Origin of the sequence: Phenylobacterium sp. (genome assembly GCF_046463815.1) — a bacterium.
Taxonomy (GTDB): domain Bacteria; phylum Pseudomonadota; class Alphaproteobacteria; order Caulobacterales; family Caulobacteraceae; genus Phenylobacterium.
The window spans coordinates 1-55201 of the sequence record NZ_JBKBRO010000026.1 but is presented as its reverse complement, the minus strand read 5'-3'; the positions used below and the strand labels follow the sequence as shown (position 1 = coordinate 55201).

The following is a 55201-nucleotide window of genomic DNA, read 5'->3' as shown; positions in this document are numbered from 1 at the left end:
GACCGGGCATACGCCGGGCTGAGGGCGCGGCCAGAGGCCTGCGCCCAGGCGCTCGATCTCCTGGCGGCCAACGGCGCCATGACCGTCCGCGAAATCCTGCTGGCCTTTCCCAGCGCCCAGCGCAGAGGCCTCGAACTCGCCCTGGGCTGGATGGCGAAGCACGGCTTTGTCGACTGGCTGACCTAAGGCCGCATCCAGCCACGCCGGCGGACGGTTTCGCGGGCAACCAGCTCACCAGGCGCCGTCGCGCTGCGGCTCGGGCCTGCGCGCCCGCGCGGAGCTGCCAGCGGGCGTCCTATGCCTTGGCGGCTTCCTGGACGCCTTGGGGCAGGGTGGAGAGCCAGGCCTCGGGCGACAGGCGTTCGGCCACGCGCCTGCGACCCGCCTCGGCCAGGGAGGCGCGCAGGCCCGGCTGGGCGCGCAGGCGCATCAGAGCCTCGGCCGCCGCGCCGAGGTCGGGCTCGGCCCAGGTCTGGCCCCGATAGACGCCCTGCGGATCGTCGACCGCCACGGAGCCGGCCGGAATCAGCAAGCCGCACGTCTCGTCCATGAAGTCGAGATTGCCGGTGGCCGCGGTGGCCACCACGGGCACGCCAAGGGCCATAGCCTCGGCCATGACGAGGCCGAAGCCCTCCGCCCGGTGCAGCGAGATGAGCACCTCGGCCCCGGCGATCAGCCGCTTCACCTGGGCATAGGGCCAGGACTCGTCGACGATCCGGATGGCGCCGCCCGCGCGGGCCCGCAGCGCGGCCAGGGCCTGGGGATGAGCCGACCCGTTCTGGGTCTTGATGACCAGCTCGCACGCCGGATCGTCGCCGAACGCCCGGCGGAAGGCCTCGATGGCGCCCTCCGGGTTCTTCCGGGCCGCCGAGGAATTGAAGTCGAACAGCGCCACGGCGCGGAACTCGGCCGTCTTCGGCGCCGGCTCGATCCCTGCGTAATCCTCCGGGAACAGCGGGTGCGGAACCACCCGGACGGGCCGGTCCATCCGCGAGAACGCCTCGGCCGTGTAGCGGCTGGGCGCCCAGACCTCGTCCACCAGCCGCGCGTCCGTCCGCCACGACGGCGGCGCCTCGGGCAGCTCCCAGGCCCAGACCCCGTAACGGGGACCCAGCACCCGGCGGGGGCCGAGCGCCGCCAGGGCGTTGGGCATTTCCGGCGGATTGAGGTGGAAGATCCAGGCCGCCGCCGGCGTCGGCTCCGGCAGGCGTGCGCGCCAGTCCAGGCCCAGGGCCAGGTGCACCGGCTCGACCCAGGCGCCGAGGCTCTCCAGGGCGCGGATCGCCAGGCGGGCCGAGGCGCCGATCCCGTGGCTGGAGTCCAGCAAGCCCACGACCTTGATCGGCAGGGGACCGCTCGCCGGGGGGGCGGGCGCGCGGCCGGCGGCGTGGACGAACGCCCGCACGGCCTGGCCGGCCAGCGGCGCGGCGGCGGCGCGCGCGCCAGGCGGCAGCACCCGCTTCCAGAGTCCCTGGGCGCCCCGCAGGCTCACCCGCGCCCCCGCAGACCGAGGCCGGCGAGACGCATCAGCGGATGATTCCGCACGCTGGGCGGCAAGGCGTCCAGCGGCAGACCGTATTCGGCGAAGCCCCCGGCGACCAGCCAGCGCAGATAGCGCAGCCGTCCCATGAAGCCGCCCAGCGGGTAGAGCCGCTGCAGGTCGGCGCGGCTGTCCCAGATGTCCCTGAAGAGGCGCGTGAACGGCCGGGGCAGGCCGGCGGCGGGGGCGAGGTGCGGAGCCTGGAGCGGGGCCTTGAGCCGGTCGGGCCATCCCGCCCGGTGCGGCAGGCCGAAGGCGGCGAAGAGGGCGCGGCGCAGGTCCGTGGGACGGGCGTCCGTCTCGGCGAGCTCGGCGGCGTGGGCGAGGATCGCGGGGCTGGCCAGCAGGCGTTCGATGTCTGGGTCGGACAGGGCGCGCGTATCGGACCGGCCGGCCACGGCCTCCGGGCCGATCCGCCAGGCCAGAAGCTCGTCGCCAGCGTAGCGCCGGGCCGGATCTGCGGGCCCGTCCAGGCGCAGCGCCGCCTCGGCCGACGCGTGGTCGGCGCCCAGGGCTTCGACGTTGGGAATGAACCACCAGGCGTAGGCTGCGGCGGGACGCTCGCGGGCGACGGCCGCCTGGACCCGGGTCAGGCCCGGCGCGTCGGGCGCTTCGGCGTCCATCCAGGCCTCGGTGGCCGGGCCGAGGCCATCGGGGAAGCTCTCCCCCGACCGGGCCGCGTCCAGGGCGGCGCGGCGCATGGCGGGCGTCACGCGGCGGCCCGAGGCGAAGCGGTCGAAGGCGTAGCCGCGCGCCCGCGCCTCGGCATGGCCGTTGGCCTTCAGCGCGCGCGCGTAGTCCGCCAGCAGGTCGGCCAGGGCCGAACCCCGCTCCACCGCGAGCCGGTTCTGGTGCTTGGAGAGGGTGAGCGGCCGGTCGGGATCGAAGCCCGAGAAGTGGAAGAAGGTCAGCGGGCCGCCGTCCACCCGCCAGCCGTCAGCCCCCCGCGAGAGCTTCCGCCCCTCCAGGTTCCAGTAGGCGAGGTTGAGGCCGGGGTCCGTCAGGATCACGGCGCCTGGAACGAAAGCCGGCGCCTGTTCCATCCATTTCTGGTCGGTGAAGATCCCGGCCTGGGGATCGACCCGGCAGTCGAAGCGGCAGCGCTCGGCCCACCAGTCGAGCAGGCGGGCCGCGTCCGGATCGCGCCGGACGCTCAGGAAGCCCAGGTTGTAGGTCCCGGAGGCGGCGATCTCGGCGTTCGAGGGCTGGCCCGGGGTGGTGAGCGGTCGCGTCAGGTGGGGCGTCAGGCAGACGGGACCTTCGGCCAGGCCCGCGCGCACCGCATCAAGCGGCCGGAACACGAAGATGTCGGGATCGAGGTAGGTGACCGAGTCCACGCCCGGTTGCGCCAGCAGGCTGCGCAGCACGAACGGCTTCACCGCCGTGTTGAGTTCCAGCGCCTCGTAATAGACGCTCATGTCGCGGACCGGGGCGCCGAGGTCGGCGGCGGGAATCACCTCGGCAAGGGGCCCGAGCTCCGGAATCGGCCCGTCGGCGGCCACGACCACCCGGCGCGCGTCGGGCTCGGCCGAGCCCAGGCTGCGCATGAGCGTCGCCGCCTGGGCCGCGTAGTTCCGCGAGACGATGGTGAAGATGACGTCCAAGCCCGGCTTCCCTGGGCAGGTCTAACAGGCGCCCTCTCAGGCCGCCAGAAGCTCGTCGAGCCGGCGGATGTCGGTGACCTCCGAGGCCACGCCCGCCTCCAGGCGCATGACCTTGTTGCAGTATAGGCGCAGGAGGTCGACGTCGTGGGTGGCGAGCACCAGTATGCCGGCGCGTTCGACCAGGCTCAGCAGGCGCTTGTGGGCCAGCTTCTGGAACTCCGCGTCGCCCACCGCGATCCACTCGTCCATCAGCAGCACGTCGCACTCGACGGCCGTGGCCGCTGCGAAGGCGAGCCTGGCCTGCATGCCTGCGGAATAGGTCTTCACCGGCATGGCGAGGAAGGCGCCCAGGCCCGTGAACTCGGCGATCTCGGGCAGCCGGGCCTCGATCTCCTTGGCCGACAGGCCGGCGATCCGGCCGCGGAGGCGGATGTTGTCGTAGCCGGTGGCCGAAAGGTCGATGCCGAGCCCCAGGTCGAGCAGGGCGGCGATCCGACCGTAGACGTCGATGGAGCCCTCGTCGGGCTCGTAGGCGCCGGAAAGCGCCCGCAGGAGGGTGGTCTTGCCCGAGCCGTTGTGGCCGATCAGGCCCAGGCGGTCGCCGGCCTTGAGCTCCAGGTTCAGGTCCTGCAGGGCGGTCACGTCGGTCGAACCGAAGTGACGGCCCAGCTTGCCGCCCACCGACAGCGTGCGCGCGAGCGATTTCTTCAGCGACTTGGCGTCGACGCCATAGACGGGGAAACGGATCGTCAGCCCGGTGCAGGTGATCGAGACGGGATGGCTCATAGGTAGTGCACGATCCGGCGGCGGGTGCGGGCGAAGAGCGCGAAGGTCAGGGTCCAGCCGCCCAGGGCCATCAGCACGAGGACGAGGTAGCTCTGGTGCGCCACGGCCTGTCCCAGCAACGGCGCCCGGACGGCGTCCAGCAGATGGTAGAACGGATTGGCGTGCAGGATGGCCATGTGCTGGCCCGAGAACCGGTTCGGTGTCCAGAACACCGGGGTCATGAAGATGGCGAACTGCATGATCGAGGCGACGATCTGTGGGATGTCCCGGAAGCGGGCCGAGGCGATGCCGGCGAGCATGCTGGCCCAGCTCACGTTGACGATCATCAGGACGAGGCCCACGAGCGCCTGAGGGACGTCGGCCCGCGCCCAGTAGCCGTAGACGGTGAGGACGGCGAGGACAATCACCAGGTGGTGGGCCAGGCTGATGAGGTTCCGGAGCACGGTGCGCCAGACGAAGGTGAACATCGGCAGGCTGGTCTGCGACAGCATCCCCTTGGCCTGGACGAAGGTGTCGCAGCCTTCGTTGATGACCCCCGTCATCACGCCGAAGAAGACGATGCCCAGGGCCACGAAGGGCAGGAACTCGTTCAGCGGGATCTTGAAGAGGTTGGCGTAGAGGAAGCCGATCCCCAGGACCATCAGGCCCATGGAAAGGGTGATCCAGAAGGGCCCCAGGATGGAGCCGCGGTAGCGCGAGACGATGTCGTGCCAGGCGAGCGACCAGGCCAGGCCCAGCCGCTGGCCCGACCCCTTGAGGTCCCTGAACGCCATCTGGAGCTGGAACAGACCGCCGCGTTGGCCGGTCCGCAGCATGTGGGCAGCCTGAGCCATCACTTCTCCCGAGAGAAGGCGCGGAGGTATCAGGCGGGCGCCGGCCGCGCAAGGCGAGCGCCTGGCGCTTTGCACGCCTGGCGACTTCCATGCTAGCCGGGCGGCCGGAAGCCGCGCTGACCTCATGACCTCGATCGACACGATCGCCCGCGACCTGCCGCCGTCCCCGCTGGGATCGGCCGCGCCGCAGGGCCTGAGCCTCGAGGGCGCGGGGGTGTGGCTGGTCGTGCCCTGCTTCAAGGTCACCGCGCACATCCTGAACGTCATCGCCAAGGCCCCGCCTTGGGTCGAGGGGATCGTCTGCGTGGACGACGCCTGCCCGGACGGCTCCGGCGACTTCATCGAGGCCCGGAACACCGATCCCCGCGTGGTGGTGGTCCGGCTGCCCGAGAATCAGGGGGTTGGCGGCGCCACGCTCGCCGGCTATCGCGAGGCTGTGCGCCGGGGCGGCCGGGTGCTGGTCAAGGTCGACGGCGACGACCAGATGGACCTGGACCATTGCGCCTATCTGGTGGCCCCGATCCTGCTCGGCGAGGCCGACTACGCCAAGGGCAACCGGTTCACCTCGATCAGCCACCTGCGGACCATGCCCGGCATCCGGGTGTTCGGGAACGCGGTGCTGAGCTTCGCGGCCAAGGTGTCCACGGGCTACTGGAACATCTTCGACCCGACGAACGGCTACACCGCCATCGAGGCTCATGTGGCGACGCTCGTGCTTGAGAAGCGGGTCTCGAAGCGGTTCTTCTTTGAGACGGACCTGCTCTATCACCTGGGCACGCTCAGGGCCGTGGTGCGCGACGTGCCGATGCCGGCGCGGTACGCCGACGAGGTCAGCAATATCCGCATCGGGCGGATCATCGGGCCCTTCGCACTGAAGCATCTGCGCAACTTCGCCCAGCGGGTGATCGGCCAGTACTTCGTGCGGGACTTCAACGCCGCCAGCCTGGAACTGATGTTCGGCGCCCTCTCCGTGCTGTTCGGCGTGGGCTACGCCCTGAGCTACATCGCCCATCGGGTTCCCGGCCAGGCCGCCTCGGCCGGCGTGGTCATGATGGCGGCCCTGCCGATCATCCTGGGAGCCCAACTCCTGCTGCAGGCCATGAACTTCGACGTGCTGAACGTGCCCAGCCGTCCGATCCACCCCTATCTGCGCGCCGTGCGCCGCCTGGATGGCGAGGCCCGCGCGTGACTCCTCGCGAGATGCTGCTCTGCGCCGGCTTCTCGCTGGCCCTGCCGGTGGGCCAGGCGATGTTCAAGTGGGCCGCCGTCTACCAGGAACGCCAGACCGGACCGCTGCTGAACCGCCTGATCACCAACGGACCGCTGATCGCGGCGCTCGCCTGGTACGGCCTGACCGCGATCTTCTGGTTCTACATTCTGACCCGCGTGCCGCTGTCGCGCGCCTATCCGTTCGCGCTCGCCGGTACGGGCCTCATTCCAGTGGTCGCCTGGCTGCTCTTCAAGGAGCCGCTGGGGTGGCGCATGGCCGCCGGCTACCTGCTGATGCTGGCCGGCCTGGCGGTGATCCAGAGCCAGGGAAGCTGACGACCCATGACCGCCCGAAGCCTGATCCGCCTGGCGCCGCCCTTCGCCTGGCTGGCCGTCGCCGTCGCGGCCTATGTCCTGATCGTGAAGCTGAACTTCCCCGGCCACATGTCGGTGGACACGGTCATCTCCCTGGCCGAGGGCCGCTCGGGCGTGCGGATCGTGTTCGGCCCGCCGATCTTCAGCGCGATCCTGGCCTTCTTCGATCGCATCGCGGCCGGCTCGGCGGCCTATCTGGCCGTCGTCCCGCTGCTGCTGGTCGGGGCCTGGGCCGCCATGTCGGGCCTGAGGGCCAAGGTCTCCTGGGCGGGACCGCTCGTGCTCCTGGCGCTGATCTCGGCGCCCCAGGTGATCATCTACCAGGCGATCCTGTGGAAGGACGTGCTGTTCGCCGACTTCGCCATCGCGGGCTTCGTGGCGCTCGCCTGGGCGGCGAAGCGCTGGGACGCGGTCCGGGTCCGCCTGGCCCTGCTGGCGCTGGCCTTCCTGCTCCTGGCCATGGCGACCCTGCTTCGCCAGAACGGGGCGCTCACCGTGGTCATGTGCGCAATGGTCCTAGCCTGGACCGCGCGGAGGGGCGGCTGGCGCAAGGCGCTGGCCTGGGGCGCGGCGGGGTTCGTCATCCCCCTGGCGCTCGCGTCCGTGCTGAACGCCGCGACCCCCGTTAAGGACCCGCCGGGCGTGAACCGCGACGTCGGCCTGCGCCTGCTGCAGGGCTACGACCTCGCCGCCGCCCTGGCCGCAGACCCCGGCCGTCCGCTGCGCGTCCTGGAGGCGGCCAATCCCAAGGCGGCGGCCGATCTCAGGGGCGAAGCGCCGAAGTACTACTCGCCCACCCGGGTGGACGCGCTGCTGGGCTCCAAGACGCTGGGCAAGGCGCTGGTCAGCTTCAAGACCAAGACGATCGGTCGCCAGTGGTTTCAGACCATCTCCGAGGATCCGCTGGGCTACGCCGGCCGTCGGCTCGAAATCTTCCGATGGGTGTTCCTGACTCCCGACATCGACCAGTGCCTGCCGGTCCACCTGGGGGTCGGCGGCCCGCCCGACCTGATGGTGAAGCTTGGCCTCAAGGAGCGGCAGGACCTGAACGACGCCCGCCTATGGAACTACACGACCTGGTGGCTGGACACGCCGGGCTATTCGCACCTGACCTACGCCGTCGTGGCGGCGCTGGTGGCCGGCTTCCTGCTGGTTCGGCGCGATCCGGCCGACGTCGCCATGGCCGGGCTGATGTTGTCGGCGCTGGCGTTCGCGGCGAGCTTCTATGCGATCTCGCTGGCCTGCGACTACCGCTACCTCTACTTCCTGGACCTCGCGGCGATCACGGGGCTGGCCTACGTCGCCCTCGATCCCAGGCTCAGGCCGGGGGCGAGGTCGGGCCTCAGCCGGCGAAACGCCTGAGCCAGCCGTCGGCCACGTCAAGCCGCGGCGCCCGCGCCTCGATGAACCGGTAGAGCGAGAGCTGGCGGCCGATCCCGAAGCTCCTCACCGTCACCTCGGCGAACAGGGCGCGTACGAGGGCCTCGATCTCCCCGGCGTCGTTGACGTGCTCGTGGGCCATCAGCAGGCCGTAGTCGAGGCCGTGGCGCAGGCGGAATTCCAGGCCCGTGGTCAGCGACCAGCCCAGTTTCCACAGAAGGCCGCCCTCGCTGGGGATCGCCGCCCGGAAGACGCCCTCGGGGGCAAGCAGCCTCGCGGAGCGGGCCAGCGCCACGGGCAGGTCGCAGATGTGCTCCAGGCAGGCCACGCTGATGATGCGGTCGTAGCGGGCGCCCTCCGGAACCTCGGCCACGTCCGCGTACACCCGCCGCACGCGCGCCAGGCGGGGCGAGCCTTCGAACAGTTCGGCGAAGGGTTCCACGACGTCGTAGGCGCCGCCTTCGGGTTCGAATGGAAGCTGGTTCAGGTTGCCCGCGCCCAGCTCCAGCGTCGCCTTGGCGGGCGAAGCGTCGGCGGCCACCTGCCGGTGCATCCACCGTTCCAGCCGCTGGGACAGCGACGCCGCCGTCGTCTCGCCGGCGCGGTTCTCGGCGTACTGGCGCGCGTAGATCTCGGCGATCTTCGGCGGCAGCGGCGGCCGGGTCTTGGGATATCGGGCCAGCAGGGCCTCGGCTGGACCGGCGGCGGACCTCATGGCGCTCAGGTCTCCTCGGTGAGGATCGCGTCCAGTTCGGCTTCCAGCTCGAACATGGCCTTGCGGTAGCCTTCGAGGAGGGCGTGTTCGGCCTTCAGTTCTCCCTCCAGGATCTCGATGCGCCGGCCGGCCTCCAGCGCGCCCGTGCGGGCCACGTCGAGATCGCGGGCCACGGGGGAGACCAGGGGGGCCATGTCGGCCGCGCGGCGGGCCAGTTCGGCCGCCGCCTCGTCCAGAAGGCGGCGCGAGGGCGGCTCGTCCTGGGCCGCGCCCTCGAACCATTCCAGCACCTTGGCGGCCAGCGCGCCGGCCCAGCCGAGGTCCCGCAGGTCGCCCTCGCCGGCGTTGTGGCGCAGGTCGGGGCTCAGCGCCTTGTCGATCCGCCGCGCGGCGGCCGCGGTCAGCCGCGGCAGGGGAGCGGCGTGGGCCGCCTCGATGCGGGAGACCTCGCCGCGCCAGTCGGCGAGCAGGGCGTCATAGCCCACGAACGCCCGGGGCAGGTCGCGCGTGTAGGCCTCGGCGGCCAGCATGTAGGCGGTCCAGATCAGCACTGACTTTTCCGGCGGGAAGCGGTCGCGGCGGCTCAGCGAGCCGGCGACGGCCAGCGGGTGGCGCACCGGGATCACGCAGCGGGGCCGGACGGGCAGCCGGTCGAACACCTGACGCCACAAGGGCAGCAGCACGGTGACGCGCGGGTCCTTTAGCAGCGGCCACTGGACCCCGCCGTACTCCTCCAGGAACAGGGCCGAGGCCCGCTGGACCCAGGCTTCGTCCTCGGCCGGCGCGAGCGGGCGGAACGGATAGGCGAAGGCGTCGTCCCAGGCCGAGCCCGCGGCCCGCAGCCGCTCGTCGTTGAGCAGGGCGACCTTCCAGGGCTCGAAATAGCCCTTCTGGTTGTATTCGTCGCCCGGCATGACGTTGGCCGGCAACTCGGGGCCGGCCAGGGACAGCAGCTGGGTGACCGCCGAGGTGCCCGAGCGGTGCATGCCCAGCACGACGTAGGCGACGCGCCCATCGGCCTTTTCAAGCGGCTTTCGGTCGTGGACTTCGGTCGGGCTCATCCTTCACGTCCGGCAGCGCGGGGGAACGCCAAGGCTCTACGGGCGCCCGCGGGTCGCGGCAAGCTCCGGGGGCGGTTGATCGCCACCGGCTTCTGTTGCACACCAACCCGCGCCGCCGCTGCAGGAACCAGACCCCGATGGCCGTCCTGGCCCAAGCTGACGAAGTCCATAGGGTGATCTCCACGGCGTTCGATCCGGATTTCTACCGGACGGTGTATCTCGACCTCGCGGACCCCCGGAGCGACGCGCTCGGCCACTATGTGCGGGTGGGCTGGCGGGAGGGCCGCGATCCGGTCCACTGGTTCTCCGCGGCGGCCTATCTGGACGCCAACGAGGATGTCCGCGCCTCGGGCGTGGAGCCCTTCTTCCACTTCCTGAGCCGCGGCCGCCGCGAGGGGCGCGACGTCCGGCCCTCGCGGCTGGCGGCGAACTATCTCGAACGGGTGGGCTGGACGCCGGGACGCTGGACCGTCGAGCCGTTCCTCACGGCGGCTCAGCGGCCGCCCCGGGCGCCCGGGGCCATGCTGGCGTCCGGCCGCGACTTCGCGGCGGAACGGGCGCTGGTCGCCGCGGAGTTCGACGCCGCGTATTATCTGGCCGCACATCCGGACATCGCCGCGGCCGGGACCGACCCGCTGCAGCACTTCCTCGTCGCCGGCTGGAAGGAGGGGCGCGACCCCAACCCCCGGTTCTCGATCCGCGACTACCTCGAGACCTATCCGGATATCGCCCAGGCGGGGATCAACCCCTTCGTCCACTACCTGATGGCCGGCCGGGCCGAAGGCCGCATCGCCCGCCACGACCTCGGCTTCCGCTATGATCTGATCGCCGGGATGGAGCCGGTGGCGGCCAGGCTCGCCCGGGCGGCCGGCGCCTCGGCCAGCGTCCAGGCCGCGCCGGCGGCGGAGCTCGGCAGGGCCATCGCGCTGACGGGCGCGCGGCTGTCCGACCTGCACGTCACCTTCAGCCATGACGATCCGACCGCCAACTACGGCGGGATGCAGCTCTGCCTCCGCCGCGAAAGCGCGCGCTTCACGGAACTGGGGGTCGATCACCTGCACATCTACCCGGCCAAGCCGTGGCCTATGGTGCGGACGGCCGACGAGCCCGGCCCGATGGGCGTGCTGCTGAACGGGCGCCGGCTGGGCCTCTATTCGCCGGCGACGGTGCGGACGGCGCTCGCCCGGGCGGCGGGGGCGGTCGCGCCCGGGCGCCGCAGCTTCGCCATCCACAGCCTGCTCGGCCACTGCCCGGACGAGACCGCGAAGCTCCTGCGCGCCCTTGGCCTGAAGGCGGGCTTCTTCTGGCTGCACGACTTCGCGAGCCTTTGCGCCGGTTACCACCTGCTGCGGGACGACGTCGAGGACTGCGCGGCCCCGCCGCCGGACAGCGCCGCCTGCGGGATCTGCGCCTACGGCCCGTTCCGCAAGCGCCACCTGGACGCCCATCGCCGCCTTTTCCACCGCCTTTCGCTGACGGTCGTGGCGCCATCCGAAACCACCCTGAACTTCTGGCGGGCCAGCACCGGCCTGCCGGTCAGGGACGCCGTCGTGCTGCCGCATGCCGAACTGGTCGACCGCGGCCCCGCCCCCGCGAGGACGACGCGCAAACCCTTGAGGGTCGCCTATGTCGGCATGCCGGTGGCGCTGAAGGGGTGGCCCATCTTCCGCGCCCTGGCCGACAGGTTCGCGGACGACCGCCGCTATGAGTTCCTGCACCTGGGGGGGCGGGCCGATCCTTCCGCGCCGGTCGCCTTCCACAAGGCGGTGGTCAGCGAGGCCGAACCGCGCGCCATGCAGGCGGCCCTGGAAGCCCTGGAGGTCGACGTCGCCCTCATCTGGCCGCTATGCCGGGAGACGTTCTCGTTCACAGCTTATGAAGCAGCGGCGGCGGGCGCGGCGGTGATCACTGGCCCGGACAGCGGCAACGTGGCGGCGTTCGTCGCCGAGACGGGACTTGGACTGGTGCTGGACGACGAGGTCGCGCTCGCCCGCGCCTTCGAAACCGGCGCCGTGCGGAAGCTGGCGCGCGCCCGCCGGGCGGCCCGCCTGCACGAGTTGAGGTACAGCGGCATGACGGCCGATCTGGCGTTCCGGGGCGCCGCGGAATGAGAGCCTGGATTCCCGACGCCTTGAAGCACCGGCTGCTGGGCGGCCTGCGCCGGCTGGACCCCGACCGCGAGATCGTCGCGGCCGAGTTCGACGCGGCCTGGTACCTGCGGGCCTATCCGGACATCGCCGAGGCCGGCGTCGAGCCCCTGGCCCATTTCCTGGCCTTCGGCTGGAAGGAAGGCCGGGATCCCAATCCCCGGTTCTCGATCCGCGAGTACCTCAACGAATACCCGGACGTGGCCAAGGCCGGCGTCAATCCGTTCGTCCACTTCCTGAAGTCCGGCGCCGCCGAGAGTCGGGCGCCCCGGCCCGACCTCGGATTCCGCTACGATATCATCGCGCGGCTGACTCCCGTGGAGAAGCGGGTGGCCCAGGCGATGCGCGCCCGGGTCGCGACCCAGGGGCGGGCCGTCCTCGACGCGGCGCTGGCCCGGTCCCGCGGGGGCCTGCGCGAGCTGCACGTGACGTTCAGCCACGACGACTATTCCGCCAACCTGGGCGGGGTCCAGGCCGGTCTCCAGAGGGAAGCGGCCCGGCTGGCGGAACTCGGCCGCGACCACCTGCACATCCATCCCGCAGCGCCCTGGCCGGTGGTCCGGGAGGCGGGCGAGTCCGCCCCGCTCGGCGTCGTCTGGAACGGCGTGGCGGTGGGCGCCTTCACCGGCGAGACGGTGGCCGGCGCGCTCAGGTCCGCCGCCGCCGGCCCCGCGGACGGCCGCAGCTTCGCCATCCACAGCCTGCTCGGCCACGCCGCCGACGAGACGGCCGACATCCTGGCGGCCGTGGGCCTAACGGAAGGCTTCTTCTGGCTGCACGACTTCGCGAGCCTGTGCGCGGGCTACCACCTCCTGCGGGACGACGTGGAGGACTGCGCCGCCCCGCCGCCGGACAGCGCCGCCTGCGGGATCTGCGCCTACGGGTCCTGGCGCGGCCGGCACCTCGCCGAGCATGAGCGCCTGTTCCGCCGCCTGAAGCTGACCGTCGTCTCCCCCTCGCAGGCGACGCTGGACCTGTGGCAGGGCGCCTGGGATTTCCCGGCGGCGGGCGCGATCGTCCATCCGCACGCCCGGCTCAAGGCGCGCGGCCCCGCGCCGGAGGTTCCGGCGGACCGGCCGTTCCGGCTGGCCTATGCGGGCCTGCCCGTGCCGCACAAGGGCTGGCCGGTCTTCCGCGACCTCGTCCAGAAGCACGCGGACGACCCGCGCTACGAGTTCCTGCACCTGGGCGCGCGCAGCGTCCCCGACCTGCCGGTCCGCTTCATCGAGGCCGCCGTCCGGCCCGGCGATCCGCTCGCGATGCAGCGGGCGCTGGAGGCCGCGCAGGCCGACGCCGTCCTGGTCTGGCCGCTGTGCCGCGAGACGTTCTCGTTCATCGCCTACGAGGCGGTGGCCGCCGGCTGCGCCCTGCTCACCGGCCCGGACAGCGGCAATGTCGCGGCCTTCGTCCGCGACGGCGGCCACGGGCTGGTCCTCGCGGACGAAACGGCCCTGGCGCGGGCCTTCGAGAGCGGCGATATCACGGCGCTCTCCCGCGCGCGCCGCCGGCCGATGCTCCATGACCTGGAGTTCAGCGCGCTGACCGTCGACCTCCTGCGAGAAACGCGCCCCGCATGAAAGTCCTCTGCTATTCGAGCTTCACCTTCTCGTACCTCAACCGGGCGCGGGTGCTCTATCAGACCCTGCGGCGCTTCCATCCCGACTGGGAGCTGGTGGCGCTGATCACCGACGAACCCCCCGAGGGTTTCGCCTTCGACCCGGCATCCGAGCCGTTCGACCGCGTCGTCTGGGCCAGCGACCTCGGCATCCCGGACTTCAAGGGCTGGCTCTTCAAGCATGACGTGGTCGAGGTCTGCACGGCGGTGAAGGGCCCCTTCATCCATCAGGCCTGCGCGTCCGGCGCGGACGCGGTCATCTACCTCGATCCCGACACCGCCCTGCTGGGCGGCCTCGATCCGTTGGTCGAGTGGTTGAAGACCCACGACATCCTGCTCACGCCCCACCTGATCGACCCCAACGACGATCTCGCCGCCATCCTCGACAACGATCTGTCGGCCTCGCGCACGGGGATCTTCAACCTGGGCTTCGTGGCGATCCGCACGAAGGGCGAGGGCGCGCGCTTCGCCAAGTGGTGGAACGACCGCCTGCTGTCGTTCTGCTATGACGACATGCCCAACGGCCTGTTCGTGGACCAGCGCTGGTGCGACCACGTGCCGGCCCTGTTCGACAACGTGAAGGTCATCCGCGATCCCGGCTACAACGTGGCGAGCTGGAATCTCAGCACCCGGACGGTGGCGGTGGAGAAGGACGGCCGGATCACCGTCAACGGCTCGCCCCTGCGCTTCTGGCACTTCACCAAGCTGGGGCCGCTGGGCGACACCATGACCAAGCGCTACGCCGGCCGGAACTTCCCGGTCTACGAGATCTGGGCCTGGTACAAGCGCCAGGTGGCGGCGGCCACCGATCCCGCCATCCCCGAGCGGTGGTGGGCCTTCGGGACCTACGACGACGGGACGCCGATCCAGAAGGCCGAACGGGTCCTTTACCGCCAGCGGGGCGACCTGCAGGCGGCCTATCCCGATCCGTACCGCACCGGCCAGGGCAGCTTCCGCGAATGGCTGGAGCTCGAAGGCCCTTGCGCCGGGCCCGCCCCGGCCGGCGCCGGCGCCGCCCGGCGGCGCCGCCGGCCGGCCAGGTCGAGGCGCCGCTGGCCCTCGCCGACGAGCCCGTCTTCCGGGTGGTCGAGAAGATGCGCGCCGCCGCCGCCAAGCTGAGCGGCCTGAAGCGCGCCGTGCACGACGCGCAGATTCGGGAGGCGCTTACGCGCACCGAACTCACCACGGCGCTCAACGAAGCGCTCGCGGCGAGGGCGGATCTCGGGGCGCGCCTGCGAGCGGGGGCGCTCGACGCCTATGTCCGCCGGGCTCGCGCGTTCCGCATGCGCCGGCTCGGCCGGTCGGGCAGGGCGCTTGAGAAGCTGCTGGCGCGGCTCGGTTCGCTGGGCCAGGCGGCGGTCATCGCTCGCAGCGGCCTCTGGCGCGGCACGGGCCGCGCGGTCTTCGACCTGCGCCACATGGCGGCCTATGCGCGGCGGCGCGCCAATCCAGCCGTCGCGCCCGAGGCGTTCTTCGATCAGGCCTGGTATCTCGCCGCCAACGGCGATGTGGCGGCCGCCGGCGTCGCGCCGCTGGTGCACTACCTGGTTTCAGGCGGGTTCGAGGACCGCAGCCCGCACCCTCTGTTCGACGCCGCCTGGTATCGACGGGAGAACGCCGCGGAACTCGCCGCGACCGGCCTCACCCCTCTTGAGCACTACCGGCGGGCGGGCGGCGCGCGGGGACTCAGCCCCCACCCCCTGTTCGACGTGGCCCATTACCTGGCCCAGGGGCCTGCGCCGGCTCCGGGGGAGAGCCCGGCCGAGCACTATCTGCGGGAAGGGTGGGGCCAGGGTCTGTCGCCGCACCCGCTGTTCGATCCCGCCTGGTACGCCCACCACGCCGGTCCCGATGTCGAAGGCCAGCCCTTCCTGACGCACTACCTGACCCGCGGCTGGCGCGAGGGTGTCTCGCCGCATCCCCTGTTCGACGTGGGCTGGTATCTGGAGCGCAACCCCGACGTGGCGGCGCTCGACATCGACCCGTTGACCCACTTTCTCGCGTCAGGCGCGGCCGAGGGGCGCAGTCCCGGCCCGTGGTTCGACGTGCCGCACTATCTGGAGGCCCGGGGCGACGCCCTCCCCTCCGGCGTCAATCCGGTCGTCGACTATCTGCAGGGCGGCGCGTGGGCCATCGCCGAGCCTCGGCCGGGGTTCCCGTCCGCCGCCTACATCGCTTCCCGTCCCGACCTCGTGCGCGACGGGATCACGCCGCTGGAGCACTGGGCCCGGCGTCGGGGACGCTGACCGGTCGCGGCACGCCCAGGTCTTCGAGCTGCCGCCACACCTCGGCGTAGTATTCCGGCGTGAAATGGAAGGGGCTGACGCCCCATTGGTGGGTCTCGTCGGCTAGCCGGAGCGCGCCAGCGTCGATGCGTGTCATGGGCGGCGCCAGAGCCTCGAAACGGGCCTCGTAGGCCGCGAGCAGGGCGTTGTGCTCGGCGATGTCTGCGGGCCGGCCCTCCAGGACCTCCACGTCGCGCAGGGGCTGCCGGCGGCCGGTCCGCGTGCGGATCTCCTCAGCCCATCGCGAGACGTGCAGGATGAGTTGCGCCTCCCGAAGCGGCGTGCCGCGGATGAGGGCGGCGAACTCCGCCGCGGCCTCGCTCCACAGCCGATCGCAGGCGGCTGACAGGCGTGGGATCCGGCGGGCGTGCGCGAACGCCGCCTGGCGCCCATAGCCGCTGGCTTCGAACTCCCAGCTCTCGGTGACGACCGCGTCGCCGGCGCACAGGAGGTCGAATCGCTCGTCGATGAAGTCGACGATCAGGTGGGTGGGGCGAAACGCCACGAGCCGGTCGAGCGCCGTCTTCCGCAGATCGGCGACAAGCGCGTTGTGCTGGTGGCGCCGTAGAGGGGCAGGCGGCTCCCGCGCCGGGTGAAAATCCGAAACGGGGGCCGAGAGGAGGCTTGGAAGACTGGTCCGGGAGATGTAGGCGAGGTCACGGGCCTCATCCCCCCGGACGGGCCAAAGGTCACGCGTGATGCAGCTGCCGATGATGGCGATTCGTGGCATCGAAGCTCCTGGTTGCAACCGCGCGATACGAAGTCATGCCGTGTCGAGCGGCATTGACAACCCCGCCCACCCTGAGCAACTAGCCGCCCGCGCAGGACTGCGGGGCGCAGAGACGGACGAGCGACGGTCAGGGCGTCGCGTTCACACCAATCTTGGGCCAGAGTGTTTAACCGGCCGCAGGCCATGACGGAACGGTTCCGCGCACCATGAGATTCTTCACGTTCCTCACGAATCCGCCGGACACCGTGCTGACCCGGGCCTTGCGCGACGGGAAGAAGGCGGCCGCGGTCGCCTTCCTGTTCAGCCTGGTCTCGAACCTCCTCTACATGGCCCTGCCGCTCTACACCTACCAGATCTACGGGCGGGTGATGGTCAGCCAGAACCAGGCGACGCTCTGGATGCTGACCCTCGTCACGGTCTTCGTCTTCGCGATCTCGGGCTTGATCGACGACTTCCGCGCCCGGATTCTGATCAACTACGGCGTGGCGCTGGATCAGCGGGTGTCGGGCCGGATATTCTACAGCCTGTTCGACGCCGTCGTCCGCGGCGAGCCCAGCGCGCGGGCGCAGGCCCTTCGGGACCTTGATCTGTTCCGCCAGACCTTCACCGGCGTGGGCGCCGCGGCGCTGTTCGACGTCCCCTGGATTCCGATCTTCGTCATCGTCCTGTTCATCGTCGATCCGCTGGTCGGCCTGATCACCCTGATCGGGGGCATCCTGCTGCTCGTCCTGGCCGTCGCCCAGACCCGGGCCATGCAGCAGCCCATGAAGGAAGCCAACGACGCCGCGATCAAGAGCTACGCCTTCACCGATTCCGCTTTGCGCAACGGCGAGGTCGTGCGGGCCATGGGCATGCTGCCGACGCTGGGCGCGGCCTGGGCGCGGCACCGCGCGGTGACCATCGAGCGGGGCGCTACGGCCTCGGAGTATTCCAACGCCTACACCGATCTCATCAAGACGGTCCGGATGGGGGTGCAGGTGCTGATCATCGCGACCGGCGCCTTCCTCATCCTGAAGGGCAAGATCCATTCCGGCATGCTGTTCGCCAACATGATCCTGGCGAGCCGGGCCCTCGCGCCGATCGAGAAGATCGTCGGGAGCTGGGAGCCGCTGAACAACATGGCCCGGGCGCACGACCGCCTGCAGACGCTGCTGACCAAGGCCGAGCCCCAGGCGCTGGCCACCAGCCTTCCGCGGCCCACGGGGAAGCTCTCCGTCGAGAACGTGAACTTCGCGCCGCCCGGCGCGCCCAAGCTGGTGCTGGCCGGGGTCAGTTTCCCGGTGGAGCCCGGCGAGGTGGTCGGCGTGATCGGCCCGTCCGGAGCCGGCAAGTCCACGCTGGCCCGCCTGCTCATGGGAATCTGGCGGCCGCTGCAGGGCATCGTCCGGCTCGACGGCGCGGACGTCTACACCTGGGATCGCGCCGACTTCGGCCGTCACGTGGGGTACCTGCCGCAGGACACGGAACTGTTCTCGGGCACGGTGCGGGACAACATCGCCCGGTTCCGCGAGGACGTGTCCGACCAGGAGGTCGTCGAAGCCGCCCAACTCGCCGGCGTGCACGAGATGATCCTGCGGCTGCCCAAAGGCTATGACACCGACGTTGGCGACGGCGGCGCGGTGCTGTCGGTCGGCCAGCGCCAACGGGTCGGCCTGGCGCGCGCCGTGCTGGGCCATCCCGCGTTCGTGGTTCTCGACGAACCGAACGCCAGTCTCGATGCGGAGGGCGAGGACGCCCTCATGCGGGCGATCGACACCCTCAAGGCCCGAGGTTCGACGGTGGTGATCATCTCCCACAAGCCCAGTATGTTCCGCGCGGCGGACAAGATGCTGGTGCTCCGCGAGGGGCGGGTCGAGATGTTCGGGCCACGCGACCAGGTCATGGCCCGGCTCGTGAAGCCGGCCGAGGTCCGCGCCGTGGAGGCGGGTCGATGAAACTGGATCTGACCCCGGTCCGCTCCACCTATGTGCCGCCGACCTTCAATGGCGACGACGACGCGCCGCTCGATCCGGCGCTCGAACGACGGCTCCGGCGGCCGATGTTCGTCGGCGCGGGCGTCATCGGGGCCTTCGTCATCGGCCTCGGGGCCTGGGCTTCGGTCACGCCGCTCAGCACCGGCATCACCGCGCCCGCCGAGGTGCGGGTCGAGGCCAACCGCAAGACGCTGCGCAGCCGCGAAGGCGGCACCGTCCGCCAGATCCTCGTCCGCGAAGGCCAGGCCGTCCGGGCCAACCAGCCGCTGCTGATCTTCAACGACGTCGAGGCGCGCGCCGCGTTCGACGTGTTCCAGAACCAGTACGACACCCTGCTCACCCAGGCGGCCCGGTTCAGCGCCGAGGCGACGGGCCGCACCAGCCTCGTCATGCCGCCCGAGATCACCGCGCGGGCGAGCGATCCGCGGGTCGCGGCCCTGATTCGTGACCAGGAGTTCCTGTTCAGCACGCGCCTGCAGCTCTTCCAGAGCCAGGCGGCCGTGCTTTCCCAGCGCATCGAGCAGCTCGAGACCCAGGTCCAGGGGCTGCAGGCCCAGGTCGCCTCCATCGACGAGCAGCGCCGCCTCACGGAGGAGGAGCTCTCGGGCTATCGGAAGCTCAACGAGCAGGGCTACGCGCCCAAGACGCTGATCCTGCGTTACGAGCGGAGCCTGGCCGATCTGGGCGGGCGCAAGGGGCAGCTCAGCGCCGACATCGCCCGAATCCGCCAGCAGATGGGGGAGACCCGCCTGCAGCTCGCCTCGCTGCGGAACGAGCGGGAAACCCAGGCCGCCGAGGGGCTTCGCGACAGCCAGACGCGACTCGCCGACGTGGTGCCGCGGCTGACCACCGCCCGCCAGAACCTGGCCGCCACCGTGATCCGCTCTCCCGTGGACGGCTACGTCTTCAACCTGACCCAGTTCACGGTGGGCGGCGTCGTCGGAAGCGGCGAGGTGCTGATGGACATCGTGCCGTCGAACTCGCCCTTCGTCGTTACGGCCATGATCCAGCCGAAGGATGTCGAGCAGGTCCGTCCGGGCATGAAGGCCCGGGTGCGGCTGACGGGACTGAACCCGCGGTTCAATCCCGACCTCGCCGCGACGGTGCAGGTCGTCTCGGCCGACGCCATCGTCGACAAGCAGACCGGCAAGACGTTCTATCGCGCCGACCTGAAGGTGCCGACCCAGGAGCTGACCAAGCTGAAACGGGGCGTCGAACTGACCCCCGGCATGCCGGCGACGGTGCAGGTCGTGACCGGGGAACGGACGGTGATGGGCTTCCTGGTTTCGCCGATCAGCGACGTCCTGCGCGACGCGTTCCGCGAGGAGTAGCGGCGCCCTTGCAACAATGTCGGGCGGCCGTTCCGCAAGCCCTTTTTGGTGTTGCGTAATTGGCAGGGTTCCGATACGTCTCGGCTTGGGCTCGTCTAACCTACGCCGCAGCCGCGCTATGGCGCTTGGGGTAATGGACCGCCGGGATTGCCTCATCGGGGAGATGGGGGTCGGGCGTTCCGGGGGTCCGTGTGACACAGACTGGAGAGACTTATGGCTACTTACATTTTCGACAACATGACGCAGGCGGATGCTGACAAGTTCAGCAACACGACCAGCGATCACCTCGTCTTCCTGAGCGGCACCGCGTCGGGCGCCAACGTCACCTACAACCCTGCGACCGCGACGTCGGTGGCTACGGTGACCATCTCCTCGGGCGGCAAGTCGTTCACCTTCGCGATCGACGCCGTTTCGAACCGCGATTTCACGACCTTCAACGACGGTTCGAACCTGTACGTCGGGACCACCGGGAACGACTCCGTCGGGTCTTCGCTCAACACCGCCTTCGCGGACGGCATCTTCGGCGGCAACGGCGACGACAGCCTTCTGGGCGGTTCTGGCGCCGACCTGCTGCACGGCAACGCCGGCAATGACACCCTGAGCGGCGAGGCGGGCGCCGACACCCTGTACGGCGGTCAGGGCAACGACAGCCTCGACCTGGGCGCCGGCGGCTTCTTCGCCCACGGCAACGCGGGCAACGACACCATCGGGGCGGCGGGCGCCACCGCGACCGTCTGGCTGTACGGCGGTCAGGGCGACGACAGCATCACGGGCGCGGCCGCGGCCGATCTGCTCTACGGCAACCTCGGCAACGACACGATCGTTGGCGGCGGCGGCAACGACACCATCAACGGCGAGGACGGCAACGACTCGCTCACCGCGGCGTCGGGCGCTCCCACCATCTCCGGCGGCAACGGCGCCGACACGATCAGCGTGACCGGCACCGCCGCTGTGTCGCTGTTCGGCAACGCCGGCAACGACACGATCACCGCCGTGGGCGACTTCAAGCACCTGATCCTCGGTGGTCAGGGCGCTGACGAGATCACCGCGAACGTCGCGGCCGACGTGACCCTCAACGGCAACCTCGGCGACGACACGATCACGTCGGGCGCCGGCAACGACACGCTGTACGGCGAAGCCGGCAACGACTCGATCACGTCGGGCGACGGCGCCGACACGATCAACGGCGGCGACGGCGACAACACCATCTCCTCCGGCACCGGCAACGACAGCATCATCGCCGGCTCCGGCAATGATACGATCACGACCGGTGACGGCGCCAACACGGTGAACGCTGGCGACGGTGACAACACCGTCACGGGCGGCACGGGCGCCGACTCGATCACCACCGGTGCGGGTGCGGACTCCGTGGTCGGCGCCGCCGGCGGCGACACGATCAACACGGGTGGCGGAAACGACGTCATCAACGGCGGCGCCGGCAAGGACATCCTGTCCGGCGGCTCGGGCGCTGACACCTTCGTCTTCATCTCGGGCGACTCCGGCGTCACGGCGGGCAACATCGATCAGATCCGCGACTGGGAATCCAGCGACAAGATCAGGTTCGGCCTGGCGGCCGGTACGACCACCAACTACGTGGAGACGACCGCGGCCACCTACGACGACGCCAAGGCGGCGGCTGACGCTTATATCAGCGCCGGCACCATCAACTACGTCGCGGTCCAGGTGGGTTCGGACGTCGTCGTGTTCTTCGACTCGAGCGACAACAACGGTACGGCGGACGACGCGGTGGTCCTGGTCGGCAAGTCGCTGGCTGACATCTCGTCGGCCAACTTCCTGGCCTAACCAGCGTCAAAGCTGGACAGCTTCGGGGGCCGCCTTCGGGCGGCCCCTTTTCTTTTGGGGTCGGGTCTTGCGAGATCAGGCCCTGGCCCGGCGCAGACAAAAGGCCGCCCTCGCCATGGGGGCGGCCTTTGTGCGTCAAACGACGTGGTGTGGATAAAGACCGGGCGGCGAATCTTGCGATCCGCCGCCCGGCTAAAGCGACACAGCCATGGAGAGCTAGGCTGACACGAAAATGTAGCCGAACACGCGGACCGGCGAAAGCCGGGCGCCGATCACGTCTCGGTTAGCTGCGCCATGGCGGTCAAAGCCGCGCGGCGAAGTCCTTCTGAAGGACGACGCGGTCGGCCCGGCGGACCCGGACCTGAGCCCGGTAGAGGCCGCGAGGCCAGGCCGCGCCGGATCGCGTTTTCCCGACGTACGCCATGTACTGGGCCTTGTCGCGGTCCAGGGGCGCGAGCCGCCTTTGCGCCAGGACCCTGCCGTCAGGCGCCGCCAGCGCCAGCTCCAGGACGTCGCCCTTCTGTAGTCCGATCGCCCGCCCGTAGACGACCAGCATCGCCGAGCGGGCAGTCGGGGGGGTGACCCGGCCCTCTTCCAGCCCGCCCATCTCCACAGGCGCGTCGGCGAACCCGGCGTTCAGTAAAGCCCCCGCCCTGTAGGCCAGCGTTTTCCCCGCGGCCGCGGTCCACAGTGGCGCTGCGGCGGCCAGCCCGCACTGTCCGCCGGCGGCGGACCCGAACGGATCCACGATCCGCCCCTGGCCCCGCACCTGGAAATGCAGGTGGGGAAACTCCGTGGCCCCTGACAGGCCGACCTGTCCGACAGGCTGGCCGGTCGACACCGTCTGCCCGACCGCGACCCGTATGCTGCCCCGCGCAAGGTGGCAGTACTGGGTTTCCCAGCCGCCGCCGTGGTCGATGACCACGGCGTTGCCGCACTCCTTGCCGGCGACCGTGGGAGCCCCCGGGGCCCGGATGGAGATGTCCGGCTCTCCGTCCCGCAGCCGGGCGACCCGTCCGGGCGCCGCGGCCAACACATCGACGCCGCGCCGCTGCGCCGCCATGTCCGGAATCCGCAGGTCGACGCCCTTGTGGCCATCGTAGGTTCGACCTCCGCAACGATAATCCCGGGCTCCCGGGCCCGGATCCCGGTCCACGTAGTTCTGTACCTCGCAGGTCCTCCCAATCGCGCAGGCGATGGGCAGGGCGAGCCGCGGGGCGGCCGGCTGAACCTGGGCCAGGGCCGGGGCGCCGACCGCGAGAAGGAGGGCGGCGGCTGGAGCCATGCGCATGGCGATCTCCTGTCCTGCCGCATCTGAACCCCAGGCCGGGTCCCAAATGTGGCGCGTTCGGCAGTCGGCGTCAGGCGAAAGAGACGCCCGTCAGCTCCCGCAGCTTCCGGTCGTCTTCGCGATAGAGTCCGCGCAAGTGTTCCACGTCGGCCGGCAGAAGCCGCGCGCCCTCGATCGCGGCGCCCACATGCGCGCGCCGTGGCGCCAGCGGCGGCGGGTTTCCGACCCCGAGGAAACGGCTGAGGCGCGCCATCACGCCGGCCGGATCGGCGTCCAGGTCGCCGGAGGTGAGGATCAGGACCTGCTCGCGTGGGAACAGTCCGAACAGGCGCTCCACCTGTCGACCGTAGAAGCCCCGCTCGACGTAGGAGAACTCCCGGTGGAAGCCCGGCGGGTCGGCCGCCTGAAGCCGCGCCCGTCCCTCCCGGATGCACCAGGAGAAATCATGGGTCTCCACTCCGCGGCCCCGCTCCATCCGCCAGTGCGACCAGGCGCGCTCGACGGGGTCGCGCAGGATGAGGACCAGGCGCATGTCCGGATTGTACCGGCGGATGCGTTCCAGGCTGTTCGGCCAGTAGACGTAGATTGGCGTGACCTCGCCGCGGGCGGGGCGGTCGGGGCCGGCGAACCTGCGATGGTAGGCGGAGTGGTCGGGGCGGTTCCAGTCCTGGGATTCATCGTCAAAATAATGGACTTCCTTGACGTCGGGCAGGGCGACATCCGGGTGCTCGCGCAGGTAGTCGTGGAGCGCGGTCGTGCCCGCCTTCTGGACGCCGATGACGAGGAAGTTGACGCGGAAGTCCGTGGTCACGGGGTCTCCAGGGCGCTTCTGGCGCCCCGTCATCGGCGTTCGACGCGGCAATGTCCAGCCGCACAGCGTGGTCACTAGCCCGGTCCAGCCCTTAGCAGCTAAGAGGGGACGACGCGCGCCTCGGGGTCCTCATCGGGGGCGGCGCATGAAGGTATCGCGATGAAGACGGTCATCCTGGCCGGGGGCCTCGGCACCCGGATTTCGGAAGAGAGCCACCTGCGGCCCAAGCCGATGATCGAGATCGGCGGGCGGCCGATCCTGTGGCACATCATGAAGCTGTATTCGCACCACGGCTTCAACGACTTCATCGTCTGCCTGGGCTACAAGGGCTATGTGATCAAGGAGTACTTCGCCAACTACGTGCTCCATAACGCCGACCTCACGGTGGACCTGGAGAAGGGCTCCATCGAGTACCACGCCACCAACCACGAGCCCTGGCGGGTGACCCTGGTGGAGACCGGCGCCGAGACCATGACCGGCGGGCGGATCAAGCGGATCGGGCGCTATCTCGACCCGGGCGAGCCCTTCTTCTGCACCTACGGCGACGGCGTGGCCGACGTCGACCTGCGCGCTCTGGCCGACTTCCACCGCGCGCACGGCAAGGCCGCGACCATCACCGCCGTGGCGCCGCCCGGCCGGTACGGGGCGCTGGAGATCGCCGACGGCCGGGTGGAGCGCTTCGTAGAGAAGCCGCCCGGCGACAACGGCCTGATCAACGGGGGCTTCTTCGTGCTGGACCCCAGCGTGCTGGACCGCATCGCCGGCGACCACATGCCCTTCGAGAACGAACCCCTTCAGTCGCTGGCCGAGGACGGCGAGCTGATGGCCTTCCGGCACGACGGCTTCTGGGCGGCCATGGACACCCTGCGCGACAAGAACCATCTCGAGGCGCTCTGGGCCTCCGGCGAGGCGCCGTGGCGGCGGTGAATCCCGCCTTCTGGGCCGGCAAGCGCGTCCTGCTGACCGGCCACACCGGGTTCAAGGGCGCCTGGGCCGCGATCTGGCTCTCGCGCCTGGGCGCCGAGGTGACGGGGCTGGCCCTGCCGCCGGACCAGAAGCCCAGTCTGTTCGAGCTCGCGGGCGTGGGTGAACTGATCCGCTCGCGCTTCGTGGACCTGCGCAACGGCGACGCCGTGGCCGCGACGGTCGGCGGGGGAGCCTACGACATCGTGCTGCATCTGGCGGCCCAGGCCATCGTGCGCGCGTCCGTCGAGGATCCCATCGGGACGTTCGAGACCAACGTCATGGGCACGGCCCACCTGCTCGAGGCGCTGCGGTCGCAGACCGACCTGAAGGCCGTGCTCGTCGTCACCTCGGACAAGGTCTACGCCAACGCCGAGACCGGCCGGGCCTTCCGCGAAACCGATCCCCTGGGCGGCAAGGACCCCTATTCCGCCTCCAAGGCGGCCGCCGAGATCGTGGTCCAGAGCTATGCCCGGAGCTACTTCGCCGACCGCGCCCCCGTGGCCACGGTGCGCGGGGGAAACGTCATCGGCGGGGGTGACTTCTCGCGCGACCGGCTGGTGGCCGACATCGTGCGCGCCGCGCGCGCGGGCGAGGCCGTGACGCTGCGCCATCCCGAGGCGACCCGGCCATGGCAGCACGTCCTGGACTGCCTCGCGGGCTATTTCCGCTATGCCGAAGTCCTGGCGACCGATCCGGCCGCGCCGCGGGCGCTGAACATCGGCCCCAGGCCTGGCGGTCCCGCCGTCACCGCCGGCGAACTGGCCAGCCTGGGCGTCGCCGCCCTCGGCGGAAAGCCGTGGCGGCACGAGCCCGATCCGAACTCGATCGAAGCCAAGGCGCTGGCCATCGACGCCAGCCTGGCCCGCGAGGCCATCGGCTTCGAGAGCCGGCTGGACGCGCCCGAGGCGGTGGCCCTGACCATGGACTGGTACCGCCGCGAAGCCGGGATCGAGACCGCGCGCGCCTTGTGCCTGGAGCAGATCGAAGGCTACGAGGCCCGATCATGAGTTTGCTCATGAGCCAGCCTTCCTGCCGATTCTGCCACGCGCCGCTCACCCAGACCTTCCTGGACCTGGGGCGCCAGCCGCTGGCCAACAGCTATCTCACCCGCGAACAGCTCGAGGCGGGGACCGAGGGCGTCTATCCGCTGCACGCCCGCGTCTGCGGCCGGTGCTTCCTGGTGCAGGCCGAGGACGTGGTCCCGGCCGAGGCCATCTTCGACGCCGAGTATGCGTACTTCTCATCCTATTCGCCGGGCTGGGTCGAGCATGCGCGGCGCTACGCGGCGGCCATGGCGGAACGCTTCGGCCTGGGGCCGGAATCGCTGGTGATCGAGGTGGCCAGCAACGACGGCTACCTGCTGCAGCATTTCGTGGCCATGGACGTCCCCGTGCTGGGGATCGAACCCACCGCCAACACCGCCGAGGCGGCGCGGGCGCGGGGCGTGCGGACCGAGACCGTCTTCTTCAACGAGCAGACGGCGCTGGCGCTGGCGGCCCGCGGCGACCGGGCCGACCTGATGGCGGCCAACAACGTCCTGGCGCACGTGCCCGACATCAACGGCTTCGTGGCCGGCTTCCGGCACGTGCTGAAGCCGGAGGGCGTGCTGACCTTCGAGTTCCCGCATCTCCTGAACCTGATCGAACAGGTCCAGTTCGACACCATCTATCACGAGCACTTCAGCTACCTGTCGCTGCTGGCGGTGGAGCAGGTGCTGGCGGCCCACGACCTGATGGTCTTCGACGTCGAGCGGCTGCCGACGCACGGCGGATCGCTCAGGCTCTACTGCGCGCTGCGTTCGTCCGGCCACGCCGAGACCGAGGCGCTCAGGGTGGCGCGCCAGGCCGAGGCCGCAGGGGGCCTGGGCCGGCTGGAGACCTACCGGGACTTCACGCCCAAGGTCGAGGCGGTGCGCGACAGCTTCCGCGCCTTCCTGGCCGGCGCGAAGGCCGAGGGCAAGCGCGTGGCGGCCTATGGCGCGGCGGCCAAGGGCAACACCTTCCTCAACTACTGCGGTACGACCGCCGACGACCTCGTCTGCGCGTTCGACGCCAACCCCGCCAAGCAGGGCCGCTACCTGCCGGGCAGCCATGTTCCGATCCTGGGGCCGGACCAGGTCTCCGAGGTCCGGCCGGACTATGTGCTGATCCTGCCCTGGAACCTGAAGGCCGAGATCATGACCCAGCTCGCCTATATCCGGGACTGGGGCGGCCGGTTCGTGGTCGCCTCGCCGCGCACCGAGGTCGTGGGCTGATGCGCTTCGCCGAGACCGCGATTGCGGGCGTGGTCGTCGTCGAGGCCGAACCCCGGGCGGACGAGCGCGGCGCCTTCGCCCGGCTGCATTGCCCGACGGAGTTCGCCGCGGCCGGATTTCCGTTCAAGCCGGTGCAGACCAGCCTGTCGCGCAATCCGCAGGCCGGGACCCTGCGCGGCATGCACTACCAGGCCGCGCCGCATGCGGAGACCAAGCTGGTGCGGGTCACGCGGGGCCGCATCTTCGACGTGGCCGTGGACCTTCGCCCCGAAAGCCCGACCCACCGGCGCTGGACCGGCGTCGAACTCTCGGCGGACAACCTCAAGGCCCTGCTGATCCCCGAAGGCGTCGCCCACGGCTTCCTGACGCTGGAGCCGGACACCGACGTCGTCTACCAGATCTCGCCGGCCTACCGGCCCGGGCACGAGGCGGGCGTGCGCTGGGACGATCCGGCGTTCGGCGTCGCATGGCCGGCGGCGCCCGTGCTGATCTCAGAGCGCGACCGCGCCTATCCCGACTACCGGGCCTGACCCATGCCGGGGGTGGTGCTCACCGGCGCGAGTTCGTTCACCGGGCTCTGGATCGCCGAGGCCCTGGCGGGCGCGGGCTTCCACGTGACCGCGCCGCTGCGGCGGGCGAGGGGCGACTACACGGGCGTGCGGGCCTGGCGCGTGGAGCGCCTGGCCACGGTGGCCGAGGTGGTCTTCGAGACGCCGCTGGCTTCGGACGCGTTCGGCGACCTGTTGGCCGGCGCCCGCGCGGACCTCCTGGCGCACCACGCCGCCGACATCCCGGGATACCGCAGCCCCGACTATGACGCCCAGGCCGGCGTGGCGCGGAACCTGGCGGGCGTGCCCGAGGCCGTCGCCGCCTTCGCGAAGGGCGGCGGGCGCGCGCTACTGGCCACCGGCACCTATTTCGAAAGCGGCGAGGGCGGGGGCGAGGCCGCCGCCAGCCCCTACGGCCTCTCCAAGGCGCTCACCAACGCCGCCCAGGCGCGGCTCGCCCGGCAGGCCGGGCTCGGCTTCGGCAAATTCGTGATCCCGGCGCCCTTCGGCCCCTGGGAGGAAGGCCGGATCGTCTGGTCGCTGTTCCAGGCCTGGGTCGAGGGCCGGCCGGGCGAAGTCCGCACCCCCGCCTACGTCCGCGACCACCTGCCGGCGCCCCTCCTGGCCCGAGCCTACGCCGAGGCCGCGTCTGCCATGCTGGATCAGGGCGTCGGCGAAGTCCGTTTCCGGCCGTCGGGGATGGTGATGCGCGTGGGCGACTTCGCCCGGGCCGTGGCCGACCAGGTCCGGGCGCGGACGGGCCTGGCCTGCGAGGTCCTGGAGCATCCGCAGGCGGCGTTTCCCGAGCCCGAGGCGCGGGCCAACGACCAGCCGCGGCGCTTCGGCCCCGGCGAGGCGGAGGCCTTCTGGGACGCCTACGTGGCCTTCTACGACCGGGTGCGGGCCCAGGGCCTGCTGGCCTCCACGCCGGCCTAGCGCGCCGCCGCGATCGCCTTCGCCACCGCCTCGAAGAAGTCCCTGGCCCAGGCCTCGGCCTGGCCGAGGGGGCTCGCGCGCATGCGCGAGCGCAGGGTCCGCCGGAGCTCGCCGATCCTCGCCGGGTCGGCGGCCAGCGCCACGGCCGCATCCTCGTAGGCCTCGACCGAGCGCGTGCAGAATTCGCCCAGGCCCAGGTTCATCAGGACCGAGTAGCTCAGCCGCTCGTAGAGGGCCTCTCCGACCAGGGTGATGACGGGCGCGCCCATCCACAGCGATTCGCAGGTCGTCGTGCCGCCGGTCTGGGGGAAGGTGTCGAGCGACATGTCCAGGCGGTTGTAATGCGGCAGGTGCTTGCCGCGGACGGGCTCGAACAGGATCCGTTCAGGCGCGACCCCTTCGGCGGCGAAGGCGGCCGTCATGTTGGCGCGGAACGAGGGGCTCCCGCTCTCGGGCCGGATGAACAGGAACCGGGAGTCCGGCGTACGCGCCAGGATCCGGGCCCAGGACCGCAGCAGCTCAGGACCGTACTTGTACGGATTGTTGGCCGTGCCGAAGGTGACGTAGCCGTTGCGCTCGGCCGGAGCTGTCGTGTCGAACGGGATATCGTCCCGATAGGCGTCGCCCTCCAGGCTGTACCAGCAGTGGGGCAGCATCAGCGGCTTCTCGATCAGGAGCGCCGGGTCCTCCGGCGCCATGAACGGATCGAGCACCAGGTAGTCGATCGTGGAGGGCCCGGCGGAGTGGGCGTAGCCCAGCCAGCTCGCCTGCAGCGGCGCGGGCTTGTAGGCCATGACCTCCAGCTTGTTCATGTAGGTCGATCCGCCGAGCTCGATCAGGATGTCGAGCTGATCGTCGGCGATCATCTGGGCGGCGTCGTGGTCGCTGATGTCGGGCCGCCAGCGGAACGCGTCGACCAGGCCGGCCATCGCCTGCTGCGCCAGGTCGGCCTGGCCCTGCTTGTAGGAGTAGCAATACACCTCGAAGCGCGAGCGGTCGTAGGCCTTGAGCAGCGGCATGGTGAAGGCGCCGACGGGATGCGCGCGCAGGTCGGACGACATGAAGCCGATCCGCAGCTTGGAGCGGCCGGCGGCCGGCGGCTTGCGGACGATCGGATCGTTGGCCGCGAGGCTTTCCTCGCGCTGGCCCCACAGGCGGTGGAAGTCCACCAGCGCACGACGGTCCTCCGCCGACCGGACCTGGGCCAGAAGGTTCATCAGGCCGGAGTGCAGGCCGACGGTCGCATAGGCGCGTCCGAGTTCGGCGAAAGAACCCAGCCGGGCGAGTTCGTCATAGGCGCCGACGCGGAGGAAGATCTCGGTGGCGACCTTCTTGTTGCGGACCGTAAGGGCGTGCAGCGCCGGAACCCGGCGTAAGACCTGGTAGGACTCCTCGATGTGGGCCGCCTCGTCGCCATACCGGGACCGCTGGAGATTCTCGGCCAAGGCGAACACCATGTCGATGTTGTTCGGCTCAAGCTCCACCGCTCGCCGGAGCAGGTCGTTCGCCCTGGGGCGATCCTTGTCGGCGACGGCGACCGCGAGTTGGCGATAGGCCCAGGCGGGCGCCCCACCCGCTTCCACCATCTGGGCGAGCATGGCCTCCGCCTCGAGGTTCCGGCCCTCGCGGCGCAAGGCGACGATACGACTCTCGGCCAGCCGCGGGTCGTTGGGGAACAGGGCGGCCGCCCGTTCGAGCGCTTCGCCGGCCTCCTCCGTGCGCCGCATTTCCATGAGCAGGCCGATCTGGTCATACCAGGCGTTCCGGTTGTTGCGATCGAGCAGGATCGCCTGGCGGAAGCGCTGTAGGGCCCCGTCGTGGCGGGACTGGGCCATGAGCGCGCGCCCGAGGAGACGCTGGTGCTCGCTGTTCCTGGGCTCCATCCGGACGAGCTTGGTCAGCAGGGCCTCGGCGCTGGCCGGCTCGTTGCGGTCCAGTTGCACATTGGCCAGGTTCGACATCGCGGAGATGTTCTTGGGCTGAAGCCGCAAGGCCGCGTTGAGGGCGGCGACGGCGTCGTCCCACCGGCCCAGCCGGCGCAGGAGGACGCCGTGGAGGTTGAGGGTGTCGACGTGCCGCGGGAAGCGGCGAACGCCCTCGGCCACCCACCTTTCGGCCTCGGCGTGGCGGCCCTTCCGGTAGAGCTGGAGACCCAGGGTGAAATAGACGCCCACCGGCTGGTCGGGCGCCTCGCCGAGCAGGGCGGTGAGATTCTGGATGGCCTCGTCCGCGCGTCCGTCCTGAAGGGCCGCTTGGGCCGCAGCCAGCCGTCGATCCATCTTGGGTCCCTGTCACGCCGCGCTCTGTGCCGGCGCAAGGCCAGCACTTACGGCCCGGCCTTCCCGCTGGCTAGACCGCGCGACGGGCGGGCCGCCGCGAGAACCGCCATTTCAGGGCCAGGATGGCGGCCGAGAGGACCAGGCAGACGACGTTGGCGCCGATGACGGGCCAACTCCCGACCAGAACCCCGTAGACGGTCCAGAGGGTGAAGCCGGTCACGGTCACCACATACATCCTGAACGACACGGAGGAGGCGTCCCGCTCCCGCCAGATCTTGACGATCTGCGGCGCGAAGCTGGTCATCGAGCACAGGGCGGCCCCCGCGCCCACAAGGTCGGCGATGTTCACGGGACGGTGGATCCTCAAGGCTGCGCCGTGGCGTCGATCGGTACGCTAACGACGAGCCGCAGCCCGGGTTGCGCAGGCGTGCGGACGAGTTGGCCGCGCAGCTGCTGGGCGAGCAGATCCATGAGCGTCAGGCCGAAGCCCTGAGGGGCGTCCTGCGCCCAGCCGACGCCGTCGTCGACGACGCAGAGTTCGAGTCCGTCCGCGTTTCGCCGGAGCCCGACCTGAACGCGGCCGGCGCGTCCGTCCGGGAAGGCGTGGGCCAGCGCGTTCCCCAGGCCTTCGACCAGGATGAGGGCCACCGGGGCGCCGATCCGGGCCGGGGCCTTCACCGCCTCCAGCTCCAGGACGATCTCGACCCCAGGGCGGCCGGCGGCGCCGGTCAGTTCGGCCGCGAGCTGCCGCACCATCGTCCCCACATCGATCCAGTCGCCGTCGTGGGCGGGGTTCACCAGGCGCTGGGCGAGGCCCACGGCGCTCACGCGGCGATGGAGGGCGTGCAGCGCCTGGCGGGCGACCTCCTCCGGCGTCCGCCGCGCCTGCAGCAGCATGAGGGAGGAGATGAGCTGGAGCAGGTTCCTGGCGCGATGCTCGGCCTCGCGGCGCAGGGCGGTCTGCGTTTCGAGGGCGCGGCGCAGGACGTCGATCTGCGGGTCGGCCATGGCGGCGCTCCCTTCGTCGCGGTAAAGCGGCGCCATTGTCATAGCGCATGGCGAACCGCCGGTCTGTCATGGCCGTGACACATGGTTTGGGATGCTGGAGAGTCCCGTTACGGAGATTCGACTTGCCGCTTCCGCCACCGCCATCGCCCCCGGCGCCGCCTCGTCGGCATGAGGGCCCGCTTTGGCCGGTGCTGGCGACGGGCGCGGCGGGCCTCACGGCCATCCTCGTCCTCATGGTCCTCGGCCTGGCCGACGCCGGGGCGGCCATCGCGGCGCTGGTGGTGGTCGCCGGCGCCACGGCGCTGGTCCTGATCGCCGCGGACCGCCGCGCCGAGGCCGAGGCGGACCGCGCCGAGCCGGCCATCGCCGGCGCCTCGGGCGAGGCCCCGCCCTACGCGGCGCTCATCAACGCCCTTCCGGACCCCATCCTGGTCATATCGGCGTCCGAGCCCGACGACCTGACCGGCCGCCGCTACGTGTTCGCCAACAGCGCCGCCCGCGACCTGTTCCGCATCGATCGGGGCGAGGGCCTGCTGGTCAGCGTCCTGCGCGATCCGCAGCTGCTGGACGCCGTCGACGAGGCCCTGTTCGCCGCCCGCGACGGCGAGACGATCTATGAGACGGGCGGGGTGCAGTCGCGGGTGTTTCGGGCGCTGGTCCGGCCCATGGGCCTGGCGCTGGACGGCGCCCATCTGGCCCTGCTGTCGTTCCGCGACGAAACCGAGCTTCGTCAGGTCGAGCGGACCCGCGCCGACTTCCTGGCCAACGCGAGCCACGAACTGCGCACGCCCCTCGCCTCGCTAAGCGGCTTCATCGAGACCCTGCGGGGCCACGCCCGGGCGGACGACGCGGTGCGCGAGCGGTTCCTCAGCATCATGCAGATCCAGGCCGACCGCATGAACCGGCTGATCGACGACCTCATGTCGCTCAGCCGGATCGAGCTCAATGAGCACATCGCCCCGTCGGACGAGGTCGACCTGGTGGGCGCGGTCGCCGACGTGGTGGACGCGGTGGGGCCGCTGGCCCGGGAACGGGGCGTGAAGCTGGAGGTGAAGGCTCCGCCCAAGGGGACGGCCCGGGTCGTCGGCGACCGCGACCAGATCGTCCAGGTGGCGCAGAACCTCGTGGACAACGCGCTGAAGTATTCGAGCCAGGGCGGCGTCATCAGCGTGGTCATCCAGGCCGGCCTGTCCGCCGAGGCCGCCGCCGCGGGCCTGCGGCCTGACGCCGCACGGCTGTCGCTGCTGACCCCCGACCACACCGGCGAGACCTACGGCGTGCTGCGGGTCAGCGACCAGGGACCGGGCATCGCCCGCGAGCATCTGCCTAGGCTCACCGAACGGTTCTACCGGGTGGAGGGGCAGAAGAGCGGCGAGCGCTCGGGGACCGGCCTGGGCCTCGCCATCGTCAAGCACATCGTCAACCGCCACCGGGGCGGTCTCGCCGTGGAGAGCGTTCTGGGCGAGGGGGCGACCTTCTCGATCTACCTGCCGCAGATTGCTCAGTATACGGTCGAAACCGTCGACCGTCGCGAAACTGTCATCAAAGTGTAGCAGAGGGACAGCATCGACCGGGCAGGTTGGCCCGGGCTTGGTTCAGGTCCCATCGGGAACCGTCACATGATCAGTTGGGCCGCCCTCGCGGCGCTCGTCCTCTTCTCGGCGGTGACCTACGTGCTGGGCCGCCGCAAGCTGACCGCGCAAGTGGCTGGCCAAGTTGCCGGCCAAGTTGCCGGCCAGGCGGCTGGCGCGCGCAGCCATTCCCGCCCGGGCTACCACGGCGCCTACGTCATGCTGTGGGTGGCGGCCCCGGCGGCCGCGGTCCTCATGCTCCACGGCGCCTTCGGCCCCCGGATCGAGGCGGCCATCGTCAGGGCGGAGGCGCCCGCGGTCGTCCAGGCTCTTGGCGACCAGGAGCGCGCGGTCTTCCACGATGACGCCTGGGCCCTGGCGCACGGCCGGGCGGCCAGCGAAACCCTCTATGCGCCCGACGTGAAGGCGGCGCTCGACGCCGAGGCCGCCCAGGCGCGGAGCCTCGGAATCGCCGTCCACCTGGGCGTCGTCGCCCTGGCGGTCGCGCTGTCGATCGGCGGCTTCTTCTTCGCCTACGGCCGCGTCCGGCCCGAGTTCCGCGCCCGGGAGCGGGTGGAGCAGTGGACCACGGCCGTGCTCGTGGCCTGTTCGGTGGCCGCCGTGCTCACGACGGTCGGCATCGTGGCCTCGCTGGCCTTTGAAAGCTTCCGCTTCTTCCAGGCGGTGCCGCCGCTGAAGTTCCTGTTCGGGACCGAGTGGGACCCGCAGATCGCCATGCGGGCGGACCAGTTCGCCACCTCGGGGGCGTTCGGCGCCGTGCCGCTCTTCGCCGGCACCTTCCTCATCATGCTGATCGCCATGATCGTGGCCGCGCCCATCGGCCTGCTCTCGGCCATCTACCTGGCGGAATACGCCAGCCGGCCGGTCCGGGCGGTGGTCAAGCCGCTGCTGGAGGTGCTGGCGGGGGTTCCGACCGTCGTCTACGGCTTCTTCGCGGCGCTGACCGTGGGGCCGCTGTTCCGCGGCTTCTTCAATGGCCTGGGCGTGGAGCTGATCGGCGGACCGCTGAACGGCCTCGGCCTCTACCTCGCCCAGGTGCAGAACCAGATGGCCCTCGTCGCCGGCGCGGTGATGGGGATCATGCTGATCCCCTTCGTCTCCTCGCTGTCGGATGACATCATCAACGCCGTGCCCCAGTCGCTGCGCGACGGCAGCCTGGCCATGGGCGCGACGCCGTCCGAGACCATCAAGAAGGTGGTCATGCCCGCCGCCCTGCCGGGCATCATGGGGGCCCTGCTGCTGGCCGTCTCCCGGGCGGTGGGCGAGACCATGATCGTCACCATGGCCGCGGGCCTGCAGGCCAAGACCACGCTAAACCCGCTCGACACCGTGACCACGGTCACCGTGCAGATCGTGACCCTGCTCACCGGCGACCAGGAATTCGACAGCCCCAAGACCCTGTCGGCCTTCGGCCTGGGCCTGACGCTGTTCATCATCACCCTGATCCTGAACGTGATCGCGCTCCGGACCGTCCAGAAGTACCGGGAACAGTATGACTGACGCGGCTCTTCCCAAGCCGGGGCCCACGCCCGCCGACCTGCGCGCCGCGGTCACCGCGCGCCTGAAGGCCCGTCGCGCGCGGGAGACGCGGTTCCGCTGGTACGGCCGGCTGGCCATCCTGACGGCGCTCATGTTCCTGGCCGTCCTGCTGGGGCGGATCGTGACCCAGGGCTACACGACCTTCGTCGACTACCGCATGAGCGTGCCCGTCTACGTCGATCCGGCGCGGGTGGACGCCTCGAACCTGGCGGGCGCCGGCTACGACCTGCTGGTGGCCGACGCGGTGCTGGCCAAGCTGGGGGAGAAGGACGACGAGTTCGGCTCGGCCTCGGGCAAGGTCATGGAGCTGCTGTCCACCGACCTCGGCTTCCAGGTCCTCCAGAGGCTGCGGGCCGACCCGTCGCTGATCGGCAAGACCGTCACGGTGACCGGCCCTGTCCGCGCGGACGCGGCGCTCTACTACAAGGGCGAGATCAAGCGCTCGACCCCACAGGAGAGCCGCAGGCTGGACGATCGCCAGATCGCCTGGCTCGACAAGCTGAAGGCGCAGGGGATGGTCTCCTCGGGCTTCAACACCAGCTTCCTGACGCGGTCGGACTCCACCGAGCCCGAGCAGGCCGGCGTGCTGGGCGCCGTGGTCGGCTCGGCCATGATGCTGCTGGTGACCGCCATCCTGGCGGTGCCGATCGGCGTGCTGGCGGCGGTCTATCTCGAGGAGTTCTCGCCCAAGAACCGCTGGACGGCGATGATCGAGGTGAACATCAACAACCTCGCCGCCGTGCCCTCCATCGTCTACGGCCTGCTGGGGCTGGCGGTGTTCATCAACTGGCTGGCCGTGCCGCGCTCCTCGCCCCTGGTGGGCGGCCTGGTCCTGGCCCTGATGGCCCTGCCGACCGTGATCATCGCCACCCGCTCGGCCTTGAAGGCCGTGCCGCCCTCGATCCGCGAGGCGGCCCTGGGCGTCGGGGCCTCCCGGACCCAGACGGTGTTTCACCACGTCTTGCCGCTTGCCCTGCCGGGCGTGATGACCGGCGCGATCCTGTCGCTGGCCCACGCGCTCGGCGAGACGGCCCCGCTGCTGATGGTCGGCATGGTCTCGTTCGTCCCGGGCGTCCCGGCCGGCTTCACCGAGGCAGCCACGGTCCTGCCCGTCCAGGTGTTCATCTGGGAGAACGCCTCCGAGCGGGCGTTCCACGAGCGCACCGCGGCCGCCATCATGGTCCTGCTCGCCTTCATGATCGTCATGAACCTCGCCGCCATCATCCTGCGGCGGCGGTTCGAGCGGCGCTGGTGACATGACCGAACGCCGTCCCATTTCGAGGTCCCCGATGCTGACCCAATCCGACCAGAGCCAGGCCAAGGAGGGTCCGATGCACATCGAACTGCGGCCCCAGGCCCAGCACGCCGTCGACGCCCCGCCCAAGCTTCGGGCCCGCGACGTCAACGTCTTCTACGGCGAGAAACAGGCGCTGTTCGACGTTTCGCTCGACGTGCCGGAGAAGGCCGTCACGGCTCTGATCGGCCCGTCCGGCTGTGGCAAGTCGACCTTCCTGCGTTGCATCAACCGGATGAACGACACGATCCCGACGGCCAAGGTGAGCGGGCGGATCGAGCTGGACGGCGAGGACGTCAACGACCGGAGCATCGACCCGGTCCTGCTGCGCGCCCGGGTGGGCATGGTGTTCCAGAAGCCGAACCCGTTCCCCAAGAGCATCTTCGAGAACGTGGCCTACGGCCCCCGCATCCACGGCATCGCTACGGGCAAGCGCGAGCTGGAAGCCGTGGTCGAGACCTCGCTGAAGCGCGCCGGCCTCTGGGACGAGGTGGCCGATCGTCTGCACCAGCCCGGCACGAGCCTTTCGGGCGGCCAGCAGCAGCGCCTGGTGATCGCGCGCGCCATCGCGGTGAACCCCGAGGTGATCCTGATGGACGAGCCCTGCTCGGCCCTCGACCCCATCGCCACGGCCCGCGTCGAGGAGCTGATCGACGAGCTGCGCGAGGAGTACTGCATCGTCATCGTGACCCACTCGATGGCCCAGGCCGCGCGGGTGTCGCAGAAGACCGCCTTCTTCCACCTGGGCAAGCTGATCGAGGCCGGCAACACGGACGAGATCTTCACCAACCCGCGCGATTCCCGCACCCAGGACTACATCACCGGCCGGTTCGGCTGAGGCGACGCCCATGAACGAGCACATCGTCAAATCCTACGAAGAAGAGCTCAACGCCCTGACGGCGGAGGCCACCCGCATGGGCGGCCTGGCCGAGGCGGCGGTGGCCGACTGCCTCCAGGCGGTGGTCAAGCGCGACCAGGACATCGCCACGGCGGTCGTGGCCCGGGACGAGAAGCTGGACGCCACCGAGCGCGACATCGAGCGGCGGGCCATCCGCCTGATCGCGCTGCGCCAGCCCATGGCCAACGACCTGCGCAGGACGGTCGCGGCCATGAAGATCGCCAACAACCTGGAGCGTATCGGCGACCTCGCCAAGAACATCGCCAAGCGCAGCCTGGTGATCATCGAGGCCGAGCCCATCACCCCGCTCACCCGCTCGATCGAGCGGATGGGCAAGCTGGTGCTGACCCGCCTGACCTCGGTGCTGGACGCCTACAGCCGCTCCGACCTGGAGCGGGCGCTTGCCGTCTGGTCCCAGGACGACGAGGTGGACGAGCACTACAACAGCCTGTTCCGCGAGCTGCTCACCTACATGATGGGCGATCCGCGGACGATCACGGCCTGCACGCACCTCCTGTTCGCGGCCAAGAACCTCGAACGCATCGGCGACCACGCCACCAACATCGCCGAGCTGATCCACTACGAAATCACGGGCGAGGAGATGATCTCCCAGGCCCGGCCGAAGACCGATCCACTGGAAGCCTGACGGGGGCCGATAAGTGACGACGCCAAGGATCCTGATCGTCGAGGACGAAGACTCGCTCGCGACGCTCCTTCAATACAACCTCGAGAAGGAAGGTTACGAGGTCACTGCCGCCGGCGACGGCGAGGAGGCCCTGCTGCAGGTGCAGGAGCGCCTGCCCGACCTGATCGTGCTGGACTGGATGCTTCCCAAGGTCTCGGGCATAGAGGTCTGCCGCCGGCTGCGCCAGCGGCCGGAATCCCGCAACGTGCCGATCATCATGCTGACGGCGCGCGGCGAGGAGACGGACCGCATCCGCGGCCTCGACACCGGCGCCGACGACTATGTGGTGAAGCCCTTCGCCATGAGCGAGCTGGCCGCCCGCATCCGCGCCGTGTTGCGCCGGCTGCGCCCGGGCCTGGCCGAGGACCGGGTCCGCTGCGGCGACATCGTCATCGACCGGGTCGCCCACCGGGTGAAGCGCAACGGCTCGGAGGTCCACCTGGGCCCCACCGAGTTCCGCCTGCTCGACCACTTCATGCAGCATCCCGGCCGGGTGTTCTCGCGCGAGCAGCTGCTGGATGCGGTCTGGGGCTCGGACGTCTATGTGGAGGCCCGCACCGTCGACGTGCACATCGGCCGCCTGCGCAAGGCGCTGAACGCCTCGGAGGGCGGCGACCCCATCCGGACGGTGCGCTCGGCCGGCTACTCGCTCGACATCGACGCCTAGGACCTCGAACCTCCGGCTTGACCGCGGGGGCGTGGGCGGGCGAAAGCGCCCGTCCATGAACATCCTTCTTGTCGGCTCCGGCGGGCGCGAGCATGCGCTGGCCTGGAAGATCGCGGCCTCGCCGCTCGTGAAGCGCCTGGTGGCGGCGCCGGGCAATCCCGGCATGGCCGCCCAGTGCGAGCTGCGGGGCGTCGCGGCGACCGACGTGGACGGCCTCGTGGCCCTGGCTCGGGAGATCGCCGCCGACCTGGTGGTGATCGGGCCGGAATCGGCGGTGGCGGCGGGCCTGGCCGACGCGCTGCAGCTCGCGGGGATTCCCTGCTTTGGACCGACGGCCGGGGCGGGCCAGCTGGAATCCTCCAAGGCCTTCACCAAGGCCTTCGCCGACCGCTACGGCCTGCCGACCTCCGCCTATGTGGTCTGCGAGACCGAGGCGGCGGCCAAGGCCGCGCTGGACGGCTTTTCCGCCCCCTACGTCATCAAGGCCGACGGACTGGCGGCCGGAAAGGGCGTGACCATCGCCCAGGACCGGGGCGAGGCCGAGGCGGCCATCCACGACGCCTTCGGCGGCCGCTTCGGCGCGGCCGGCGCGCGGGTGGTCATCGAGGAGTTCCTGGAGGGCGAGATCGGCTCGCTGTTCGCGCTCTGCGACGGCGAGGCCTCGATGCTGTTCGGCTGGGCCCAGGACCACAAGCGCGCCTTCGACGGGGAGCAGGGGCCGAACACCGGCGGCATGGGGACCTATTCGCCGGCGCCGGTCTTCACGCCCGAGCTGGTGGAGCAGGTCCGCGAGCGCCTGGTGGAGCCCGCCTTCGCCGGCATCGCCGCCGACGGCTCGCCCTACCGCGGCGTACTGTTCGTGGAGCTGATGGCCACCAAGACCGGCCCGAAGCTCGTGGAGTTCAATGTCCGCTTCGGCGATCCCGAGTGCCAGGTGCTCATGCTGCGCCTGGAGAGCGACCTCGTGCCCTATCTTGTGGCCTGCGCCAACGGGACGCTCAAGGACATGCCGCCGCCGGCCTGGCGGGACGAGCAGGCGGTCTGCGTCGTGCTGGCGGCCAAGGGCTATCCCGAGACGCCGAAGGGCGGCGGTGAGATCCGCGGCCTGGACGCCGACCTCGGCGAGGGCGTGGTGGTGTTCCACGCGGGCACGAAGCTGGACGCCGACGGGACGCTGCGCGCGGCCGGCGGGCGGGTGCTGAACGTCTGCGCCCGGGGGGCGACGCTGGAGGCGGCCCGCGAGAAGGCCTATGCGGCGATCGCCAAGATCGATTTCCCGGACGGCTTCTGCCGCACAGACATCGGCTGGCGGGCGCTGGCGCGCTAAGCTTCCTCGGCCAGCGCCTTGAGGGCCGGCAGGGTCTCGTTGGCCCAGCTGTCGGCCAGGGCCGCGACCGCGATCTCGATGTCGGACGGCTCCAGGTCCGCCTCCAGGGCCTCGAAGCCCACGTGGGTCAGCCGCACGTGGGTTCCGCCGACGATGGGCGTGAGCGCGATGGCCACGTCGGTCGACGGCCGTCCCGGATAGCTCCAACTGAACCGCATCCGGCGCGGCGGCGCCACGACCTCCAGCCGGCAGGGCACCGCGTCGGTCAGGTCGCCGGCCTCGCGCCGACGCCGGCTGGGCTGCATGACGAAGCGCTGGCCGACCCTGGGCTGGAAGCCGAACGCCCCCAGCCAACGCCAGGAACGCCCAGGATCGACCATGACGTCCCAGACGCGTTCAGGCGGCGCCTCGATCTCGATGGTGGTGTCGATGTCGACTGTGGCCATGGGGAGGCCTCCGAAGCCGCTTCCCGACCTAAGGTCAAGTCCGACCATCGCGCCTTGCCCCTCCCGGGCCGCCGTCGCTAAAAGAGTTCAAACAACTGTACGAAGGGGAACGCCATGGCCGTCACCGCCGATGTCGCCGCCGAGCAGGCGCGCGAGCAGGCCAATACCGGCACCGAGGCTGTCCCCGAGGCCCAGCGCTTCGACCAGGCCTCGCTGGAGCGCTGGCTGGAGGCCAACGTCGAGGGCTACGAAGGCCCGCTGGAGGTCCGCAAGTTCAAGGGCGGCCAGTCGAACCCGACCTACCAGCTCATCACGCCCGCGAAGAAGTACGTCCTGCGCCGCAAGCCGCCGGGCAAGCTCCTGCCCTCGGCCCACGCGGTCGACCGGGAATACAAGGTCATCTCGGCGCTCTACCCCACGGGCTTCCCGGTGGCCCGCACCTACGGCCTGTGCCAGGACGACGCCGTCATCGGCACCTGGTTCTACGTGATGGACTGCGTGGAGGGTCGCGTCCTCTGGGACCAGACCCTGCCGGCCTATTCCCCGGCCGAGCGCACGGCCATCTTCCGCGCCAAGATCAAGACCCTCGCCGACCTGCACAACACCGACTACGTGAAGGTCGGCCTCGCGGACTACGGCAAGCCCGGCAACTACATGGCCCGGCAGGTGGACCGCTGGACCAAGCAGTACAAGGCCTCCGAGGACCGCCACATCGAGGAGATGGAGCGGCTGATCGAGTGGCTGCCGCGCACCGTTCCGACCCAGGAGCGCACCTCGATCGTCCACGGCGACTACCGCCTCGACAACATGATCTTCCATCCGACCGAGCCTCGCGTGGCGGCGGTGCTGGACTGGGAGCTGTCGACCCTGGGCGAGCCCCTGGCCGACTTCACCTACCTGCTGATGAACTGGGTGAACGGGACCATCTCGCAGCTGCCGGACCTGAAGGCCCACGGCATCCCGACCATCGAGGAGGCGGTCGAGTACTACTGCGAGCTGACCGGCCGCTCGGGCCTGCCCGACCTCAACTGGTTCTTCTCGTACAACATGTTCCGGCTGGCCGGCATCGTGCAGGGCATCCTGGGCCGCGTGCGGGACGGCACCGCCAACCATCCCGACGCCGCCGCCATGGGGCCGCGGGTGCTGGCGCTGTCGCAGGCGAGCTGGGAGTTCGCGAAGAAGGCCGGGGCCTAAAGGCCCGCCAGCAGCCGGTCCAGGGCCGCCTCGTCCTCGAAGACGGCGCGGACGGGCCAGGCGGCCACTTGCGTCCGCCACTCGGGCGGCAGGCGGGTCCAGTCCTTCTCGGTGGTGACGAGGCCCGCGCCGAACTGCGCCGCACGGTCGGCCAGGCGCCGCAGGGTCGCCTCGTCGTAGGCGAAGTGGTCCGGGAAGGGCGCGAAGTCGGCCAAGTCGCAGCCGGCGGCCTTCAGCGCGCGCTCGAACTTCCAGGGCTTGCCGATGCCGGCGAAGGCCACCTGCGGGCCGCTGGGCGGCGGGGCGGCGGGCTCCAGCCGGGCGACCAGCACCGGCACGGCCGACAGCGCCGCCAGGAGCTCAGGATCGGGGGTCGCCATGTCGGCGGGCAGCAGGAGCACGGCGGCGTCGGCGCGGGCCAGGCCGGCCGCCAGCGGTTCGCGCATGGGCCCGGCGGGGAAGACGCGGCCGTCACCGAACGGCCACTCGCCGTTCCGCGTCTCGCCATCCACCACCACGAGGGACAGGGCCTTCGTCAGCGAGGGGTTCTGGTGGCCGTCGTCCATCACCACCACGCGGGCCCCCGCCTGGGCCGCCGCGCGGGCGCCGGCCGGCCGGTCGCGGGAGATCCAGACCGGCAGGTCCCGGGCCAGCATCAGCGGCTCGTCGCCAACCTCGCGGCTGGCGTGGACGGCGGGGTCCACACGGACGGGGCCTTCCAGCGATCCGCCGTAGCCGCGCGCCAGGACATGGCCGCCGAGACGCCGGGCGATCTCGCGCACGATCGGCGTCTTGCCGGTTCCGCCGACGGTGAGGTTGCCGACGCAGATCACCGGGACGCCGGGGTCCTGCGGCCGCGCGCGGGCGATCCGGCGGGCGGTCACAGCCGCCCAGATCCACGACAGCGGCGTCAGCAACGCCCGCGTCACCGGCATCACGCGCCGGTCGCGGTCGTACCACCAGCGGGGCGTGCCGAGCTTCATGCGGGCAGCAGGGGTTCGAGGGCGGCGAGCGCCGTCTCCAGCGCCCGTCCCTGGCGGGTGGCGTAGACCCGAGCCGCCTCGCCCATCCGCCGGGCGGCGGCGGGGTCGTCCAGCAGGCCGCGGACGGCGACGGCCAGCCCGGTGGCGTCCGCGACCTGGATCGCGGCCCCTTCCGCCGTCATCTCGGCATAGAGGTCGGCGGCGTTGAACACGTCGGGCCCGGTGACGATGGCGCAGCCCAGCCGGGCGGGCTCCAGCGGATTGTGGCCGCCGATCCCCGGAACGAAGCTGCCGCCCATCACCGTCACGTCGGCCAGCCGGAAGAAGAGGCCGAGTTCGCCCAGGGTGTCGGCGACATAGACGGGCCCCGCATCCGGCAGGGCGTGAGCGCTGCGTCGCGGTGCGGCCAGTTCGGACGCCACCGCCTCGCCACGCTCGGGATGGCGCGGGGCCACCACCAGCAGGGCGCCGGGGGCGGCCTCCCGTACGGCGCGGGCGATGATGGCCTCCTCGCCGGGATGGGTGCTGGCGGCCAGCACGACCTTGCGCCCGCCCGCGGCCGCGCGCAGCCGCGCCAGCTCGGCGTCGTCGCAGGGCAGGGGGTCGCCCACGTGCTTCAGGTTCAGGCGCGGGCCCACCGCGGCGCCCAGGGCCGCCAGCCGCGCCCCGGTCGCGGCGTCCTGCGGCAGGACGGCGTCGAAGGCGGCGAGCAGGGTGCGCGCGCTGGCCGGCAGGCGGCCCCAGCCCCGGGCGCTGGCTTCGGTGATGCGGGCCGAGACGAGCGCCAGCCGCACGCCGCGCCTGCGGGCGCCGAGGATCAGGTTCGGCCAGAGCTCGCTTTCCACGAGGACGGCGAGGTCCGGCCGCCAGTGGTCGAGGAAGCGCCGCACGGCCCCCGGCGCGTCCACCGGCGCGAACTGGTGGATCACGCCCGGCGGCAGCCGCTGCGTCAGCACCTGCGCCGAGGCGACGGTGCCCGAGGTGATGAGGAGGTTCAGGCCGGGCCGCCGGGCGCGCAGGGCGTCGATCAGCGGCAGCAGGGAGATCGCCTCGCCCACGCTGACGCCGTGCAGCCAGGCGAGCGGGCCGGCGGGCCGGGGCGTGCGCGTGCGGCCCAGGCGCTCCCCGAGGCGGGCCGGGTCTTCCTTACCCTCGCGGGCGCGGGCCCTGAGGATCTTCGGCGCGAGGGGCTCCAGCAGGCCCGTGGCGACGCCGTAGAGGGCGAGCGGCAGCGTCACACCACCTCGGCCGGCGCCAGCCGGCAGCCGTGCGCGCCGTCGGTCTCGATCTGCAGGGTCGCATGGCCGATGTTGAACCGGTGGTGCAGGCCGTCGCACGCCTCGTGCAGGAAGCGGTCGGGATCGCCGTTCTGAGGGCGGACCAGATGGGCGGTGAGCGCCGTCTCGGTGGTCGAGAGCGCCCAGATGTGCAGGTCGTGGACCTCCTCGACGCCGGGCAGGGCGGCGAGCCAGCGGCGCACCTGCTCCACGTCCACGCCGCGCGGCGCGGCGTCGAGCGCCATGTCCATGGAATCGCGCAGCAGGCCCCAGGTGCCCAGGACGATGACGAGCGCGATGATCAGGCTGAGCGCCGGGTCGATCCACAGCAGGCCCGTCCGGGCCATGGCGAAGGCGCCGACCACGACGGCCAGGGAGACGGCGGCGTCGGCGGCCATGTGCAGGAAGGCGCCGCGCACGTTGAGGTCCGAATGGCTGCCGCGCAGGAAGACGGCGGCGGTGATCCCGTTGATGACCACGCCCAGGCCGGCGACCAGCACGACGATCCCGGCCTCGACCGAGGCGGGCTCGCGCAGGCGGTGGGCGGCCTCCGAGACGATGGCCCCCACGGCCACCAGCAGCAGGACGGCGTTGGCGAGCGAGGCCAGGATGGTCGCCTTGCGCAGACCGTAGGTTCGACGCCCCGACGGCGCCCGCTTGGCCAGCACCGCCGCGCCCCAGGCCAGGATCAGGGACAGGACGTCCGAGAGGTTGTGGCCGGCGTCGGCCAGCAGCGCGAGCGAGCCGGTCCACAGGCCCGCGCCGACCTCGGCGGCGACGAAGGCGGTGTTGAGCACGACGCCCAGCGCGAAGGCCCACCCCATGTCCCTGGGCGCGTGGTGGTGATGGTGGCCGTGCCCATGCGAGTGGCCGTGACCATGGTGATGGTCGTGATCGTCGTGATGCGCGTGGGCGTGGGCCATGGAACGCCTATGTCCCCCGAACCGCGGCGCCGATCAAGGAACCACGAAAGACACAAAAGGCACGAAGGGCGGCCTCTTGAGACGCCGCGAAGCGGCGCCCTCCCAAGGATCAAACCACGGAAGACACGGAATACACGGACGGCCCGGCGCTTTACGTGTCCTTCCGTGTATTCCGTGGTTCCTTCAAAGGGACGCCACCGCTGGCGCGGAGGCAGGGGGGCCGGCCCGCGCCTTTCGTGCTTTTCGTGTCTTTCGTGGTTCCGCCGCAGGCGGTCAGCGCGCCACCAGGGCCTCGGCCCGGCGGGTGGCGGCGGAGAGCCTCGCCGACCAGTCCTCGGTCAGGGCGGCGATCTCGGCCTCGCCGGCGTCGGCGGGGACGTGGAGCGGGCCTTCCCAGACCACCGCGCCCCGGCCGAAGGGGAAGGCGAACATCACCTTGTCCCAGGTATCCTCGAGGCGCCAGGCAGGCGCGGCGGCGATGCCCATCAGGAACACCGGCTGGCCCGAGCGCCGCGCGATCTGGAGCGCGCCGGCCTGGATCACCTCGTTGGGGCCGCGCGGCCCGTCAGGGGTGACGACCAGGGCGCCGCCGCCCGCCACCCAGGCGGTGGCCTCGCGGATCGCCGCAACGGCCTGGCGGGCCTTGGCCGAGTCGCCCTTCTTGGCCGAGGAGACGCGGATCGCCGGAAACCCTGACATCGACAGCGCCTGGGCGATGAACTCCCCGTCCGCCGAGGGCGAGACGAGGCAGCGGGTCCGCTTGCGCCACCACTGAGGGGCGGTGGCCAGGCAGAGCGGGATGCGCCCGTGCCAGAAGAGGGCGACGGCGCCGGCCGTGTCGTCCGCCAGCACGGGCTCGACGCACGCGACGTTCTCGTGGCGCCAGCGGACGGTGCGCAGCACCAGCCGCAGGTACATGCCGAGCACCCAGCCGAGGAAGGCCTGGACCCCGTCGCTCCGCAGCACCCTCTTCAAGCGGCCGGCTCCGCCTCCAGGTCCTGGGTCTTGGCGAGCCGGGCGTAGAGGCCCCGCTTCCTGACCAGGCTGGCGTGGTTGCCCGTCTCGACGATGCGGCCCCTGTCGACCACGTAGATGCGGTCGGCGCCGCGCACGGTCGACAGGCGGTGGGCGATGAGGATCACCGTGCGCCCGGCCATCAGGCGGCCCAGGGCCTCCTGAACCTGGGCCTCGCTCTCGGTATCGAGGGCGCTGGTGGCCTCGTCGAGCAGCAGGATGGGCGCGTCCTTCAGGAAGGCGCGGGCGATGGCGATGCGCTGGCGCTGGCCGCCCGACAGGCGCGCGCCGGCCTCGCCCACGGTGGCGTCGTAGCCGCCGGGGAGTTCCAGGATGAAGTCGTGGGCGGCGGCGGCCCGGGCGGCGGCCTCGATCTCGGCTGCGGAGGCCTGGGGCCGGGCGTAGCAGATGTTGGCCCGGATGGTGTCGTCGAACAGGAACGGCTCCTGGGTGACGAGCGCGATCTGGTCCCGGAGCGAGGCGAGCGTCACGTCGCGCACGTCCTGGCCGTCGATCAGCACCCGGCCCACAGTGGGATCGTAGAAGCGCGGGATCAGGTTCAGGATGGTCGTCTTGCCGCCGCCCGAGGGGCCCACGAGTGCGATCGTTTCGCCGCGCCGGACTTCGAACGAGACGCCGGTCAGCGCCGGCGGGCCGCCCGCGCCGTAGGTGAAGCCCACGTCCTCGAAGCGGATGGTGGCCTGGCCGCGCGGCAGCGGGCTCGCGCCGGGCTTCTCCCGGACTTCGGGCTCGACGTCGAGGGCGGCGAACAGGCGCCGGGCCGCGGACATCCCCTCGGCGAAGACGGTCTGCAGGTTGGCGAGCTGGCGCAAGGACTGGGAGGCGACGCCGAGCGCGGCGATGAAGGCCACGAAGGCGCCCACCGTCATGCCGCCCTGCTGCGAGCGCCAGCCGGCGTAGGCGATGACGCCGGCGGTGATCAGGGTCATGAGCAGTTCGGTGGCCGGCGCGGCGCGGGCCCGGGCGTTGGCGCCCTTGGTCAGGTGCTGCTGGCGCCGACGCACCACCTCGGCCACCCGGCCCTCCTCATAGGCCTCCCGGTTCTCCAGCTTCACGACGCGCACGCCGTCCAGGCTTTCCATGATGGCGGTGGAGAGCGCGCTGGTTTCGGCCATGGCGCCCCGGGCGGCCTTGCGGGTGCGCTTGGCGAAACGGCGCATGATCCAGGTCGCGGCCGGGAGCGCCACGACCAGCAGGATCGACAGGGCCCGGTCGTTGGAGACCATCACGCTGATGGCCCCGATCACGATCAGGAAGTGCTGGGTATAGTTGATGACGCCCGAGGTCGCCGCCTCGCGGATCAGGCCGGCGTCGTAGAGCACCGAGGAGACATAGGCGCCGGAGTGCTGACTGCGCAGGTGGGCGAGGTCGGCCCGGACCAGCTTGCCGAAGAGCTGCACCTGGACATCGCCGACCACGGCGTTGCCGATGCGGTTGACCAGGGTCGCCTGGATCACCTGGGCGACGGCGCGGGCGACGGCGTAGGCGGCGATGGTGAGCGGCAGGGCGATGAGGGCGCCCGGCTTGTGGAACACCATCAGGTCGTTGGTGGCGGGCTCCAGGATCTGCACCAGCCGGGTGGTGAACCAGGCCGCGACGATCCCCGCCAGCAGGGCGGCCGCCCAGCCCATCCAGCGGGGGGCCAGATAGACCCGCGCCACGCGGGCGATCAGCTCTCGGCCGGAAAGCTCGGGCGCGGCGCTTTCGCTCATGAGCGTGGGGTCGGACGTTGCGGCGGCGAAGTCAAGCGGAGGGGAGAACCACGAAAGACACGAAAATCACGAATGGGCGCTGAACGCCCCGCCGCCGCGCCAGCGGCGGCATCCCTTCCTAAGGAACCACGGATTGCACGGATGAACACAGATTGAGCCGACGCCGTCCGTGCAATCCGTGTCATCCGTGGCTTGATTCTTGGGAGTCGCCGCTTCGCGGCCTCTCAGAACCCGACCGCCCTTCGTGCTTTTCGTGTCTTTCGTGGTTCATCGGACGGCCCTACTTAGGCGGCCATGACGGACACGCCCGCCAAGGCCCCCTTCGACCTGTCGACGCCGCTCGGGCGCGCGCGGACCTATCTCGACTACCTGTGGAACGACCACGCCTACCTCAGGCTGGGCTTTTCCAACGCCCACTGGATCTCGGAGGAGCTGGTGCGGGCGAACCAGCCCTGGCCGCACCAGCTCGCCGCCTGGAAGGCGCGGGGCATCAGGACCATCGTCAACCTGCGCGGCGGCTTCGACGCCAGCTTCCACGCCCTGGAGAAGGACGCCTGCGAGCGGCTGGGCCTGCGGCTCGTGGACTTCACCATCACCTCGCGCGAGGTGCCGAGCCGCGAGCGGGTGCTGGGCGCCAAGCGGCTCTTCGAGACCATCGAGTATCCGGCCCTGATGCACTGCAAGTCCGGCGCGGACCGGGCGGGCATCATGAGCGTGCTCTACATGCACTTCCGGAAGGGCAAGACGATCCGCGAAGCCATGGACCAGCTCCACCTGCGCTACCTGCACGTCAAGCAGGGCAAGACGGGCGTACTGGACTACACCTTCGAGCGTTACCTCGAGGAGGGCGAGCCGGCCGGCATGAGCTTCCTGGAGTGGGTGGAGAGCCCGATGTACGACCCGGCCGGCATGAAGGCGACCTTCCGCGGCCAGATGTGGGGCTCGCTGCTCACCGAGCGGCTGCTGCGCCGGGAATAGCGACGCCTAAGTCACCTTCGCGACAGACCGGGGTTCCGGGCCATGCGAGGGTGACCGATGAAAGACGCCCTGACCCTTCCAGCCGAAGAGGACTACTGCACGCTGCTGGGCGTGCGGGCCGACGGCGTGGCTCCCATCGTGGACCTTGCCCCATGGACGGAGCTGTCGCAGCTCCGCCGGCTGGCCGAGCGGCTGCTCGCCGACCATGCGAGCTGCGAGGCCGTGGAGGTCTGGCGCGCCGGAACCCTGCTGGACCGGATCGAGCGCGCCTGACCCCTCCCTTAGTGGTGGTCGTCGTCCTCGCCCGGGGACAGCAGCTTGTGGGCGTGGATGATGAAGTAGCGCATCAGGGCGTTGTCGACGGTTTCCTGGGCCTTGGCGCGCCAGGCGCGGAGCGCCTCGTCGTAGCTCGGAAAGGCGCCGACGAGATCGACCTTCTTGAGGTCGCGGAACTGGGGCGGCCCTTCGAGGGACTCGAGTTCGCCGCCAATGACGAGATGCAGAAGCTGCTTGTCGGGCATGGATCGCTTTCGTAGCGGAAGGTCAGTTTCCGCTGCGGATATGCCGGACGCGGTCGAGGATCAATGGGGCGAGGCGCGGCGTCGCGCAGACCAGGCTCGCCTGCACGGGCTTCGGACGGTTGTAGCGGAAGGGCTCGCCCAGGTGGTCGCCCACGAATCCGCCCGCCTCGGTGGCGATCAGGTCGGCGGCTGCCAGGTCCCAGTCGTGCTTCGTTACCGGCGCCACGGCCGCGTCGAAGTCGCCCGAGGCCACCAGGCACATGCGGTAGGCCGTGGAGTTGCGCTGTTGGACGTCCATCGGCGGCCACGGCGTGGGCCAGGCCGGATGAGCGAACAGCTTGGGATCGCCCGCCATCTTGCAGTTCTCCAGTCGCGCGGCGTCGCTCACGCGGATGGGATCGCCGTTGCGCGTGGCGCCCGCGCCCGCCTCCGCCGCATAGGTCTCGGAAAGCTCGGGGGCGAACACCACGCCCGCGACAGGCCGGTCCTCCTCGACGATGGCGAGCGAGATGGACCACCACGGCCGGTCGTTCAGGAAGGCCCGGGTGCCGTCGATCGGATCGACCACGAAGATGCGCCGGCGTGAAAGGCGTCCCTCGTCGTCGGCCGTCTCTTCCGAGAGCCAGCCGTAGTCGGGCCGGGCGGCGGCCAGGCGCTGCTTCAGCAGGGCGTCGGCGGCCAGGTCGGCATTGGTCACCGGCGAGCCGCCGGCCTTGTACTCGATCTGGAGGCCCTGCCGGCGCAGGCGGCCGGCGAGCTCGCCGGCTTCGTGGGCGGCGTCGAGCAGGAGGGCGAGGTCGTCCAGGATCAGCGCCCCGCGATGGCCAGATCGTCCACCAGCAGCGACGGCGAATTGGTCGCCCCGCGGATCTCGAGGTCCGATCCAGGGACCAGGCGGCCGTAGATGTCGATGAGGTTGCCGGCCACGGTGATTTCCGTGACCGGATAGGCGATCTCGCCGTCCTCGAACCAGAAGCCCGCGCAGCCCACCGACCAGTCGCCGGTGTTGCCGTTGAGCGAGGGGCCGAACATCGAGGTGACCAGCAGCCCCGTCCCGGCGTCCTTCATCAGGCCGGCCAGGTCCTTCTCGCCCGGCTGGAGGGTCAGGTTGGTCGGCGCAACGCCGGGGGGGCCGGCCAGGCCGCGTGAGGCGTGGCCGGTGGTGGAAAGGCCGAGCTGGCGGGCGGTGGCGGTGTTGAGCAGCCAGGTGGTCAGCACGCCCGCGTCGACGATGTCGCGGCGTTCGTTGCGCACGCCCTCGTCGTCGAAGGGCGAGGAGCCCAGGCCCCGGACGCGGTGCGGGTCGTCGGTGACGGTCACCCCTTTGGCGAACACCGGCTGGCCCAGCCTGTCCTTCAGGAACGAGGTGCCCCGCGCGATGGAGGGCCCCGAGATGGCGCCGATCAGGGGGCTGAGCAGCGAGGCGGCCAGGCGGTTCTCGAAGATCACCGGCGCGGTGGTAGAGTCGATCTTGCGCGCTCCGAGACGCGATGCGGCCCGGCGGCCGGCCTCGGCGCCCAGGGTCTCGGGCGCGGGCAGGTCGGCTTGCCAGCGGGCCGAGCGGCCGTCGTAACCGGTCTCCATGCCGCCCTCGTCGGCGGCGATGGCCGAGGCGCCGATCGAGAAGCCTGAGGCGCGGTGGACGCCCAGGAAGCCGTCGCTGGTCACCATGGTCCAGCGCGAGGACGACCAGGAGCCGCTGGCGCCGTCGGTGTTGGTCACCTTCGGGACCTCGCGGGCCGCGGCCTCGGCGATGCGGGCGCGCTCCTCCAGCGTCTCGGCGCTGGGTTCGGTGGGGTCGTAGAGGTCGAGGTCGGGCAAGGCGCCCTTGGCCAGGTGGTCCGGGTCGGCGAGGCCGGCGTAGGGGTCCTCGGGCGCCAGGCGGGCCATGGCCACGGCGCGCTCCACCAGCTTGGCGCGGGCCTCGGGCGAGATGTCGGAGCCGGAGACGGTGGCCTGCCGCTGGCCGACGAAGACGCGCAGTCCGAGGTCGCGGGATTCCTCGCGCTCGACCTCTTCCAGCTCGCCCATGCGCACGGTGATCGACAGGCTGCGGCGCTCGGCGCCCACGGCCTCGGCCGCGTCCGCCCCGGCCTTGCGCGCCGCGGCCACCAGATCGTTCAGCAGGTTTTCGTCCATGCCGGCCATATGGCCGAGCGGAGCCCCCGCCACAAGGCTAGGGTATGGCGTAGAACAGAAGCGCCGCAGCCGCCGCGATGTAGGCGACCCAGGTGGCCAGCACGCCCGCGGCCCGGGGCAGGGTGGCCTCGGCGCTGCGCGAGAGGCCCAGGGCATGGAGGATGCGGCCCAGGAACAGCAGCAGGCCCAGGAGGTGGATCAGCAGCGCGGGCGCGCCCGCCAGGGCCAGCACGGCCAGGCCGATCAGGGCGGCGGGCACGTATTCCGTCGCATTGCCGAAGGCCCGAATGGCGCGTTCCAGTTCGGGCACGCCGCCGTCGCCGATGGCCACCTTGTGCTTGCGCCGCTGGCGCGTGACCAGCACTGACAGGATCAGCAGCAGGAAGAGATGCAGGCCGGCCCAGAGGGCGGCGGCGTGCGCGGAAGCCGAAGCATACATGGCGGTCCTCCCCCGAGGCGCGGTTGCGGCAGTTGGGGCGGTTTCGCCCTCGCGCGCAAGACCTCAGTCGACTTCGCGGCCCTCGCCGGGAAGGCCCAGGCTGGCCCACTTCTCGGTGACGGCGGCGACCACCTTGGGGTCCATGCCGAGCTTTTCACCCCATTCGCGGTGGGTCTCGGGCGGCCATTTGTTGGTGGCGTCCAGGCCGATCTTGGAGCCCAGGCCGCTCTCGGGAGAGGCGAAGTCCAGGTAGTCGATGGGCGTGTTCTCGACGACCGTGATGTCCCGGGCCGGGTCCATGCGCGTGGACAGCGCCCACATCACGTCCTTCCAGTCGCGGGCGTCGATGTCGTCGTCCACGACGATCACCCACTTGGTGTACATGAACTGCCGCAGGTAGCTCCAGACGCCCATCATCACGCGCTTGGCGTGGCCGGGGTAGGCCTTCTTCATCGACACCACGGCGATCCGGTAGCTGCAGCCCTCGGGCGGCAGCCAGAAGTCGACGATCTCGGGGAACTGCTGGCGGATCAGCGGGATGAACACCTCGTTCAGCGCCTCGCCGAGCACGCTGGGCTCGTCCGGCGGCCGGCCGGTGAAGGTCGTCAGGTAGATCGGGTTCCGCCGCATGGTGATGGCGCTGACCTGGAAGACCGGGAAGCGCTCGACCGAATTGTAGTAGCCGGTGTGGTCGCCGTAGGGTCCTTCGTCGGCGTACTCGTCCAGGAGGACATGGCCCTCCAGCACGATCTCGGCCTGGGCCGGCACCATCAGGGGCACGGTCTTGGCCGGCACGAGGTCCAGCTTCGCGCCCCGCAGCAGGCCGGCGAACTGGTATTCCGACAGCGTGTCGGGCACCGGGGTCACGGCGGCCAGGATCGTGCCCGGGTCGGCGCCGATCACCGCGCAGGCGGGCAGGGGCTCGGGCTTGCCGGCCGCCTTCCAGCGCCGGTGGTGCTGGGCCCCGCCCCGGTGGGCCAGCCAGCGCATGATGGTGCGGTCGCGGCCCAGGACCTGCATCCGGTAGATGCCGAGGTTGTAGTCGTCCTCCCGATCCTCGGACGGCCCCTTGGTGACCACCAGCGGCCAGGTGATCAGCGGGGCCGGCTCGCCCGGCCAGCAGGTCTGGATCGGCAGCTTCGAGAGGTCGATGTCGTTGCCCTTCAGCACCACCTCCTGCACCGGCGCCTTCTTCACGGTGTGGGGGCGCATGCTCATCACCGTCTTGGCGAGGGGCAGCATGTCCATGGCGTCCTTCAAGCCCCGGGGCGGCTCGGGCTGGCGCAGGAAGGCCAGGAGTTCGCCCACGCTGCGCAGCTCGGCGGCGGTGGTGCGCTCCACGCCCTCGAGGGTCACGCCCATGGCCACCCGCTTCACCGTCCCGAACAGGTTGACCAGGCACGGCATGGACGAGCGCTCGCCGTCGGCGCGGGTCACTTTCTCGAACAGCACGGCGGGTCCCCCCACCGCCAGCAGGCGGCGCTGGATCTCGGTCATCTCCAGGACGGAGGACACCGGCTCGGTCACGCGGACCAGCTCGCCCGCGGCCTCCAGCTTGTCCAGGAACTCGCGCAGCGATCGGTAAGCCATGGGGGCGATTTACCCGCCGGGCCCTGCCGGGTCTAGGATGCGCCCATGACGCGCCTGGACCTCGACGACCTGCCGCCCAAGATCGCCGCGCTGCTGGAGGCCCTGCCGGCCGGCGAGGAGCTGGTGCTGGTCCGGCATGGGGTGGTGGTCGCCCGCCTCACGGCCGAGGGCGGAACGCCCGCCGCCGAGCCCGACGCCGACCTGCCGCCCGAGACGCGGCTGCGCGAGGTGTTCGAGGACTTCCGCGCGGCGATCGAGGACGAGTTCTAGCCGCCCGCCCGCTCCGCCTCCCAGGCCTTCACCACGGATTTCTTGGCCACCTTGCGGAAGCGGCGCTCCAGGAAGGCGCGGAAGCTGCCCGGATGCAGGGTCTCCATCCGGGCGAGCACGCAGGGATAGTCCTTGTAGTGCGGCGTGACGTGGAATGTGGCGGGCTCGGCCTCCATCAGCATCTCGCGCTCGTCGATGGGGACGTCCATCAGCACCAGGCTCCGGTCCTCGCGGCGCAGGCGGGTGAAGAACTTGCCGTTCACCAGGAACGAGGGCTTGCCGTAGCTGGTCCCCTCCTCGCAGCCGGGGAAGGACAGGGCGATGGCGCGCATCTCCTCGTTGGTCATGGCCTTGCTCCTCAACGGTCCGGCGGAGTGTCGCGCACGCGCCTTCATCCGTCACGGCGCTTTGACGGCGGGTCATTCGCGGGCCCATCATCGGCCATGCTCATCGAGACGCTCGAAGACCTGGAGGCGATCTACGCCGCCCCCCTCGCCCCGGCCTCGGTGGTCAAGGAGACCGACCGGATCACCCCGCACTACCGTGCGCTGATCGAGGCATCGCCCTTCGTGGCCCTGGCCACCGCCGGCCCAGAGGGGCTGGACTGCAGCCCGCGCGGCGACGCCGACGCCGTGGTCCGCGTCGCCGACGAGAAGACGCTCATCCTGCCGGACCGACGGGGCAACAACCGCATCGACAGCCTGCGCAACATCGTCCGCGACCCGCGCGTGGCCCTGCTGTTCCTGATCCCCGGTTCGGGCACGACCTTCCGGGTGAACGGCCGCGCCGTGGTCAGCGCCGAGCCGGACCTCCTGGCCTCGCTGGCGGTGGAGGGCCAAGCGCCCCGCACCGCCGTGGTCGTCACCGTGGAGCGGGCCTACTTCCAGTGCGCGCGGGCGGTAGCGCGCTCGGGCCTCTGGGACCCGGCCCGCCACGTCGATCCCGCAAGCCTGCCCACGCCCGGCGAGATCCTGGCCGCGCTCACCGCAGGCGAGGTCGGCGGCAGGGCCTATGACGACGAATGGCCGGCCCGCGCGGCGAAGAGCCTGTGGTGAGCCTCAGGTCGCGGGCTTGAGCGCCAAGGCGTCCAGCGCATCGGCTATGGGGATGAAGAGGTTGAGGCCGGTGGGCGCATCGTTGACTTGGTATCTTGAGACCGAGAGACCCACGACGAAGCCCTTCTCGTCCAGGAGCGGGCCTCCGCTGTTGCCGGGATTTATCCCCACGTCGCTTTGGATGAACGCTTGGCCGTCAAAGGTCCTGTTGGCCGACACGATGCCCTTGGTCCCCGTATTCTGGGACTTCTCATCGAGGAGCGCGCCGATCGCGAAAACGGCCTCCCCAAGGGCCGCTGGCGTAGAGCGAAGCGCCAGGGGCGCCGTCTTCCCGGCGGTCTTGATCAGGGCGACATCCCGCCGGCGGTCCGTCCTGATCACCCCCCCAGCGCCTCGAAGCCGTCCGGCCAGCGGACCTTAACATACCGGGGGTCGCCCACGACGTGGTGGTTGGTGAGCAGATAGCCGTCGTTCGAGATGACGAACCCGGTTCCATGCCCGCCCCCGGCGAAGACGGCCGCCACGGATTGAACGGTGGTGGACAGCGGCCGCGGGGCCGACGAAGCCGTGGCGATCCGGATCGGCTCGCAACGCTGTGAGGCCGCCGCGAGGTTCCGTGTTGGATCGACCGCAACCACCTGCTTGAACCGCTCGTCCGACACGAGATTGCGCTCGGCGGCGGCAACCGCCTGCTGGGACAGGCCGCGCCTGGCCCGCGCATTGAGGCTGGCGTCCACGAATCCGACCGTCTCGATCTTGGCCACGACCTCCCGCCTGAGGGCCGAGTAGACCCGCCATTCGATTCCCATCGTGACCTTGCCCGAGTTCTTGACCAAGCACCCGCAGCAGGACGTCTCCACGCTCATGATCAACGCGCCGACCCGCAGGTCGAGGATGAAGGCTGCGCCCCCGCCGCGCTCGCCAGCAGCGTCCCCACGAGCGCGATCGTTACTCCCGGTTTCATCCTCGCCCCCAAACCCAACGCCATGCCCTCAGGGCGGCATCTGAATCCGATCAGCCTGAGGTTTTCGAGCGGCTAGGGTCCAGCCTCATAACCACCAGATGACGATGGCGGCGAGGCAGACGGCTGCGGCGTAGGTGCAGGCGAGCTTGTCGTAGCGGGTGGCGATGCGTCGGAAGTCCTTGAGGCGGCAGAA

52 protein-coding genes and 2 pseudogenes (1 of these 54 cut by a window edge) are annotated in these 55201 nt (G+C 70.9%); 27 read left to right on the top strand and 27 right to left on the bottom strand.

Annotated elements, in window-relative coordinates; translation table 11 throughout:
- Positions 1-186 (top strand): annotated as a pseudogene (locus ACK4TT_RS16255) (glycosyl transferase family 1); its annotated part reaches 129 nt to the left of the window's first position; the annotation flags it as partial.
- 109 nt (positions 187-295) lie between these two features.
- Here the strand turns inward: ACK4TT_RS16255 and ACK4TT_RS16250 are convergent.
- From ACK4TT_RS16250 to ACK4TT_RS16235, 4 genes are read right to left on the bottom strand one after another with little or no spacing between them, the layout of a single operon-like run.
- Positions 296-1492, bottom strand: a complete 1197-nt coding sequence (locus ACK4TT_RS16250; protein ID WP_409638059.1) for a glycosyltransferase family 4 protein — start codon at positions 1490-1492, stop codon at positions 296-298.
- Positions 1489-3144 carry a hypothetical protein gene (locus ACK4TT_RS16245; RefSeq protein ID WP_409638062.1) on the bottom strand — a complete coding sequence of 552 codons (1656 nt, stop codon included), beginning with the start codon at positions 3142-3144 and terminating at the stop codon, positions 1489-1491. Before ACK4TT_RS16245 ends, ACK4TT_RS16250 begins: the two co-directional genes overlap by 4 nt.
- A gap of 36 nt (positions 3145-3180) precedes the next feature.
- Entirely contained in the window at positions 3181-3930 is a 750-nt protein-coding gene (locus ACK4TT_RS16240) for an ABC transporter ATP-binding protein (protein WP_409638065.1), read from the bottom strand.
- Positions 3927-4763 (bottom strand): ABC transporter permease, encoded by an 837-nt coding sequence (locus ACK4TT_RS16235; protein ID WP_410213418.1) that lies wholly within the window; start codon positions 4761-4763, stop codon positions 3927-3929. The genes ACK4TT_RS16240 and ACK4TT_RS16235 overlap by 4 nt, the downstream gene beginning before the upstream one ends.
- A 124-nt stretch (positions 4764-4887) precedes the next feature.
- Between ACK4TT_RS16235 and ACK4TT_RS16230 the strand changes: the two genes are divergently transcribed.
- Genes ACK4TT_RS16230 through ACK4TT_RS16220 form a run of 3 tightly spaced genes read left to right on the top strand, consistent with a single transcriptional unit; the run spans position 4888 to position 7709 of the window.
- Positions 4888-5952 carry a glycosyltransferase family 2 protein gene (locus tag ACK4TT_RS16230; protein ID WP_409638071.1) on the top strand — a complete coding sequence of 355 codons (1065 nt, stop codon included), beginning with the start codon at positions 4888-4890 and terminating at the stop codon, positions 5950-5952.
- Positions 5949-6308, top strand: coding sequence for a hypothetical protein (locus tag ACK4TT_RS16225; RefSeq protein ID WP_409638074.1), 360 nt, complete (start codon positions 5949-5951; stop codon positions 6306-6308). The genes ACK4TT_RS16230 and ACK4TT_RS16225 overlap by 4 nt, the downstream gene beginning before the upstream one ends.
- A gap of 6 nt (positions 6309-6314) precedes the next feature.
- Positions 6315-7709, top strand: a complete 1395-nt coding sequence (locus ACK4TT_RS16220) for a hypothetical protein (protein WP_410213417.1) — start codon at positions 6315-6317, stop codon at positions 7707-7709.
- Here ACK4TT_RS16220 and ACK4TT_RS16215 read toward each other — a convergent pair.
- The gene (locus tag ACK4TT_RS16215; protein ID WP_409638082.1) at positions 7690-8442 is read right to left on the bottom strand and encodes a class I SAM-dependent methyltransferase; all 753 of its coding nucleotides are present in this window, start codon (positions 8440-8442) and stop codon (positions 7690-7692) included. The genes ACK4TT_RS16220 and ACK4TT_RS16215 overlap by 20 nt on opposite strands.
- 5 nt (positions 8443-8447) lie before the next feature.
- Positions 8448-9503, bottom strand: a complete 1056-nt coding sequence (locus ACK4TT_RS16210; protein ID WP_410213416.1) for a sulfotransferase family protein — start codon at positions 9501-9503, stop codon at positions 8448-8450.
- Positions 9504-9640: 137 nt separating this feature from the next.
- Between ACK4TT_RS16210 and ACK4TT_RS16205 the strand changes: the two genes are divergently transcribed.
- Genes ACK4TT_RS16205 through ACK4TT_RS16195 form a run of 3 tightly spaced genes read left to right on the top strand, consistent with a single transcriptional unit; the run spans position 9641 to position 14384 of the window.
- Complete coding sequence (locus tag ACK4TT_RS16205; protein ID WP_409638088.1) at positions 9641-11614, top strand: hypothetical protein; 1974 nt, start codon at positions 9641-9643, stop codon at positions 11612-11614.
- On the top strand, positions 11611-13227 hold the full coding sequence (locus tag ACK4TT_RS16200) for a hypothetical protein (RefSeq protein WP_409638090.1): 1617 nt from the start codon (positions 11611-11613) through the stop codon (positions 13225-13227). Before ACK4TT_RS16205 ends, ACK4TT_RS16200 begins: the two co-directional genes overlap by 4 nt.
- Positions 13224-14384, top strand: a complete 1161-nt coding sequence (locus ACK4TT_RS16195; protein ID WP_410213415.1) for a hypothetical protein — start codon at positions 13224-13226, stop codon at positions 14382-14384. Before ACK4TT_RS16200 ends, ACK4TT_RS16195 begins: the two co-directional genes overlap by 4 nt.
- A 1086-nt stretch (positions 14385-15470) precedes the next feature.
- Here ACK4TT_RS16195 and ACK4TT_RS16190 read toward each other — a convergent pair.
- Positions 15471-16280, bottom strand: coding sequence for a DUF6270 domain-containing protein (locus ACK4TT_RS16190; RefSeq protein WP_409638097.1), 810 nt, complete (start codon positions 16278-16280; stop codon positions 15471-15473).
- A 206-nt stretch (positions 16281-16486) separates the two neighbouring features.
- Between ACK4TT_RS16190 and ACK4TT_RS16185 the strand changes: the two genes are divergently transcribed.
- The 3 genes from ACK4TT_RS16185 (at position 16487) to ACK4TT_RS16175 (ending at position 21387) form a co-directional block, all read left to right on the top strand.
- The gene (locus ACK4TT_RS16185) at positions 16487-18214 is read left to right on the top strand and encodes a type I secretion system permease/ATPase (RefSeq protein ID WP_409638100.1); all 1728 of its coding nucleotides are present in this window, start codon (positions 16487-16489) and stop codon (positions 18212-18214) included.
- Positions 18211-19584 (top strand): HlyD family type I secretion periplasmic adaptor subunit, encoded by a 1374-nt coding sequence (locus tag ACK4TT_RS16180; protein ID WP_409638104.1) that lies wholly within the window; start codon positions 18211-18213, stop codon positions 19582-19584. Before ACK4TT_RS16185 ends, ACK4TT_RS16180 begins: the two co-directional genes overlap by 4 nt.
- A gap of 213 nt (positions 19585-19797) precedes the next feature.
- Positions 19798-21387: a calcium-binding protein gene (locus tag ACK4TT_RS16175; RefSeq protein ID WP_410213414.1), complete on the top strand. Its 1590-nt coding sequence runs from the start codon at positions 19798-19800 to the stop codon at positions 21385-21387.
- A 301-nt stretch (positions 21388-21688) separates the two neighbouring features.
- On the opposite strand, the gene ACK4TT_RS16170 is transcribed toward ACK4TT_RS16175, so the two are convergent.
- Both ACK4TT_RS16170 and ACK4TT_RS16165 read right to left on the bottom strand, forming a co-directional pair.
- Positions 21689-22678: a M23 family metallopeptidase gene (locus tag ACK4TT_RS16170; protein WP_410213413.1), complete on the bottom strand. Its 990-nt coding sequence runs from the start codon at positions 22676-22678 to the stop codon at positions 21689-21691.
- A gap of 70 nt (positions 22679-22748) precedes the next feature.
- A complete protein-coding gene (locus ACK4TT_RS16165) occupies positions 22749-23489 on the bottom strand; it encodes a sulfotransferase family protein (protein ID WP_410213412.1) in 741 nt (246 codons plus the stop codon).
- A 159-nt stretch (positions 23490-23648) separates the two neighbouring features.
- Here ACK4TT_RS16165 and rfbF point away from each other — a divergent pair, with 159 nt between their 5' ends.
- From rfbF to ACK4TT_RS16140, 5 genes are read left to right on the top strand one after another with little or no spacing between them, the layout of a single operon-like run.
- Positions 23649-24416 (top strand): glucose-1-phosphate cytidylyltransferase, encoded by a 768-nt coding sequence (gene rfbF / locus ACK4TT_RS16160; RefSeq protein ID WP_409638115.1) that lies wholly within the window; start codon positions 23649-23651, stop codon positions 24414-24416.
- On the top strand, positions 24404-25462 hold the full coding sequence (gene rfbG / locus ACK4TT_RS16155) for a CDP-glucose 4,6-dehydratase (RefSeq protein ID WP_410213411.1): 1059 nt from the start codon (positions 24404-24406) through the stop codon (positions 25460-25462). The genes rfbF and rfbG overlap by 13 nt, the downstream gene beginning before the upstream one ends.
- Before the next feature lie 8 nt (positions 25463-25470).
- Positions 25471-26709 (top strand): methyltransferase domain-containing protein, encoded by a 1239-nt coding sequence (locus ACK4TT_RS16150; protein ID WP_409638121.1) that lies wholly within the window; start codon positions 25471-25473, stop codon positions 26707-26709.
- Positions 26709-27239 carry a dTDP-4-dehydrorhamnose 3,5-epimerase gene (rfbC, locus tag ACK4TT_RS16145; RefSeq protein WP_410213410.1) on the top strand — a complete coding sequence of 177 codons (531 nt, stop codon included), beginning with the start codon at positions 26709-26711 and terminating at the stop codon, positions 27237-27239. Before ACK4TT_RS16150 ends, rfbC begins: the two co-directional genes overlap by 1 nt.
- Before the next feature lie 3 nt (positions 27240-27242).
- A complete protein-coding gene (locus ACK4TT_RS16140; protein ID WP_410213409.1) occupies positions 27243-28193 on the top strand; it encodes an NAD-dependent epimerase/dehydratase family protein in 951 nt (316 codons plus the stop codon).
- Here ACK4TT_RS16140 and ACK4TT_RS16135 read toward each other — a convergent pair.
- The 3 genes from ACK4TT_RS16135 to ACK4TT_RS16125 form a co-directional block, all read right to left on the bottom strand.
- On the bottom strand, positions 28190-30472 hold the full coding sequence (locus ACK4TT_RS16135) for a tetratricopeptide repeat protein (RefSeq protein ID WP_410213408.1): 2283 nt from the start codon (positions 30470-30472) through the stop codon (positions 28190-28192). The genes ACK4TT_RS16140 and ACK4TT_RS16135 overlap by 4 nt on opposite strands.
- Before the next feature lie 70 nt (positions 30473-30542).
- Positions 30543-30776 carry a SemiSWEET family sugar transporter gene (locus ACK4TT_RS16130; RefSeq protein ID WP_409638207.1) on the bottom strand — a complete coding sequence of 78 codons (234 nt, stop codon included), beginning with the start codon at positions 30774-30776 and terminating at the stop codon, positions 30543-30545.
- Positions 30777-30835: 59 nt separating this feature from the next.
- Entirely contained in the window at positions 30836-31480 is a 645-nt protein-coding gene (locus ACK4TT_RS16125) for a sensor histidine kinase (RefSeq protein ID WP_410213407.1), read from the bottom strand.
- Between the two features lie 68 nt (positions 31481-31548).
- Here ACK4TT_RS16125 and ACK4TT_RS16120 point away from each other — a divergent pair, with 68 nt between their 5' ends.
- From ACK4TT_RS16120 to purD, 7 genes are all read left to right on the top strand, one after another.
- A complete protein-coding gene (locus ACK4TT_RS16120) occupies positions 31549-33033 on the top strand; it encodes a sensor histidine kinase (RefSeq protein ID WP_409638135.1) in 1485 nt (494 codons plus the stop codon).
- 66 nt (positions 33034-33099) lie between these two features.
- Positions 33100-34572, top strand: a complete 1473-nt coding sequence (gene pstC, locus ACK4TT_RS16115; RefSeq protein WP_410213406.1) for a phosphate ABC transporter permease subunit PstC — start codon at positions 33100-33102, stop codon at positions 34570-34572.
- Complete coding sequence (gene pstA, locus ACK4TT_RS16110) at positions 34565-35866, top strand: phosphate ABC transporter permease PstA (RefSeq protein ID WP_409638141.1); 1302 nt, start codon at positions 34565-34567, stop codon at positions 35864-35866. The genes pstC and pstA overlap by 8 nt, the downstream gene beginning before the upstream one ends.
- A gap of 76 nt (positions 35867-35942) precedes the next feature.
- Positions 35943-36743: a phosphate ABC transporter ATP-binding protein PstB gene (gene pstB / locus ACK4TT_RS16105; RefSeq protein ID WP_410213419.1), complete on the top strand. Its 801-nt coding sequence runs from the start codon at positions 35943-35945 to the stop codon at positions 36741-36743.
- A gap of 10 nt (positions 36744-36753) precedes the next feature.
- The gene (gene phoU / locus ACK4TT_RS16100; RefSeq protein ID WP_409638147.1) at positions 36754-37449 is read left to right on the top strand and encodes a phosphate signaling complex protein PhoU; all 696 of its coding nucleotides are present in this window, start codon (positions 36754-36756) and stop codon (positions 37447-37449) included.
- Between the two features lie 13 nt (positions 37450-37462).
- On the top strand, positions 37463-38155 hold the full coding sequence (gene phoB / locus ACK4TT_RS16095) for a phosphate regulon transcriptional regulator PhoB (protein WP_409638150.1): 693 nt from the start codon (positions 37463-37465) through the stop codon (positions 38153-38155).
- Positions 38156-38210: 55 nt separating this feature from the next.
- Positions 38211-39482 (top strand): phosphoribosylamine--glycine ligase, encoded by a 1272-nt coding sequence (gene purD, locus ACK4TT_RS16090; RefSeq protein ID WP_410213405.1) that lies wholly within the window; start codon positions 38211-38213, stop codon positions 39480-39482.
- Here purD and ACK4TT_RS16085 read toward each other — a convergent pair.
- Positions 39479-39928, bottom strand: a complete 450-nt coding sequence (locus ACK4TT_RS16085) for an SRPBCC domain-containing protein (protein ID WP_409638156.1) — start codon at positions 39926-39928, stop codon at positions 39479-39481. The genes purD and ACK4TT_RS16085 overlap by 4 nt on opposite strands.
- 114 nt (positions 39929-40042) lie before the next feature.
- Here ACK4TT_RS16085 and ACK4TT_RS16080 point away from each other — a divergent pair, with 114 nt between their 5' ends.
- Entirely contained in the window at positions 40043-41122 is a 1080-nt protein-coding gene (locus ACK4TT_RS16080) for a phosphotransferase family protein (protein ID WP_409638158.1), read from the top strand.
- Here ACK4TT_RS16080 and lpxK read toward each other — a convergent pair.
- From lpxK to ACK4TT_RS16055, 5 genes are all read right to left on the bottom strand, one after another.
- Positions 41119-42105 (bottom strand): tetraacyldisaccharide 4'-kinase, encoded by a 987-nt coding sequence (lpxK, locus tag ACK4TT_RS16075; RefSeq protein WP_409638161.1) that lies wholly within the window; start codon positions 42103-42105, stop codon positions 41119-41121. The two genes, ACK4TT_RS16080 and lpxK, sit on opposite strands and share 4 nt — an antisense overlap.
- Entirely contained in the window at positions 42102-43343 is a 1242-nt protein-coding gene (locus ACK4TT_RS16070; protein ID WP_409638164.1) for a 3-deoxy-D-manno-octulosonic acid transferase, read from the bottom strand. The genes lpxK and ACK4TT_RS16070 overlap by 4 nt, the downstream gene beginning before the upstream one ends.
- A complete protein-coding gene (locus ACK4TT_RS16065; protein WP_409638167.1) occupies positions 43340-44305 on the bottom strand; it encodes a cation diffusion facilitator family transporter in 966 nt (321 codons plus the stop codon). Before ACK4TT_RS16065 ends, ACK4TT_RS16070 begins: the two co-directional genes overlap by 4 nt.
- A gap of 273 nt (positions 44306-44578) precedes the next feature.
- Complete coding sequence (locus ACK4TT_RS16060; protein WP_409638210.1) at positions 44579-45271, bottom strand: lysophospholipid acyltransferase family protein; 693 nt, start codon at positions 45269-45271, stop codon at positions 44579-44581.
- Positions 45272-45276: 5 nt separating this feature from the next.
- On the bottom strand, positions 45277-47052 hold the full coding sequence (locus ACK4TT_RS16055) for an ABC transporter ATP-binding protein (protein WP_409638170.1): 1776 nt from the start codon (positions 47050-47052) through the stop codon (positions 45277-45279).
- 294 nt (positions 47053-47346) lie between these two features.
- On the opposite strand from ACK4TT_RS16055, the gene ACK4TT_RS16050 reads away from it, so the two are divergent.
- Both ACK4TT_RS16050 and ACK4TT_RS16045 read left to right on the top strand, forming a co-directional pair.
- Complete coding sequence (locus ACK4TT_RS16050) at positions 47347-48030, top strand: fused DSP-PTPase phosphatase/NAD kinase-like protein (RefSeq protein ID WP_409638173.1); 684 nt, start codon at positions 47347-47349, stop codon at positions 48028-48030.
- A gap of 57 nt (positions 48031-48087) precedes the next feature.
- On the top strand, positions 48088-48303 hold the full coding sequence (locus ACK4TT_RS16045) for a hypothetical protein (RefSeq protein WP_409638176.1): 216 nt from the start codon (positions 48088-48090) through the stop codon (positions 48301-48303).
- 8 nt (positions 48304-48311) lie between these two features.
- Here ACK4TT_RS16045 and ACK4TT_RS16040 read toward each other — a convergent pair whose 3' ends face one another.
- The 5 genes from ACK4TT_RS16040 to ACK4TT_RS16020 form a co-directional block, all read right to left on the bottom strand.
- On the bottom strand, positions 48312-48551 hold the full coding sequence (locus tag ACK4TT_RS16040) for a DUF4170 domain-containing protein (protein ID WP_409638179.1): 240 nt from the start codon (positions 48549-48551) through the stop codon (positions 48312-48314).
- A 22-nt stretch (positions 48552-48573) separates the two neighbouring features.
- On the bottom strand, positions 48574-49356 hold the full coding sequence (locus tag ACK4TT_RS16035; protein ID WP_409638213.1) for an inositol monophosphatase family protein: 783 nt from the start codon (positions 49354-49356) through the stop codon (positions 48574-48576).
- Between the two features lie 2 nt (positions 49357-49358).
- Positions 49359-50690 carry a TldD/PmbA family protein gene (locus tag ACK4TT_RS16030; RefSeq protein ID WP_409638182.1) on the bottom strand — a complete coding sequence of 444 codons (1332 nt, stop codon included), beginning with the start codon at positions 50688-50690 and terminating at the stop codon, positions 49359-49361.
- 37 nt (positions 50691-50727) lie between these two features.
- Positions 50728-51129, bottom strand: a complete 402-nt coding sequence (locus ACK4TT_RS16025) for an MAPEG family protein (RefSeq protein ID WP_410213404.1) — start codon at positions 51127-51129, stop codon at positions 50728-50730.
- Between the two features lie 63 nt (positions 51130-51192).
- The gene (locus ACK4TT_RS16020; protein ID WP_409638188.1) at positions 51193-52719 is read right to left on the bottom strand and encodes a UbiD family decarboxylase; all 1527 of its coding nucleotides are present in this window, start codon (positions 52717-52719) and stop codon (positions 51193-51195) included.
- 45 nt (positions 52720-52764) lie between these two features.
- On the opposite strand from ACK4TT_RS16020, the gene ACK4TT_RS16015 reads away from it, so the two are divergent.
- Positions 52765-52989 (top strand): type II toxin-antitoxin system Phd/YefM family antitoxin, encoded by a 225-nt coding sequence (locus ACK4TT_RS16015; RefSeq protein ID WP_409638191.1) that lies wholly within the window; start codon positions 52765-52767, stop codon positions 52987-52989.
- On the opposite strand, the gene ACK4TT_RS16010 is transcribed toward ACK4TT_RS16015, so the two are convergent.
- Positions 52986-53336 carry an MmcQ/YjbR family DNA-binding protein gene (locus tag ACK4TT_RS16010; protein WP_409638194.1) on the bottom strand — a complete coding sequence of 117 codons (351 nt, stop codon included), beginning with the start codon at positions 53334-53336 and terminating at the stop codon, positions 52986-52988. The genes ACK4TT_RS16015 and ACK4TT_RS16010 overlap by 4 nt on opposite strands.
- A gap of 96 nt (positions 53337-53432) precedes the next feature.
- On the opposite strand from ACK4TT_RS16010, the gene ACK4TT_RS16005 reads away from it, so the two are divergent.
- Entirely contained in the window at positions 53433-54044 is a 612-nt protein-coding gene (locus ACK4TT_RS16005; protein WP_410213403.1) for a pyridoxamine 5'-phosphate oxidase family protein, read from the top strand.
- 3 nt (positions 54045-54047) lie between these two features.
- On the opposite strand, the gene ACK4TT_RS16000 is transcribed toward ACK4TT_RS16005, so the two are convergent.
- From ACK4TT_RS16000 to ACK4TT_RS15990, 3 genes and pseudogenes are all read right to left on the bottom strand, one after another.
- The gene (locus ACK4TT_RS16000; RefSeq protein WP_410213402.1) at positions 54048-54425 is read right to left on the bottom strand and encodes a S1C family serine protease; all 378 of its coding nucleotides are present in this window, start codon (positions 54423-54425) and stop codon (positions 54048-54050) included.
- On the bottom strand, positions 54422-54910 hold the full coding sequence (locus ACK4TT_RS15995) for a hypothetical protein (RefSeq protein WP_410213401.1): 489 nt from the start codon (positions 54908-54910) through the stop codon (positions 54422-54424). The genes ACK4TT_RS16000 and ACK4TT_RS15995 overlap by 4 nt, the downstream gene beginning before the upstream one ends.
- A gap of 183 nt (positions 54911-55093) precedes the next feature.
- Positions 55094-55201, bottom strand: a pseudogene (locus tag ACK4TT_RS15990) (IS5/IS1182 family transposase); the annotation flags it as partial.

Bases quoted from the DNA above. Each gene is read 5' to 3' on its own strand.
- ACK4TT_RS16170 (WP_410213413.1), bottom strand. From the start codon at position 22,678: ATGCGCATGGCTCCAGCCGCCGCCCTCCTTCTCGCGGTCGGCGCCCCG.
- ACK4TT_RS16050 (WP_409638173.1), top strand. From the start codon at position 47,347: ATGACGGACACGCCCGCCAAGGCCCCCTTCGACCTGTCGACGCCGCTC.
- ACK4TT_RS16005 (WP_410213403.1), top strand. From the start codon at position 53,433: ATGCTCATCGAGACGCTCGAAGACCTGGAGGCGATCTACGCCGCCCCC.
- ACK4TT_RS16040 (WP_409638179.1), bottom strand. From the start codon at position 48,551: ATGCCCGACAAGCAGCTTCTGCATCTCGTCATTGGCGGCGAACTCGAG.
- phoU (WP_409638147.1), top strand. From the start codon at position 36,754: ATGAACGAGCACATCGTCAAATCCTACGAAGAAGAGCTCAACGCCCTG.
- ACK4TT_RS16020 (WP_409638188.1), bottom strand. From the start codon at position 52,719: ATGGCTTACCGATCGCTGCGCGAGTTCCTGGACAAGCTGGAGGCCGCG.
- ACK4TT_RS16125 (WP_410213407.1), bottom strand. From the start codon at position 31,480: ATGGCCGACCCGCAGATCGACGTCCTGCGCCGCGCCCTCGAAACGCAG.
- pstA (WP_409638141.1), top strand. From the start codon at position 34,565: ATGACTGACGCGGCTCTTCCCAAGCCGGGGCCCACGCCCGCCGACCTG.
- ACK4TT_RS16215 (WP_409638082.1), bottom strand. From the start codon at position 8,442: ATGAGGTCCGCCGCCGGTCCAGCCGAGGCCCTGCTGGCCCGATATCCC.
- pstB (WP_410213419.1), top strand. From the start codon at position 35,943: ATGCACATCGAACTGCGGCCCCAGGCCCAGCACGCCGTCGACGCCCCG.
- ACK4TT_RS16205 (WP_409638088.1), top strand. From the start codon at position 9,641: ATGGCCGTCCTGGCCCAAGCTGACGAAGTCCATAGGGTGATCTCCACG.
- ACK4TT_RS15995 (WP_410213401.1), bottom strand. From the start codon at position 54,910: ATGAGCGTGGAGACGTCCTGCTGCGGGTGCTTGGTCAAGAACTCGGGC.
- ACK4TT_RS16235 (WP_410213418.1), bottom strand. From the start codon at position 4,763: ATGGCTCAGGCTGCCCACATGCTGCGGACCGGCCAACGCGGCGGTCTG.
- ACK4TT_RS16140 (WP_410213409.1), top strand. From the start codon at position 27,243: ATGCCGGGGGTGGTGCTCACCGGCGCGAGTTCGTTCACCGGGCTCTGG.
- ACK4TT_RS16055 (WP_409638170.1), bottom strand. From the start codon at position 47,052: ATGAGCGAAAGCGCCGCGCCCGAGCTTTCCGGCCGAGAGCTGATCGCC.
- ACK4TT_RS16195 (WP_410213415.1), top strand. From the start codon at position 13,224: ATGAAAGTCCTCTGCTATTCGAGCTTCACCTTCTCGTACCTCAACCGG.
- lpxK (WP_409638161.1), bottom strand. From the start codon at position 42,105: ATGAAGCTCGGCACGCCCCGCTGGTGGTACGACCGCGACCGGCGCGTG.
- ACK4TT_RS16190 (WP_409638097.1), bottom strand. From the start codon at position 16,280: ATGCCACGAATCGCCATCATCGGCAGCTGCATCACGCGTGACCTTTGG.
- ACK4TT_RS16150 (WP_409638121.1), top strand. From the start codon at position 25,471: ATGAGCCAGCCTTCCTGCCGATTCTGCCACGCGCCGCTCACCCAGACC.
- ACK4TT_RS16230 (WP_409638071.1), top strand. From the start codon at position 4,888: ATGACCTCGATCGACACGATCGCCCGCGACCTGCCGCCGTCCCCGCTG.
- ACK4TT_RS16130 (WP_409638207.1), bottom strand. From the start codon at position 30,776: ATGACCAGCTTCGCGCCGCAGATCGTCAAGATCTGGCGGGAGCGGGAC.
- ACK4TT_RS16120 (WP_409638135.1), top strand. From the start codon at position 31,549: ATGGCCGTGACACATGGTTTGGGATGCTGGAGAGTCCCGTTACGGAGA.
- ACK4TT_RS16025 (WP_410213404.1), bottom strand. From the start codon at position 51,129: ATGTATGCTTCGGCTTCCGCGCACGCCGCCGCCCTCTGGGCCGGCCTG.
- ACK4TT_RS16080 (WP_409638158.1), top strand. From the start codon at position 40,043: ATGGCCGTCACCGCCGATGTCGCCGCCGAGCAGGCGCGCGAGCAGGCC.
- ACK4TT_RS16085 (WP_409638156.1), bottom strand. From the start codon at position 39,928: ATGGCCACAGTCGACATCGACACCACCATCGAGATCGAGGCGCCGCCT.
- ACK4TT_RS16220 (WP_410213417.1), top strand. From the start codon at position 6,315: ATGACCGCCCGAAGCCTGATCCGCCTGGCGCCGCCCTTCGCCTGGCTG.
- ACK4TT_RS16065 (WP_409638167.1), bottom strand. From the start codon at position 44,305: ATGGCCCACGCCCACGCGCATCACGACGATCACGACCATCACCATGGT.
- ACK4TT_RS16045 (WP_409638176.1), top strand. From the start codon at position 48,088: ATGAAAGACGCCCTGACCCTTCCAGCCGAAGAGGACTACTGCACGCTG.
- ACK4TT_RS16135 (WP_410213408.1), bottom strand. From the start codon at position 30,472: ATGGATCGACGGCTGGCTGCGGCCCAAGCGGCCCTTCAGGACGGACGC.
- pstC (WP_410213406.1), top strand. From the start codon at position 33,100: ATGATCAGTTGGGCCGCCCTCGCGGCGCTCGTCCTCTTCTCGGCGGTG.
- ACK4TT_RS16240 (WP_409638065.1), bottom strand. From the start codon at position 3,930: ATGAGCCATCCCGTCTCGATCACCTGCACCGGGCTGACGATCCGTTTC.
- ACK4TT_RS16180 (WP_409638104.1), top strand. From the start codon at position 18,211: ATGAAACTGGATCTGACCCCGGTCCGCTCCACCTATGTGCCGCCGACC.
- ACK4TT_RS16200 (WP_409638090.1), top strand. From the start codon at position 11,611: ATGAGAGCCTGGATTCCCGACGCCTTGAAGCACCGGCTGCTGGGCGGC.
- ACK4TT_RS16175 (WP_410213414.1), top strand. From the start codon at position 19,798: ATGGCTACTTACATTTTCGACAACATGACGCAGGCGGATGCTGACAAG.
- ACK4TT_RS16210 (WP_410213416.1), bottom strand. From the start codon at position 9,503: ATGAGCCCGACCGAAGTCCACGACCGAAAGCCGCTTGAAAAGGCCGAT.
- purD (WP_410213405.1), top strand. From the start codon at position 38,211: ATGAACATCCTTCTTGTCGGCTCCGGCGGGCGCGAGCATGCGCTGGCC.
- ACK4TT_RS16015 (WP_409638191.1), top strand. From the start codon at position 52,765: ATGACGCGCCTGGACCTCGACGACCTGCCGCCCAAGATCGCCGCGCTG.
- rfbC (WP_410213410.1), top strand. From the start codon at position 26,709: ATGCGCTTCGCCGAGACCGCGATTGCGGGCGTGGTCGTCGTCGAGGCC.
- rfbF (WP_409638115.1), top strand. From the start codon at position 23,649: ATGAAGACGGTCATCCTGGCCGGGGGCCTCGGCACCCGGATTTCGGAA.
- ACK4TT_RS16030 (WP_409638182.1), bottom strand. From the start codon at position 50,690: ATGGACGAAAACCTGCTGAACGATCTGGTGGCCGCGGCGCGCAAGGCC.
- ACK4TT_RS16010 (WP_409638194.1), bottom strand. From the start codon at position 53,336: ATGACCAACGAGGAGATGCGCGCCATCGCCCTGTCCTTCCCCGGCTGC.
- ACK4TT_RS16185 (WP_409638100.1), top strand. From the start codon at position 16,487: ATGAGATTCTTCACGTTCCTCACGAATCCGCCGGACACCGTGCTGACC.